Origin of the sequence: Pseudomonas sp. 5P_5.1_Bac1 (assembly GCF_025466015.1) — a bacterium.
Classification (GTDB): Bacteria; Pseudomonadota; Gammaproteobacteria; order Pseudomonadales; family Pseudomonadaceae; genus Aquipseudomonas.
Genome location: NZ_JANLNX010000096.1, coordinates 1 through 57,671, shown reverse-complemented (window position 1 = coordinate 57,671; position 57,671 = coordinate 1). Strand labels below are relative to the sequence as shown.

Sequence of the window (57,671 nt, the reverse complement as noted above, 5' to 3'; positions counted from 1 at the left end):
GACCCGACCGTCAGCGCCGCGCGCTCGGCGATTCTCGCGCAACTGGCCGTCGATGGCCTGACCACCGCGACCAGCGTCGATGTCAGCGCGCTGGCCGCCAACGCCGCCAACACCTTGCTCCACGCACCGGTGCTGTCGGTGCTCGGCGCCCAACCTTCCTCGTCCAGTTCCGGAGCAGCCCGCCCATGACCAGCGCCACGACCACGCCCCTGAGCGACGGCACCGTCCAGTTCGTCGCGCATTGGCTGCCGCCCCTGATGGCCGGCGACTACAGCATCACCGTCACCCAGCACCTGCAAAACACCGACCCCAAGGCCAGTGCCAAGGCGGCGTTCGATGAAGCCTTCGTCAACAGCCGGCGCTTCGCCGTGCGTGGCGAGCGTTTCAGCCTCAACCCCGATGAGCTGGTGTCGCGGTTTCCGCCTGCGGACAACCAGGGCGAGTACCAGAATGTGCTGCCCCATGTGATCTTCGCCCGGCGGACCCTGCCGTGGGAGCGTTCGCCCGAGCTTGAAGCCGACAACGCCTCGTGGCTGGCCCTGCTGCTGTTCGAAACCGACGAGGCGCCGACCCTGCAATCGGTGCAGGCCGGCGACCTGCAACGCCAGCCGTTTTACCGCAGCGCCGAAGACGCCGCGAGCAAGGGCACGCCGGCCACCAGCACCCTGCCGGCCACCACCGCCAGCTACCCCGACGGCTACGCGCTGCTCAGCGGCGCCGACGGCAAGGCGCCGGCCTTCACCCTGTCCACCGGGGAAAACTGGTGGGACCTGTGCCAGGTCATCGATGTGCCGGCGGATCTGTTCGCCGCCATTGCGCCGACCCTCGACGAACTGGACTGGCTGGCCCATGCCCGCAGCGTATCGCTGACCAGCAAGCAGGCCGAAGATGAGGCCGAGCAGGAAGGTTCGTTCTCGGTGGTGGTGGGCAACCGCCTGCCGGCGCCAAACCGCCAGTGCGTGGTCCATCTGGTATCGCTGGAAGGCCTGGCGCGCTTCCTGCCGACCGGCGATGGCGAAACCGCTGCGCCGCTGACCCTGGCCAGCGGCGGCACCGCGCAGACCCTGCGCCTGGTGTCGCTGGCCAACTGGAAGTTCACCTCGCTGGACCCGCAGGAAACCTTCAGCGGCTACCTCGAAGCGGTGGACTGCGCGCCGCTGCGGCGTCCGGCCCCGGCCAGCAGCACCAGCCCCGTGCAACAGACCGTGGCCAACGCCTTCGCCATGGGCTACACGGCGCTGAACCACCACACCCGTCTCGGCGACGACACCGTGTCGTGGCTGCGCGGCCCGCTGCTGCCGTTCGCCTCAGTGCCGGTGATCGTGCCGCCGCCGGCGGCCACACCGCTGGTGGTCGCCGACCAGGCGGTGAGCTTTGATCCGGCCACCGGCCTGATGGACGTCACCTACGCCGCCGCCTGGCAGATCGGCCGCGGCCTCGGTCTGCAAAACAACCTCTACGCCAGCACGCTCTATGGGTGGAAACGCAATGAAGCCCGGGCCGAGGCCCAGCACAGCGAAACCCTGGCCCTGACCCTGCGCCTGCACGCCTCGGTGCAGCCCGATTCGGCACTGCGCAGCGGCGCGGCAGCAGCGCCTGTCGGCCGCAGCGGACTGCGCGGTCTGGCCATCGGCCTGATCGCCGAATCCCTCAGCGCGCAGTGCGCCCGTTCTTCCAGCCCTTCCGCGGAGCAAGACCAATGACCCTGCTCGCCCAACGCAACAGCCAGCTGTTCTCGGTGCAATCGGTGACCCGCCGCGCCAACCTGCTGGCCGCCCCGCCCGACAGCGCCCCGGTGCCCGGCGCGATTACCGAGTGGCTGAGCAAACTCGCGGTGCTCAAGGGCGTGCCGTTCGGCTATCTGGTGCCGGATGAAGCCATGCTGCCGGCCGAATCGATCCGCTTCTTCGTGCTCGACCCCAACTGGATCAACGCGCTGTTCGAAGGCGCCACCAGCATCGGCCGCTCCAGCACCCGCGACGCCGCCCTCGACGCGCGGCTGGTGGCGCGGCTGTACGCAGCTGTCGCACCTGCCGGCACGGTGAGCGGCTTTGTCCTGCGCTCGAACGTGGTCGCCGGCTGGCCCGGCATCGAAGTCCGCGCCTATGACGCCAACGGCAAGCGCCTGACCGGCGTGCTGCGCCAGGACGTGCTCTCGCCGACGGTGCTGCTGTACATGACCACCGGCCAGATCAGCTATGTGGACATCGGCGAACCGTCCGAGGCGATGCACTTCGGCGTCGATATCGGCCAGACCAGCAAGTCGCTGCGCTACGTCACCGTGCCGTCCGGCGCGCCGGCCAACACCCGGCCCGGCGATCAGGTGGACAAGGCCAGCGTGGCGGTGACCTACCGCAGCGCCGGTGGTGGCAAGCGCGTACTGAAAGTCGCCGACCTAGCCAAGGCACTGGAAACCGCACTGGTCGCCAACAAAGCCAACCTGGTGCCTGGCACCCAGCAACAACGCCCCTTCACGCCTGCGGAGTTCGCCCTCGAACTGGTCGAGGGCGTCCAGACGGTCCGCTTCAAAAATACCACCCAGGAGGCATCGGCATGAGCGGCAGCGGCCTGATCGTTCCCATCGACGTGACCGCGCTGGTCATCGGCGTGCCCGATGCAGCGACGGTAAACACCTTCGCCGCGGTGGCCAGCGACTTCTCGCTGATGCCCTGGTCCGGCGACGCCGGCCCTTACCTGGCCGAGCCTCTGCTGCCCCGACCGTTCGACTCGGTCAATGGCACCGAGGCCATGCAGCCCGGCATTCACCTGCACTGGGCCTTGCCCGACAGCATCAACCGTGGCGGCACCGACGGCTCGGGCAAGGTCGAGTTTCTTCAGGCGCCCAACCTGTGGATGGTGACCCGTATCGCGGGTGCCGACGGCAGCACCCAGCAGAATGCCTGGGTGATCGAGAGCGATCAGTTGCAAACCCAGCGCGACGCCAGCCTGCCGCAAAACATCGCCTCGCGAGCAGTGCCGATCACCCCGGACCCGAGCAGCCCGGGCAAGCCGTTCATGTACCAGGGGCGGGTCTATCGCCAGGCGGACTGGGCCGGGCGCAAGGCCGCGACCTACGCCAGCAGCAACACCACGGTCGGCTACGGCACGCCGTCCTATGCGGCGGCGTATCCGCACTGCCCCAACGTGTTCTCGTTCTGGGATCCGCTGGACGATGCCCAGGCCCAGGGCTTCACCGCGGAAACCCCGCTGTCGTACTCGGTGGTCGGTTGGTACGCCGACAGCAGCGACGATCCGCTGGGCACGCTGGTGTACCCGAAGGAAGCGACCAGCGTCGAAGACCGTCAGGCCTTTATCGCCCAGCGCCTGAACTGGAGCGTGAGCAACACCGCTGATGTACCGGACCGCACCGTGTGCAGCGGCCAGCTCGGCGGCCTGAGCTGGGACCCGGAGCGCGCCTGGCTGACCCCGCCGAGCGCCAGCGGCATCGACGTGGTCATTGCCGACAACACCGCCGAGGCCGTGGCGGCCCTGCTGCAGGCGCGCAACCCCGGTGTGGCCGACCTGGAAACCCTGCTCAACGTGTTCCAGCAAGGCATGCTCGCCGAACTGGGCAAGGTCGGCGGTGCTGCCGCCGCCGATGACGCCGTGCATCAGTCGGGCTTCTCGGCGCTGCCGGGCGGCACCGTATGGGTGGCCCGCCAGATCACCGTACCCGGCGCCAACCCGGCGGGTAACAACGGCCAGTTGCCGGACGCCGCCGCAGCGCAACTGGAACAGATCAACCGCCTGCAACGCAGCCTCGACGGACAGAACGGCGACCTCGACGCGCTGCGCCAGCAACTGTTCGTCGACTGGGCGAAGTTCATGCTGTTGCAGTTCAACCTGGCCAATCCAACCAACCTCAGCGCCGACCAGGCCCGCGCCTTTATCGGCAACTACGACCTGGCCGCGATCAAGACCCTCAGCGGCGCGCCGACCAGCCCCGGCAGCATCGACACCACGCAAACACAGATCAACACGGCGCTGGCCGCCCTGCGCACCAGCCTCGGCACGGGGTGGGAGGTCAAGCCGTCGTCGGCGCCACGCTACTGGCAGCCGGCGGACCCGGTGATCCTGCTGGCCGGCCGACCGACCACCCAAGCCTCGGCCCGTCACGGTGGCGACGGCCGTTTCCACCCCGAAGGCCTGCTGGCGTGCCGGGTCGGCAGCCAGTTGGTCAACAGCGTGAAACTGCGTGGCGCCACGGTGACCCCGCAGGTCAGCCTGGCAGCAGCGCCGAGCGGCGCCAGCTACCCGCCTGAACTGGACGCGCTGCTGGCCGAGACCCTGACCCTCGACCCGCTGCATGCGCCGGCCCTGGCGCGGCAACTGGTCAGCGCAAGCGGCCAGCAACCGGCCAACGCGCTGACCGCTCGTGCACTGGAAGGGCAGATCAGCGACGCCCAGCACGCCTTGCGCGGCGCCAGCAACGCCGACGACGCTAACGTCATCCTGCAAGGCACGGCGCCGTCTCCGGTGGGCCTGAAGACCTGGCAGCAACCGTGGCTGCCGACCTTCCTCAACTGGGAAGTGCAGTTCTCGCCGTACCAGCATGTCGGCCTCTCGGACGGCGGCGGCGACTACAGCGCCGATGCGGTCACCGGGTCCTTCACCCTCGACCCGGACGGACTGGACTTCAACGCCAATCCCGGCCTGCAACCGTCATCGGCGCTACAGAGTTACTCCGGTACCGTGACCCTGGCCGGACGCACCGAGATCAACCTGCAATCGCAGCTCAAGACCTGGCTCGCCAACTACCCGGACGACCCCAATGCGCCGGTGCTGGAAAGCATCCTCGGGCAACTCGACCTGCAAGCCATGGCGCAAAGCCTCAACGGCTTCAACCAGGGCTTGCTGATGTGCAGCCAGAGCCTGCAACTGCCGGTGATGGACGCCCTCAGCACCTCGCTGATCGTGCGCAACTTCACCAACAAGCAAGTGGCACCGCAGGTCGCCGAGGCCAACGTCGCCTCGCCAGCACCCAACAACGGCTTCAACCCGCTGCGCACCGGTGAGCTGCGCATCAGCAAACTGCGCCTGGTGGATGCCTACGGCCAGGCGGTGGACCTGCCTGCGCCGACGCCGATCATCGCCGAGCGACTCAAGCAGCGCTTGGCCAACGGCGGCGTTGCCGACAACGGCAAGATCGTTCTGCCGCCCCGTCTTACCCAGCCGGCACGCCTGCAATTCCGCTGGCTGAGCGCCCTCGACGGCCAGGCCGAATGCGGCGACCAGGGCCACGCGCCGATCTCCGGGTGGGTGCTGTTCAACCATCTCGACGACGCGCTGGCGATCTATGACGCCAACGGTGCACCGATCGGCTCGCTCAACACCCTCGGCCCGCGCTGGCAAGGTGCGCCGGGCAGCGACAACTGGACCTTGCCGTTCACTCAGGTGATGGCCTCGATCAACCCGTACCTGGCCAACTTCGTCCGGGCACTCTACGACCAGCCGAAAGGCGTGTCGTTCCTCAACGCGCTGCTCGCCACGCTCGATAACGCCAGTGGTGCCAGCGGCCCGTCGGCGCCCACTGCCGACCCGAGCCTGAGCGTGCTGATCGGCCGTCCGCTGGCGGTGGTCCGCGCCTCGCTACGCCTGGAGCTGCAAGGCCAGCCGGCCGCCGACGGCAGTTGGGATGCCTTCGCCGCCAGTGTCGCCCTGAAACCGGGTCAGCCACGGCCGAGCGCCGGTATCGGCAACATCAACTTCCCGGTGCGCCTGGGCGACTTCGGCCTGTATGACGACGGCATGGTCGGTTACTTCATCGAAGACGGCAGCGAGAGTCAGTGGACCACCTTCTATTCGCCCGCCGCGCTCGGCGGCAACGGCGTGGTGCCGGTGGACATCGACAAGACCGCGGTCACGCCGGTGGCCGCCTCCAGTCCTGGCAATGGCCTGACGCTGACCTTGCTGATCGACCCGCACGGCTCGGTCAACGCCACCTCCGGCATCCTCCCGGTGAAAACCATTTCGATTCCGCGGGCGCAATGGCAACCGGCGCTGGACCGCATCGCCGTGACCTTCCTGACCACGCCGATGGTCGGCGCGGGGGTGGTGATGCCGGTACCGACGCCGGAAGAAAACGGCTACTCATGGCAGTGGGTCACGCGCCAGAGCACCGGTACCGGCTGGACCAGCGACGTGCCCGGCGCGGCGGTTCCGACCGCCACCCTGGTGTCGCCTCAACGCATCGAAGAAGGCTGGCTGCGGCTGGTGCGCACTAACGGTTAAGGGAGCAACAACCCATGTCAGGACTCGCTTTCAGCATCGCCAACTCGGATGGCAAACCGGTCGTCTACCTCGGTCAGACCCAGACGCTGACGCTCACCGTGAGCAACACCAGCGGCGCCGACATGGCGCTGGCCGGCAGCCTGCCGGTCCCCGAAGACGACGCCAACGGCAACACCGCCCTGCTCTATCTGTTTCTCGCCAACCTGGTCGCCGACCCGGCCTCGGTGCAAGTGACCTGCGCCAGTTGGCGCGTGCAGTTCCAGAACACCGCGCAAGGGCCGGTGTGGTGCCTGGCGCTTGAAGCCGGCATGACCTTCAAGGCCGGCGCAAGCATTGCGGTGAGCCTCGCGGGGCTCAGCGTCAGCGGGCTGCCCGGCGCGCGCCAACTGGGCATCGACGCCTACCTCGCCGACGGCGACGCGGTGCAGTTGCCAGTGTTGGCGCAGAACGACCCGGGCAAGCTGCTGCCGCTGAACATCGACTTCGCGGTGACGGGCGGCAACAGCGTCTACATCACCGAAAATATCAACGCGCCGATGGCCAGCTCCCTGGTATTCCGCCTGAGCAACCCGTCACCGAACACGCCGATCGTCCCCGCAGACGTGAGCTGGGGCAGCAAGACCCCAAGCTTCACCCTGTCTTTCGCCTACGCCAGCAAAGGCGGCGCCGGCGCCCTGACCTCGGCGGAAAAGGCCATCGCCTTCACCCGCGGGACGGTCCAGGACTACGGCAACCTCTGGTCGATCAGCGCCAACACCCAGGGCACGCCGAGCTGGACCCTGACCCCGGACCAGTTGAAGAACAAGCAGATCCTCGGCACCGGCGACGCCGCCAGCTTCGAATTCATCCTGGGCAACATCATTACCCAACTGGACGTCGGCACCACCCTGGCGTACCTGCAATGGAGCAACATCCCCGGCTACCAGGACGGCTACAAGACCCTGGCGCTGGTCAAGGTCAAACCGCAGCCGGGCATCTTGCGGCTGATCAGCCTGTCGCCGAGCGTCATCAAGCAAGGCACGCCGGTGCAACTGGTCTGGGAAACCTTCGCCCTCACCCGCCAGACCCTGAGCTGGGCGAAAAACGGCACGCCTTATTCAGTCGCCGTGCCCGCCAGCGCCAGCGCCTACTCACCGGATCCGCAGCCGGACGACACCGTGACCTACACGCTGGATGGCTATGACAGCAAGGGTGCCAAGGTCGCCAGCCAGCAACAGACCATCACCGTGATCGCCAATGCGCCGGTGATCAGCGGCTTTACCGTGGATCCCCAGGTCGCCGCGTTCGAGGGCGCCAACCCGAATGTGCCGGTGAAGTGCAAATGGACGGTGACCGACGCCGTATCGCAAGCGGTCAACAACACGGTCGGGGTGTCGCCGCTGGGCATCACCCTCGACAGCGCCGGCACCGTCAACTTGCTGGTCACGGGCCACCAGAACCTGCAGGCGTCCGCCTCGCAGCAGGTCTACAGCGTGCCGGGCTACGTGCAGACCTTCGTCTCCACCAGCCAGGTCAGCGGCGGCAGCGGCGGACCGAAGATCAACAACGTGCTGAGCTTCAACCGCGTCCGCAATATCGGCACCTGGGAGTTGAACCGCAGCGACTCGCTGTCGAGCCGGATCATTGCCAGCCAGGGGTTTTCCTGGTCCACCGATGGCCTGAACGTCTACCTGACCTTCAACGACAAAACCACCACCGCCACCCTCGCCTGCACCTACGGCGCCCTGACCCTCAGCCAGCGCAGCGGCAAGGCCGACAGCCATGGTTTGCAGCCGTTAGCGATGCTGGTGCAGAACGCAGGGGGGCAGAACTCGCCGGTGTTCAGTGCGCAGACGGTGGCGGTTTAGGTGCCTGTAGGAGCGAGCTCGCTCGCGAAGGGGACAGCGCCCCAAAAGGGTCACGGCCTATGGGGCCGCTTCGCAGCCCTTCGCGAGCAAGCTCGCTCCTACTGCGCCAGATGGTCCAACGCAATCGACACTCGCTCCTCATACCGATATCCGGTCTGCCCCGCCACCGGACTCTCCTCACCCCCGCCCTCGACCCGCGAACGTGACCGATACCCCAGCGGGCTCACGCCCAATTGCCGCTGAAAACTGCGGCGCATGCGTTCTTCATTGCCAAAGCCCACTGTCTCGGCAATTCGCTTGATCGGTTCCTGACTGGTTTCCAGCAACCGGCAGGCGGCTTCCAGGCGCAAGGTCTCAACGGTCTGCGCCGGGGTGCCGCCGGTGGCGGCGGTGTAGGCGCGGGCAAAATGCCGGGGGCTCATGCCGAACTTTTCCGCCAGCCGCTCCACGCGCAAATCGCTGTCGAGGTTCTCGGCGATCCAGGCATGCAAGCGCACCAGACGCTGGTCACGGTCGCTGCGCAGGGCGTCGCTCTGTGCCTTGAGCGGCGCGCTGAGTTGGGCCTGTTCCGCCGAGCGGCGCAGGAACAAGGTGAAATAACGCGCCAGGGTCAGCGCCGCATGCGGGCCAAGGTCCTGTTCCAGCAGGGCCAGGCCAAGGTCGATGCCCGCACTGGCGCCACCGCAGGTCCACAGGTGGCCGTCGTGCAGGTACAGCGCCTCGCGCTCCACGCTCAATGCCGGGTAACGCTGTTGCAGTTCTTCGGCAAAACTCCAGTGGGTCACCACCCGCCGCTCCTCCAGCAAGCCGGCGCCGGCCAGGGCGAACGCGCCCGTGCCAATGGAGCAAAGGCGCCGCGCCCTCGGCGCGTGGCGCTGCAGCCAGGCGTTGACGTAAGGGTCGCTCTCAAGCTCCGACACCCCCGGACCACCGATAACGATCAGGGTGTCCAGCTCCGCCTCGGCCTCGACGTCCGCCAGGGAGCGGGTCATCACCGCAATCCCGGAAATCGTCTCGATCTCGCCACCCAACGGCGAGGCCAGCACGATCCGGTACGGCGGGCTCTGTTTCAACTCGCCGCCCAGAATGCGCGGCGCGGCGGCGAACACCTCCAGCGGGCCGGCGGCGTTGAGCAGCAGCGCACCGGGAAACGCCAGCACCAGAACGGTTCGCGGCGCCGACATGGCAGAAAACGAGGGGTGTTTGACATGGTGGCGTTGGACGGGCGTGGACATACTGGCAACACTTTCCGATTCAAGAGCCAAGACGATGCCCAGAAAGTCCTTCCCTGCCAAGCGCCTTCGTCGCCATCTGACACCCTGGCTGCTGCTCGCCTCGCTGCTCGGCGCCCTGCCCGTCCAGGCCGCGCCGGAGCTGGAAGTCGGTGACCAGAGCGGACTGATCCAGGCGCTGCTGGGCGCCGCCGGTGAAGACCAGGGCCTCGGTTACACCCTCGACTGGCACCCCTTCGGCACCGGCACCGCGCTGATGGAAGCGCTGAGCGCCGCTGCAGTGGATGTCGGCGTGGTCGGCAACGCGCCGCCGGTGTTCGCCCAGGCCGGTGGTTTCGATGTGCGCGTGGTGGCCGCCGCCGAAGGCGCGCAGAACAACAATGCGCTGCTGGTCCAGGCCGACTCGGCCATCACCGCTCCCGCCGACCTCAAGGGCAAGCGTATCGCCGTGGCCAAGGGCACCAGCGGCCATTACCTGCTGCTCGCCGTCCTCGCCGAGGCCGGGCTGGGCATCAAGGATGTGAATGTGATCTACGCCAGCCCCATCGATGCGCAGAACGCCTTCGCCAGCGGCAAGCTCGATGCCTGGGCGGTCTGGTATCCCTTCGTCGGCCAGGCCACGTCCCGCGGCGCACGCAAACTGGTGGACGGCGCGAAATGGCCCGAGACCGGCCTGAACTTCACTGTCGCCAGCCTCGCGGCGCTGAACGATCCGCACAAGGCCGAGCTGCTTGGCGACTTTATCCAGCGCCTGGCCCGAGCCCAGGCCTGGGCCACCGCCCACCCCGACGCCTGGGCCGAGCGGCTGAGCCAGGTCACCCGCCTGCCGCTGCCGTTGTTGCAGGAAATGCTCGGCCAACAGCGCTTGCAGTACGTCGCGCTGGACGCACGGGTCGCCGGCCTGCAACAACGCCTGGCCGACCGCTTCGCCGAGGCCCGGCTGATTCCCCGTCCATTGAAGGTCATCGAAGCCTTCGACGACCGCTACAACCGCCTGCTGCCACAACACCCCTGATCTGAAACCTTCGCGCCATGCCGCAGTTGCCGGCAGGGCGCCGCTCATCTGGAGAAAAGTCATGCCCGCACTCGACCGCACCACCCTGCGTCGCCACGCCACCGGCCTGATCGCCGTCGATGCCGAACGCTCGGCCGGTGGCTACACCCTGTTCGCCCCGCAGACCGCCGGCGGCAACGTGTTCCTCATCAACCTGCGCGGCGAGGAAGTGCACCGCTGGAAACTGCCGCAACGCCCCGGCCGCGACGCGGTGATCCTGGCCAACGGCAACCTCGGCTACAACGGCAACCACCCGGACTCGCCGGAGCTGTTTCCAGGCTGGTCGGTGTGGCATGGCGGTGCATTCAGCGAGGTGACGCCGGAGGGTGAAGTGGTCTGGGAATACACCGACCTGACCCACCACCACGACGCCCAATGGCTGGAAAACGGCAACCTGCTCTACACCACTGCCGAGCCGCTGCCACTGGATATCGCCAGTCGCGTGCTCGGCGGGATTCCCGGCAGCGAGGCGCTAGGCGGGGTGATCTACGGCGACGTGGTCAAGGAAGTCGATCGCAGCGGCACGCTGGTCTGGGAATGGCGGAGCTGGGAACACCTGGCGCCGGAAGACTACCCGCTGCACGACTGCTTCGAGCGCTACCACTGGCCGATGACCAACTCGGTGACCCCGGGCCGCGACGGCAAGGTCATCCTCAGTTTGCGCAGCGTGTCCTCGGTGATCGCCGTCGACAAGGCCAGCGACCGCGTGCTGTGGCGCCTCGGCCACGACCTGGTGGCGCAGCAGCATTGCCCGAGCGAACTGGAAGACGGCCGCATCCTGGTGTTCGACAACGGCATCTCGCGGCCTAACGTGTCCATGCCGCACTCGCGGGTGATCGAAGTTGACCCGCACGCCCAGCGCATCGAATGGCAGTACGCCGACACCCCCGGCTACGCCTTCTTCACCCCGTTCATGGGCGGCGCGCAGCGCCTGCACAACGGCAACACGCTGATCACCGAGGCCAACTTCGGCCGGCTGTTCGAAGTGACCCGCGAGGGTGAGGTGGTCTGGGAATACATCAACCCGCATTTCGCCGCCTACCCGGACGCCGCCTCGCGCGCCTACCTGCCGGGCGAGAACAACGCGATCTTCCGCGCCCACCGCTATCAGGCCCATGAACTGCCCTGGCTGCGCGACTGATCCATAACCCCCAACCCTTCCGATCACGCTTACGCAGACCACGCGCAGCGAGAGGTTCACTCATCACAGGAGTTCATGATGACCATGCCTTTGCAACGAAACAGCCGCGCGTGCGTCTGGCCCCGTTTTCTTCCCGGTTTGCTGGCCCTGGCCTGCTCGCCGGGTTACAGCGCCGAAACCGTCGAGGGCCCGCAGGCCGATGACGCGACCTTGCAGACCATCACCGTCAATGCCCGCCGCCGTGTGGAGGATGTGCAGACGGTCCCCACGGCCATGACCGTGCTCTCGGCGCAAACCCTGGAAAACCAGCGCCTGTACCGCGTGCAGGACCTGCAACAGGCGCTGCCCAGCGTCAACGTGTCGTTCATGAACCCGCGCCAGTCCAGCCTGTCGATCCGCGGGCTGGGCAACAACCCGGCCAGCGACGGCCTGGAAGGCAGCGCCGGGATCTACCTCGACAACGTCTACCTCGGCCGCCCCGGCATGGCCGTGTTCGACCTGCTGGACATCGAGCAACTCGAACTGCTGCGCGGCCCGCAAGGCACCCTGTTCGGCAAGAACACCACCGCCGGCGTGCTCAACATCAGCACCCGCCGGCCCTCGTTCACGCCAGAGGGCAGCGTCTCGACCTCGTTTGGCGAAGACGGCTACGTGCAAACCCACGCCAGCATCGGCGGCCCGCTGACCCACCAGTTGGCCGGACGTTTTTCCGCCTATCGCACGCGGGAGAACGGCTACGTCGAGAACGACTACAACGGCCACACCCTCGGCGGCGGAACCCGCCAGGGCTTCCGTGGGCAACTGCTGTTCGAACCGAATGAATCCTTCAACCTGCGCTGGATCGCCGACTACAACGAAGAGGACTCCAGCGCCGGCACCCGCTCGCTGTTCAGCACCGGCCCGACCATCAACGGCGTCAACCGATACGAGCAACGCGCCGCCGCGGTGGGCGCGACCTTGGCCCAAGGGCGCCACGTCAACCTCGACGCCGACCAGAACGTCAAAGTGTTCCAGGGCGGCACCTCGCTGGAAGCCAACTGGAGCCTGCCCGGCGACTACACCCTGACCTCCGTCAGCGCCTGGCGCTGGTGGGATTTCACCCCGCGCAACGACGACGAACTCAACGTCCCGGTGATGTACAACGTCGGCCAGTCGGCGCGGGACCAGCAATATTCCCAGGAACTGCGCCTGGCCTCGCCGACCGGCGAACTCTTCGATTACGTGCTCGGCGCCTATTACTTCCGCCAGGAAATGCGCAACGAAGTCTTCACCGATTACGGCCCGCTGGCCGACACCTGGAACGGCACGCCACAGGGCGCGCTGAACAACGTCTACAGCCTGGGCAAAGGCCGCATCGACACCGACAGCTTCGCCCTGTTCGCCCAAGGCACCTGGCACCTGACCCCGCGCCTGGACCTCACCGCCGGCGTACGCGGCACTTACGAGGTGAAACAAGCGCGGGTCGGTCGCTACGCGCCAAGCGGCGGCGCGGCGGTCAGCGGTGCGGCGGCCAGCGTCCGCCAGGCGCGCCTCGGCGCGTATGACTCGGGCGATCTCAGCGTCTACAGCTTCAGCCCGTCGGCGCTGGTCAGCCTGGCTTATCGCTTCAACGATCAGGTGATGGGCTATGCCTCGCTGTCCCACGGCGAGAAATCGGGCGGCGTCAACCTCAGCGTCGCCAGCGCGCCGGTGGCCGGTGCCGACTCCCTGCTGATCGGCAGCGAACGGGCCAACGACGCCGAACTGGGGATCAAGACCACCCTGCTCGACCGGCGTCTGCTGCTCAACGCCAACCTGTTCTGGACCGAAGTCCACGGCTACCAGACCAACGCCTACGACGACGCCAACCTCACCAGCTACCTGACCAACGCCGGCGCCGTGCGCAGCCGCGGCGTCGAATTCGAATCGACCCTGCTGCCGGTGCGCGGCCTGACCCTGAACCTCAACGGCTCGCTGAACGACGTGCGCTACCTCGACTACAACAACGCCCCCTGCCCGGCCGAAGTCGCCTTGCAGCCCGGCGCGCCGGCGTCCTGCGACCTGAGCGGGCACACCGTGGTCGGCGCGTCGAAATGGATCCTCAACGCCAGCGGCACCTATGAATGGGAGGCCGGCCCGTTGCGACCGTACGTGAACGCCAGCTACGCCTTCCGCTCCCATGCCGTGGGCACGGTGGACGACTCGGACCATGCGCAATTGCCGAGCTATGCGTTGGTCAACCTTTCGGCCGGTGTACGTGGCGATCTCGCGGATGGGCAGTGGGATGTGTCGCTATGGGTGAAGAATGCGGCGGACAAGACCTACTACACCACGCTGTGGAACTCGCCGAATGGCGGGTACACGGGGGTGCTGGGAACGCCGAGGACGGTGGGGGTTACGGGGCGGTATGACTTTTAGGCCAGGCTGAAGGTCGGCTTTGGCAGACCTCGTTGGTGTATCCGGCCAGCCCCCGCTGTGGGTGCTGGCCTTGCCAACGATGAAGGGCAGCACAAAATCTGCCTATCCCCGCTTCAACGTCGCCTTCGGATACTCCCCGAACAGCGCGTGATACGACTGCGAAAACCGTCCCAGGTGCCAGAACGACCAGCGCATCGCCACTTCGGCCACAGTCACCTGACCAGGGTCCGCCGCCAGCAAATCACGCCTGACCGCATTCAAGCGGCGATTGCGCAGCCAGACCGTCGGCGGCATGTCCGCGTAACGCATGAACGATTGCTGCAAATGCCGCACCGACACCCCCGCCGCTTCCGCCAGGTCGAGCACGCCGAAGCTGTCCTGCGGGCAGTCGTTGACCACTTCCTTGACCCGCTCGACCACCCGCCGCGCCTGGTTCTCCGAACGCCGGCGCGCTCCGACGTCCAGCGCCTCGTCCAGCAACAGGAAGCAACCCTCGGCAATCTGCTCGGCGAAGCCCGGCGCATCGACGTCCACATGGCCTTCCAGCGCACCCGCCAGCACGCCACTCAGCGAGTCGGCGAACGAGCGGCAGCCGGTCGAGCGCAGCGGTTGCAACACCAGTTGGCGAAACTCCGCGGCGGAGCGCTTCCAGGCCGCCGGCTGCTTCAACACCACCGCCACCTCACGGTAGTTCTCCGGGGTGACCCAGGCATTGCGGGTCTGGCCATCGAGCAGGTACAGCGCGTCGTCGCTCATGTCGAAGCTGAACACCAGGGCATCAGGCGGGGCATGGAATTCCTGTTCGACGCGCAGGTTCATGTGCTCCTCGTACAGCTCGACGGCGCCCGTCTGCGCATGCACCAGCCGGCCATGAAAATGGCCCGACGACATCTGCGTGTACTGCTCCTGCCAGCCCGGCAACGCCACACGATGCTCGCTCACTTCGTGAGCTTCCAGCACCTTGATCGCCATGCTCTTACCCCGGTCATTTGTTAATTTTATTAATCATCTACCCGTTTCATGCGCAAGACGGATAGAGGCACGCCGCATAAAGCCAATAAATTAAGGATGTCGACGACAATGACGCGTCGCACGACAAGCCTCACACAACAAAATCAGTAATACAAATAACTATTAAAGCGTCAATCTGCCGTCAAGAATAATAAACGGAGCGGAGCAGATGAAAGCGATCACAGTGCGCCTCGGCGCAGCGGTCTTGCTGAGCCAGGCCATATCAGCACAGGCCGTGGAGCTGAACCCGGATTTCACCCTCGATGTGCTGGTCGCGGCGATGAGCGACTACCGCACCGGCGGGATCTCGCAAACCCTTAACAAACCGGCCTTGCAGTTCGATGTCAGCCTCCATCATTCGAGCGGCCTGCTGGCAGGCATCTTCACATCCAACATCGATTTCGACAGCGATGCCCGTCGCGAATACGACTATTACGTCGGTATCGAGCATGCCTTCAACGACACCCTGAGCGCCTCGCTCATTTACTACGAATACGACTATCCCCGCGAGAGCGCCTTCAACTACGGCGAGTGGATCGGCACACTGTCGGCCTTGAACGCCACGCTGGGCGTGAAGTACACCCGCGACGTCAAACCCTACGGCGACGACCGCGGCGTGATCTGGGCCGGCTACACCCTCGACCTGCCCTGGGAGTCGGCGCTAGACCTGCGCCTCGGCTACTCCGACGCCAAGGACCCGGTCTATGTCAGCCACGACGGCAGCACCCGCAGCGGCTATCGCGACTGGGAGGTGGGGCTGAGCAAGGAACTGCTGGGCGTCGCCTGGCGCCTCGCCTACGTCGATACCGACCTCTCGAAAGCCGAATGCGAATCCACCCAGGGCATCGACGACATCTGCTCGGCGACGCTGATGGTTTCCGCCTCGAAACGCTTCTGATCCAGGGTGCTCATCATGCTTTTTCGCACAACTGCAATGGCCGCCAGCCTGGCGGCCGCAACACTGCTGGGCGGCACCGCGTACGCCGCCCAGGACATTCCCGGCCAGGACGTCAGCTCCGCCCCGGCTCGCCAATGGCAACCCTTCTGGGCCAAACGCGAAACCGGCTATATCAAGACGGCGGACGGCACCGAGCTGCGCTATTCGGCGCTGCTGCCGGCCAACCAGGGCCGTTTCCCGGTGCTGGTCCGCTACAGCGGCTACGACTCCGGCAGCATCGGCGGCAGCGCCTACCTGGCCGACGATGAAACCTTCTCGGTCGATCTCGACAAGCAACTGGTGAGCCTCGGCTATGCCGTGGTCGGCGTGCAGGCGCGGGGCACCGGCTGCTCCCAGGGCACCTTCGATTTCCTCGGTCCGGCCTACGGCACCGATGGCCGCGACGCCATCGAGTTCATCGCAAAACAGACGTGGTCCGACGGCAAGGTCGGCATGTTTGGCTGGTCCTGGTCCGGCATGTCGCAACTGATGACCGCCGCCGAGCGCCCTGCGAGCCTCAAGGCGATCGCCCCCGGCATGGTGCTGGGCGATGCCCGCGGCGACAGTTGGGCACCGGGCGGGGTGCCGGCGCCGGAGTTCGTCACCGGCTGGCACTGGTACCTCGACCAGCGCTGGGCTGCGGTCAAGGCCAGCGCCACCAGCGAAAACGACAGCCGCTGCCTGAGCCAACTGGCGAAGAACGAAGCGGAGATCGGCAAGCACGCCCTGACCTACCAGTTGATCCGCCATCCGCTGCGCGATGAGTGGGTCAACCAGCGCAACCTCCGCGATCGCACCCACCTGACCCAGGTGCCGATCCTGTCGTTCGAAGCCTGGCAGGACGAGGCGGTCATGGCCCGCGAGGGCTACTACCACGAGACCGTGCGCCCGGAACAACTGTGGACCGTGCAGAGCAACGGCCCGCACGACCTCTACGAGTCCCGGCATTTCCGCGACAAGCTGGTGGCCTTCTTCGATCACTTTGTCAAAGGCCAGGACAACGGCTTCAACCGAACCCCGCACGTCGAAATCTGGCAGGAGACCGCCAGCGCCCAACGCGACACCCCGCACGACCTCAATGAAACCGCCGCCCCCGGCTGGACGCTGCAACGCGAGCGCCTGCCGCTGGACATCACCCCGGTGCGCTTCGCCCTGGCCAGCGGCGGCAAGCTGATCGAAGGCGGCAAACCCGAGGGCGAGCCGGACGAATACGCCTACCCGGTGGCCGGCCCCGACGTGAACACTTACGAGGAAGACAACGCCTGGGGTCAGCTCAAACCGGGCTGGGAAAAAGGCAGCCTGGCGTACACCAGCGCGCCGCTGACGCGCGACCTGCTGAGCTATGGCCCCGGCAGCGCCAACCTCTGGCTGTCGACGCCGATGGGGCCGGACCTGGACGTGCAGGTCACCCTCACCCAGTTGCTGCCCGACGGACAGGAAGTGTTTATCCAGCGCGGATGGCTGCGGATGTCGGCGCGCAAGCTGGATGACGGCAAGTCCACCGCGCTGCGCCCCTGGCGCCTGGACACCCCGGATGCCGTCGAACCGATGCTGCCGGATACGCCCGTACTGGGCCGGGTGGAAATCCCGCCGTTCTCCCATCCGTTGCGCGCCGGCTCGCGGGTGCGCCTGTGGATCGACGCACCGGGGCGCACCGGCGGTTATGGCTTCGACACCTTCGCCCTGCCCGCCAAGCCGAAATTGCTGCATGACGCGCAGCACCCTTCGACGCTGGTGCTGGGTGAACTCAAGGGCATCCAGGTGCCTGCGGCGCAACCGGCCTGCGACAGCCTGCTGAAACAGCCGTGCAGACCCGACCCGCTAAACCCGGCAGCCAACTGACCCGTGAGGAATCGACCATGAATGCATTACTACAGTCACACCGTGCCGTCCGTCAGGACTCCGCCGGGTAAAAGGCTATACCCACGTCGGCACGATCGATGACGTCAGCGACAGTGAAGTGCTGATCGGCGTGTACCGGGTCGACCGGGGCTGAGGCAACAACGTCAATGGGGTTCCACTCGTTTGCCCTCGCACTGTCAGGTTGCGAGGGCTTTTTTTTGGTTCTTCCGGGGACTCTGGGGTGTCTGTGTTGCGGGATTATCCATTCGATGTGGCGGCGCTGCCGGCCCCTTCCGCCTCTACGGCGGGTCCATTTTGTCTTGGTGTAGAGACCGGACACAGGGTGGACGGGTGTGCGGAGACAGGGTGGACACTTTTCGGTGAGCTCACTTCGCCGGAGGGTGCTGCGCACCTGCCCCCTCCAGACACCTCCATTCGGCCTCCTGACGTCGCAATTTGCAGCGTCTGAACTAACGTGCACGAAGAGCAAAAGCGACGGAACGCATTACCAACCCGCCTCATCCGTCGGCCGGGTCATGGCCTGGTACATCCGGCTCCACGGCGCAGGAATAGTGCCGCGCAAGGTGGCATCAGCGAGGTACAGCGCCAACGGAAACACCGCCAGCGGCACCGGCCACCAAGTCGATGACAGTTCCCGCAGATGCCACGCCGCCAGCCACGACAGCGCCGCACACGGCACCACATGACGCAGGATCAACAGGCCCGCGCCCCGGCGATAAAGCTTGTCCGGCAACACCGCGCGACTGAGGGGCATATCCAGCCGCGTCAGCCACATGGCGATCCTGCGCCAGATGACATAAGCCCACACACTGCCCGCCGCCGCCAGCAACCCCGACGACACCACCCGGAGGACGTAAGCGGAAGGCCGGGTTTGCGCCAGAGGCAGGAATTTCAGCGCCATGAATCCACAGGCAAGCAACCACAAATAGAGACAGAACGGCACCGCCGTGCGTGGCAGCCACGCCCGCCAGTCATCCACCAGTTCAAGTCCCAGGCGTTGCAGCGTTGTCGGATTGCGCTGTTCGAAGCTTTCCGCCACCTGCTGACAATGCGCCCACTGGTCCGCGTCCATGCCATCGGCCAGTTGCCGTCGGTCGAGATCGCTTTGCCGCACGAACAGGAACGACAGCACCGCGTCCGGGTCTGGGCCCTGCACGTCACGCCGCACGCCGTCCACCTCGAACGCTGCCGCACGCAAGTCCATCAGGTGGCGCCAGCGCGGCCCCGAGCAGGGGATATGACCCTTGGCATCGCTCCAGTCCATGCGCGCGGCCAACTGATCGAAGAACGCGGCGGACCAATGCCCCTCATGCTCCAGGCAATCCAGCAGTTGCTCCTCGAACCATTGCCGGCGATCGAACGACAGCATCCATTCGCTGGCGAGGATCTGCGGCAATACCGACAGCAGCCGATGCTCGTGGCCCTCGGCGAACCACTGACGAATTTGCCCCATCGAGATAGCCGGCTCCGGAATGGCGCGAACGTACGCGGCATAGTCCGGTTCCTCCGGCTCAGCCCGAACCGGCGCGGGTGCGGGGGCGACTGACAACGCCCCGCCTTCATCGATTGCGGCCAGAACCGGCAGCGGCTCCGGCGCCTCGTCCTGTTCGTTCTCCTCTTCCCACTGCGCCCTCCAGCGCAACTCGGCCAACGCGGTTTCGTAGGCTTCGCGCAGTTGCTGAAAAGCTGCGGCGTCTTCGTCAGGACGATGGATCTTGAGCAACCGGGCGTAGGCGCGTTTTACCGCACGCTCGTCCGCGTCAGGGGTCAGGTCCAGCAATTGCCAATGACTCATGAACCCTCAGCCCTCCTGCTCGATCTGCGCCAGGTGCTCGGCAACGCTGCTGTAGGCCTTGCGCACCTGCTGCTCGTCCTGGGTTTCCAGCGCCTGCTGGAAGTACTGGGCCAGTTGCGCGATGTGCTCGCGGCGATGGCCGAGGTGCTCCTGATACAGGCGCTCCAGCCGCGCCAGCAGCAAGGTGTTGGTCTGCTGGTCGCGGGGGTGCACCTTCAATTGCTGCAAGTCAGCGAGGCGCCGGGCGATTTCGTCCTTGTCCAGCACGCCGGGGTTGTTCTCGATCACCAGGGTGCGCGTCTCGCCATTGATCGGCAGGTGCACCTGGGCTTCCAGCAGGCCGTTGTTGTCGTAGGTGAAACGCACGTCGAGGTCGACTTCGCCGGCCCGGCGCTTGGGCACGGGGATGTCCAGTTCGCCGAGGAAGATATTGTTCTGCACCAACCGGCCTTCACCCTGGTAGATGCGCACGCGCACATGCTCCTGACCATCGCTCAAGGTGGACACCACCCGCGAACGACTCACCGGCACCACGCTGTTGCGCTCGATGATCGGCAGGTAATGCCCGCTCTGATAACCCTGCGCCACCTGCACCGACGTCTCGATCCCGAGGGTGTAGGGGCAGACATCGGTCAGCACCACTTCTTCCAGCGAAGCATCGCGGGCCTTGAGCGCCGCCTGGATCGCCGCGCCTTGGGCCACCACTTCGTCCGGGTTCAACTGCATGGAAGGAATGCGCCCGAACAGCGACGCCACCAGCTTGCGCACCAGCGGCATGCGCGTGGTGCCGCCCACCAGCAGCACCTCGTCCAGTTCCGCCGCTTTGATCCGTGCGTCCCGCAGCGCTCGTTCGATGGGCGCGCGCAGGCGGTCGAGCAAGGGGCGAACCACCGTCGCGAGGTCGTCCTGGGTCAGGTCGAGGTGCCATTCGCGACCGTCGTCACTGAGGTTGAAGCGCGCTTCGCTGGCGTGGCCAAGGGCATGGCGGACGCGCTGCGCTTCACGGCGCAAACGCTGGGCCAGTTCAGGGCGATTGACGTCCGGCAGGTCTTTCGCGCCGATCCGCGCGACGAAGTGCGCTACCAGGCTGTCGTCGAAGTCTTCGCCGCCGAGGAAGTTGTCGCCGGCACTGGCGCGCACTTCCATCACCCCTTCGAACAGTTCCAGCACCGACACGTCGAAGGTGCCGCCGCCAAGGTCGAAGACCAGGAAAGTGCTTTCGTCGCGCTGATGCAACCCATAAGCCAGAGCGGCGGCGGTGGGTTCGTTGATGAGTTTTTCGACGGTCAGCCCCGCCAGCTCGCCGGCAATACGCGTGGCCTTGCGCTGGGCGTCACTGAAATAGGCCGGCACGCTGATCACTGCTTCGCTGACCGTCTCGCCAAGCGCCCGCTCGGCGTCCGCCTTGAGGCTGCGCAGCAGCATCGCCGACAGTTCTTCCGGGCGATAGGCGCGCTGGCCGAGACGGGTTTCGCGGCCGCTGCCCATGTGCCGCTTGAACAGTGCGGTGGTCAATTGCGGGTGGGTCTGCAGGCGCTCGCGGGCGATATCGCCCACGACCAGCTGGCCCTCGTCGTCGAGGCCGACGACGCTGGGCGTCAGGTAATTGCCAAGGGCGTTGGGCAGCAGGCGGGCGGACTCGCCGTCCCATACCGAGACCAGACTGTTGGTCGTACCCAGATCGATGCCAATGATCACGGTCACTGTTCCTTGTGTAATGCGGAAAACCGGCGCGGGCCAGCCCGAGCCGCGGGTTTGCTATTAGAGCGACGCGATGGGACCACGTAAAGTGGCCCGTGGGAGATGCGACACACCTCTTGAACGAAAATTCCCGGGCAGTCTTCAGTCGCGTGCCAAACCGAGGGCAGGATTTATTTCTGGGTCAGCGCCACCACCGAGACACCCGAGGCAACGAACGTCACCCCTGCCCCGACATTCAGGCCGTTAACCAGCCGTGGCCGCTGGCGTAGCGACTGGGTCAGCGCGGTGACGAACACCCCCATCAGCGCAAAACCCACCGCCGTCAGCGCGGCGAACCACATGCCATAGACAAACATCTGCAGCGTCACTGAACCCAGTTGCGGATTGACGAACTGCGGGATGAAGGCCAGCACGAACAGACCCGGCTTCGGGTTGAGCGCTGCGGACAGAAAACCGGTGAGGAAGATGTTGCGCAGCGGCTGCCTGGCTGCCGGCGCGAAGTTGATCAGGTTGCGCGAGCGCAGCACCTTGATGCCCAGCCAAAGCAGGTAACCGGCACCGATGATCTTGACGACCCAGAAGGCTACCGCCGACGTCTGCATCAACAGGGTCAGGCCCAATGCTGCTGTGGTGGTGTGAAAGAGAATGCCGGCCCCCGAGGCCACCCCCGAGACGATCGCCGCCAGCCGCCCCTGGCTCAGACCGCGACCGATCGCCAGCAGGTTGTCGGGACCGGGGGAAATCACCAGCAGCAGACAGGCGGCGGTGTAGGCCAGCCAGATATCCAATGGGAACACGATCGCTCTCCGTCCTTGGGGATGTGGGAAATTTCGCTAGATGCGGTCCGCAACCCTACCCCATCTGCGGGCGCCAACGCGATGCTGTCGGCTTTTCGCCGGAGCCAATGACGGTGACCCGCAAACTAAGTCGCTGTTTTAAAACCCCTTTCGTTTTAAAAGGGGCTTCACAGACGTAACAAAAGTTGATAAATTGCCGCCCATCCTGCAACGGACCACAGGGTTCTTCGCGAAATCGTCTTCGCAAGCAGCAGGATTCTGCATCTGGATGTACTTTCATCCGTCGCAACAGGGGCGTCGCCAAGCGGTAAGGCAGCAGGTTTTGATCCTGCCATGCGTTGGTTCGAATCCAGCCGCCCCTGCCATTTTCTTCTTCTGCTTCACCCTCCCTTCTGAATGATCCTGATGCCTCGGCAGACAGCGTTCGACTGTTCGTATTTTTCTACACCTCCAAATAGCGAAAGCTGCCCTTTATCGCCAAAATCATCAGGTCTGGCGTAGTCCCCATTCCCTTGTTCAGCGCCAAGTGTTAAATATATCGCCCACTTTAGGCCGCCCTGTTGCGTAAAGCCGCACAACGGGGTATCGAACGAGATAACAATTTGAAAAGCCTGATGTCCCTGCGTGAGGGAAGCACTTTCCCTGTTACCTGTCAGTCACCGGAGCAAGCTGCATGATCGAGGTCACCGAAGTTTCCATTGCCCAACTGCGTGCCGCGCTCGAATCCGGGCAAACCACCGCGGTTGAACTGGTCAAGGCCTACCTTGCCCGGATCGATGCCTACGACGGCGCCGACACGCCCACCGCACTCAACGCGGTGGTGGTGCGCAACCCCGAAATCCTCAAGGAAGCCGAAGCCTCCGACGCCCGCCGCGCCCGGGGTGAAACCCTCGGCCCACTGGACGGCATTCCCTACACCGCCAAGGACAGCTACCTGGTCAAGGGCCTGACCGCCGCGTCCGGCAGCCCGGCCTTCGCCGAGCTGGTGGCCTATCGCGACGCCTTCACCATCGAGCGCCTGCGGGCTGCCGGGGCGATTTGCCTGGGCAAGACCAACATGCCGCCCATGGCCAACGGCGGCATGCAGCGCGGCGTTTATGGCCGCGCCGAAAGCCCGTACAACGCCGGTTACCTCACCGCGCCGTTCGCCTCCGGTTCGTCCAACGGTGCCGGTACTGCCACCGCTGCAAGCTACTCGGCCTTCGGCCTGGCGGAAGAAACCTGGTCCAGCGGTCGCGGCCCGGCCTCGAACAACGGCCTGTGTGCCTACACCCCGTCGCGTGGGGTGATTTCGGTTCGCGGCAACTGGCCGCTGACGCCGACCATGGACGTGGTGGTGCCCTACGCACGGACCATGGCCGACCTGCTCGAAGTGCTCGACGTAGTGGTCGCCGAAGACAAGGACACCCGTGGCGACCTGTGGCGCCTGCAAACCTGGGTGCCGATCCCGAGCGTTGCCTCGGTGCGCCCGGCCTCCTACCAGGAACTGGCGGTGGGCGCCGGTGCCCTGGCCGGCAAACGCCTGGGCGTGCCGCGCATGTACATCAATGCCGATGAACTGGCCGGCACCTCGGAAACACCAGGCATTGGCGGCCCGACCGGCCAGCGCATCAACACCCGCGACTCGGTCATCGACCTGTGGACGCAGGCGCGCCAGGCCCTGGAAGCGGCCGGTGCCGAAGTGATCGAAGTGGACTTCCCGCTGGTGTCCAACTGCGAAGGCGACCGTCCGGGCGCACCGACCGTGTTCAACCGCGGCATCGTCTCGCCGGAGTTCCTGCACCATGAACTGTGGGACCTGACCGCCTGGGCCTTCGACGATTTCCTCCAGGCCAACGGCGATCCGAAGCTCAATCGGCTGGTGGATGTCGACGGGCCGAAGATCTTCCCGCACGACCCCGGCACCCTGCCCAACCGCGAAGGCGACCTCGCCGCCGGCATGGACGAGTACGTGAAGATGGCCGAGCGCGGCATCACCCCGTGGAATGAAATCAGCACCGTACCCGACGGTCTGCGTGGCCTGGAGAAGACCCGCAAGATCGACCTGGAAGACTGGATGGACGAACTGAAGCTGGACGCGGTGCTGTTCCCGACCGTGGCCGACGTTGGCCCGGCGGATGCCGATGTGAACCCTGAGTCGGCGGATATCGCCTGGAGCAACGGTGTCTGGGTCGCCAACGGCAACCTCGCGATTCGCCACCTCGGCGTGCCGACCGTCACCGTGCCGATGGGCGTGATGGCCGATATCGGCATGCCGGTGGGGCTGACTTTCGCCGGTCGCGCCTATGACGACTCGAACCTGTTGCGCCTCGGCGCGGCGTTCGAAGCCACCGGCAACCGGCGGATGATTCCGCCGCGTACGCCGGCGCTGTAACAGCGCAGGCAACCGCGACGGTTCGGGGGCGCCGGACCGTCGCGGTCGCTGCAACGATTAACGTCCTTGAGCGCCTGCCCCATCCGCACGCCGCGCGGCATCGACGCCGGCACTGGTCAGCTTGATCGGAAAGGTCACCGACGGTTCATGGTCCTGCACGGTCACCGGGTTGCCGTGGATCAGATTGCGTTCCTGCAGGTGTTTGAGCGTCCCGGCCACGGCCTTTTCGCCGCGGTAGTTGTCGAGAATTTCCTTGCCCAGTCCTTCCGGGTGCGCGTGTAACAAACGGGTCAGGACTTCACGCTCCAGTTCATCATTGCTCATGAATACCTCTCTGCCCTGCGGGCTCGATTGGGGATGGTCGACATTTTTGTGACCACCCCGGACGGGCAGAGATTCATTCGAAAATCAGCCCGCGGCTGAAACCCTTAGAGCTTCCAGCAGTTCGCGTACCGGGTGGTCTCAGCCCTGCCCCGTCGAACTGGGACATTTCCCACCCGGCTCAATAGCCGTAACAAGTCATTGCAAACCCCGCTACAACAAGGTGAGAATTGCAACCAATTCTCATTAGTGATGTTTTCTCATGCCCGCCGACGATATCGCCCTGCGTTCCGCCGTCCATGACCTCTATGCCACCCATTGCGGCTGGTTGCGTGGCTGGTTGCGCAAGCGTCTGGACAACAGCAGCGATGCCGCCGACCTGGCCCAGGACACCTTCGTGCGGGTAATCAAGGCGCGTCAGGCCCTGGACATCCGCGAGCCGCGGCAGTATCTGAGCACCGTGGCCAAGGGCCTGGTGATCGACCTGTTCCGCCGCCGGGCACTGGAGCACAGTTACCTGGAAGCCCTCGCCGCCCTGCCCGAGCGTGAGCATCCGTCCCAGGAAGAACAGGCCATCGTCCTGGAGACCCTGGTGGAGATCGACCGCATGCTCGATGCCCTCGGCGACACGGTGAAGCAGACCTTCATCCTGTCCCAGCTCGAGGGCCTGAGTTATCCGAAGATCGCCGAGCGCCTGGGTATTTCCCTGCGCACAGTGAACAACCACATGGCCAAGGCCGTCGAGCATTGCTGCCTGATGCAGATGGGCCTGCTGTGAGCGACGCGCGCCCCGTCCTCGACCCGGCCGAACGCGATGCCCTGCGCAGCGCCGCGCAGTGGTACGCGCGGCTGTCGTCGGGCTGCGAGTGCGAAGCCGAGCGCCAGCAATGGCAGCTCTGGCACAACGCCGACCCGCTGCATCGCCAGGCGTGGCAGCAAGTCGAACAGGTGCGGCGGATGGTCGAGGGCGTACCGGGCAAGGTCGCCGCGTCTGCCCTGCGCAACGCCGGGCAGACACGCCGGCGGGTCATGCGCCAGTTGCTGGTGTTGGCCGGTGTCGGCGCGCTGGGCTGGCGGACCTGGGACAGCGACTGGCGCATCGCGATGACCGCCAGCTACCACACCGGCGTCGGCGAACAACGCCGCCTGACGCTGGCCGACGGCAGTTCGCTGCTGCTCGACAGCCATTCGGCGCTGGATGTGGCGTTCGACAACGACCGCCGCCTGCTGCGCCTGCTCAGCGGCCGGCTGCTGGTGGAAACCGCGGCGGACTCACTCGGTCGCCCCTTCCTGGTGGAGACCGCGCAAGGCCAGGTCCGCGCCCTCGGCACACGTTTTACGGTGCAAAGCGACGACGCCTGGTGCGAGGTCGCGGTGCTGGAAAAAGCCGTGGAGGTGCGCCCGGCGCTGAGCCCACAAGTGCTGCGTCTGGAGGCCGGCCAGCAGGTGCGTTTCGACCGCGCCAGCCTCGGCGCGGCGAGCATCAGCGACGCTGCGGTCGCCTCTTGGCGCAACGGCAGCCTGATCGCCATCGAGCGGCCGTTGGCCGATCTGCTCGCCGAGCTGTCGCGCTATCGCCATGGCTGGCTGCGTTGCGATCCGGCTATCGCCCGGCTGAAGATTTCCGGCGCCTTCCCGCTGGACGACACCAACCGCGCATTGGCGGCGCTGGAAAGCGGCTTCGGCCTGCGGGTGGTGCGGCGCACCGATTACTGGGTCACGGTGCTGCCCGCCGACGCCTGAGCGTCCCACGCGGAAAATAATTTTCAGGGGCGTTGCACGATTTGCTTTTCCCGCTCGGCCAATCCCTCGACAAGTGCCGTTTGCACGGCCTCATTTGGGGGAGGAACACCATGAAGTACCCGCACGCACGCTTGCTGAAACCCGTGGCCGTGGCCATCCGTCTCGGGCTTTGCGCCATTGCTGTCGGCAGCCTGCCAGGCGTCGTCAGCGCCGCCGAAGTCAGCGCCGAGCAGCATTACCGGATTGCCGCCGGCAGCCTGACGTCGGTGCTCGCCGCTTTCGGTTCGGCGTCCGGCACCGCCATCTCGTTCGATGCCGCCTTGACCGCAGGCCGCCAGTCCGCCGGCCTCGACGGCCGCTACAGCGTCGCCCAGGGCTTCGCCATTCTGCTGCAGGGCAGCGGCCTGCAAGCGCTGCCGCAAAGCAACGGCAGCTACGCATTGCGGCCACTGCCCAAAGCGGACGGCTCGCTGGAACTGGGCGCCACCACCATCAACAGCGCAGCCCTCGGCGCGACCTCCGAGGGCACCGGCGCCTACACCGTCGGCCAGAGCGCCTCGGCTACGCGCATGGACCTGTCGCTGCGCAAGACGCCGCAATCGGTCAGCGTGGTGACCCGCCAGCAGATGGACGACCAGGGCCTGGTCAACCTCGCCTCGGTGCTGCAACAGACCCCCGGCGTCACCGTCAACCGCGAGAACTCCGAGGGCTACACCTACTATTCCCGCGGCTTCGAAATCCAGGCCTTCCAGTACGACGGCATTCCCAGCCTGAGCACCGACGGCGGCAACGTGCGCGACAACTACAGCATCGGCAACTCGCTGATCTACGACCGCGTCGAAGTGCTCAAGGGGGCTACCGGCCTGGTCAACGGCATCGGTTATCCGTCCGGGGTCATCAACCTGGTGCGCAAACGCCCGACCCGTGAATTCCAGGGCCATGTCGGCGCCGGCGCCGGTTCCTGGGACCGCTACAGCACCGAGCTGGATGTCTCCGGCCCGCTGGTGGACAGCGGCGCCCTGCGTGGGCGGCTGGTCGCCGGCAGCGAGCAGCACGACAGCTTCATCGACTACCAGAAAGGCGAGCAGCAGGTGTTCTATGGCATCCTCGAAGCCGACCTGAACGACGCGACCACCCTCAGCGCCGGCTTCGATTACCAGAAGAACAGCAACGACGCGACCAGCAACGCCCACCTGCCGGTGTTCTACAGCGATGGCCGGCGGGTGGATCTGTCGCGCTCAAGCAACCCGGCGGACAAGTGGGCCTACCGCAACCAGGACACTTCGCGCGGCTTCGTCGGCATCGAGCACCGCCTGGACAACGACTGGATGCTCAAGGCCACCGCCACCTACCGCCAGTACAAATCGCGGGAAATCCTCGCCGGACTGTCGGCCGCGCATATCGACCCGGCCACAAACACCATCGACCACGGTTTCTATTACGGCGGCGCCTCGAAGTTCGATACCGACACCGAGGAAAAGTCCTTCGACGTGTACGCCAAGGGGCCGTTCCAGCTCTTCGGCCGCGACCATGAACTGGTGGTCGGCTACAACTATTCGAAGACCGATGCCGAATCGCGCCGTACCGATGGCACCACCGACGAGAGCGTCAACCCGTTCACCTGGAACAACAACGCCACCTACCCGACCGACTGGGCGTGGTGGTCGACGCAGAAAATCGATGCCACGCAGAAGGTCAGCTACGCGGCCGTAGTGCTCAAGCCCACTGATGCCTTCAACGTGATCCTCGGTGCCCGGGTCAACGACTATGACTGGACCCTGAGCAGCCTCAACGCGCTCGGCAGGACCCGCAGTTACCCGACCAGCAACCGCGGCGAGGTCATCCCCTACGCCGGCATCACCTACGACCTGAACGAGCAGTACACCGTCTACGCCAGCTACACCGACATCTTCAAACCGCAGCCGTACAACAAGGATGCCCGCGACAATCCGATCGACCCGCTGACCGGTGAAAGCTATGAAGTGGGGATCAAGGGCGAGTACTTCGAAGGCCGCCTCAACGCCAGCCTGGCGCTGTTCCAGCTCAAGCAGGACAACCTCGCCGAAAGCACTGGCCGGACCAACAGCGCGGGCAATGCCGAGATGCGTCCGGTATCGGGGGCGACGACCAATGGTGTGGAACTGGAGATTGCCGGCGAGCTGCTGCCGGGCTGGAACATCAATGCCGGCTACGTCTACCAGGCGTCCTATGACGCCGACCATGTGCGCGTTGCCACCACCCAGCCGCAGCACCTGCTCAAGGCTGCCACCAGCTACCGCCTGCCGGGGGTGCTGAACAAGGCCACCGTCGGCGGCAATGTGCAATGGCAGAGCGCGAGCTTCTTTATCGACGACAGCTTCGACGAGCAGGTCGGGCCGCAGAAGCTCAATCGTGGCAGCTACGCGGTGGTTGGCCTGCTGGCCAGTTACGATTTCACTGACGAGCTCAAGGGCACGGTGAACCTCAACAACCTGTTCGACCGGGTGTATTACAGCGGTATCGGCAACTACAACACCGCCTATTACGGTGACCCGCGCAACGTGATGTTCAACGTGAAATACAGCTTCTGATGCAAGGCGTGGGGGCCGCCGACGCGGCCCCTCCTGCCCCGCGCGTCACACTCGCCCGCTGTTGTTCTCCCGCGCCGCCTTGATCATTTCATCCAGTTGCCCGATCAGCTCATCGGCGTCGATCTCGACAAAATCCTCTTCCGCCACCGCCAGAATCCGTTGGGCGAATTCGTCGCTGTATTCCTGCACACCGTCGTCCGTGCCCAGGTCATAGCCGATCATGAAACACGCGGCCTCCAGCGCCCGCAGCGGTGTGACCGGCCCGGTCACTCGATTGAAACGGCTGTCCGCCGCTGCCGGATGCGCCAGCACCGCACTGAGCAGCCAGCTTGCCCGCAGGTTCCACAACGCATGGTGATGCCCGGCGCGCAGGCGCTTGAACTGCAAGTGCGAATTGCCCGGATTGCGCTGCTTCGGCGCGGCGCTGTTGACCCCCTCCTTGGCCGCCGCCCAGGGGAAGCACAACTCGGCCGGGACCCAGGCCAGGTGCTTGGCCTTGCAGTACTTGACCACCAGCCAGCCCAGCGCCGCCGCCACGCGGCTGTCGTAGATCAGGAAGTCTTCACAGAGCAGCGAGTAGACCTTGGTCATCCCGGAGTTGAAACGCAGGCCCTTGTCGCGCAGTACCGGCGCTTGCGGATCGCCGGCGTCGAGCGCCGCCTTGACCGTGTGCAGGGTCTGCGCCAGGCCCCGCTCGTTGGTCTTGAGCCAGTCGGCATTGCGGGCACTGACGCCGCCCCAGGCCATCACGTCCAGCGAGGCCAGCAGGCTGCGTGCATCATCGCCGCTGGCCGCCAGCAGGTCACGGCGCAGGGCATCGAGGGCGATGGCGTTGCTGCGTGGGCAATCGCCGGCGTCGTAGCCCAGGCGCTCGTTGCCGGGATGGTTCCAGCGGTAGCCTTCGAAGGCGTCGAACAGGTCGCTGCACTGCCAGATGGATGCCTTGCGGCGATCGACGTATTGGTGGCGGAACAGCGAAACCGATTCAAGCTCGGTGGCCAACCAGTCGATAAAACCGGCAACGTGAGTAGCAGCGAGGTAGGACTGACGCTTCATGTAATGCTCCTGTGGGCTGGCGCAGGCACTATCGCCTGTCAGCCCGGGTATGAAAACAGCCAGCCTTCCCACTTTTTGTCCAGGTCCGCCCGATTCGATGAAAAATTTTGAAATTCGCCGCGAGCGGCTTCTCCAGGCGCTGGGCCGCCAACAGCAAGCGCAACCCGCCTCGACCCTGCTCAAACTGATGCACGGCGCTGACAGCGAATGGTCCGGCTCGCTGAAGACCATCAATCGCGACCTCGAATGGCTCGAAGGAAAAGGAGTGGTGCAGCCTGAGGAACAGGGCAACGGCCTGCCGATCCTGTGGCGGATCAGCAAATACCAGCATGAGCTCAAATTGCTACCGATCGAGGCCATGACCCTGTCGGCGATCTTCGATCATGCCGAACGCTTCGGGCTCAAGACCCACACCGAACAACTGACCGAGCTGCGCAACTTCGCCATCCACGTGATGAACCATCAGACCCCGCGCGGGATTGATCTGGGCCGGCGCATCACCTCTGGCACCCGCTTCATGGTGCTGCGGCCCGGGCGCTATGACGCCGCGTTGCTGACCCGTCTGCAACAGGCGATTTTCCGCGACGAGCCACTGGCCGTGACCTACCGCCCGCGGGATGCGGACGACGCGCTGTGCATGTATCAACTCAAACCGCTGGCCCTCTCCCACCAGGATTCCAACACCTACTTGTCGGCGCTGGTGGCGGAAGAGCAGTGGCTTGATGGTTATCAGCCAGACCCGCAAAAACCCCGCGGCAAATACGGCAGCAACGGGCCGGGCGAGTTGTGTGCGTTGATGCTGCACCGCATCGTCGCGATCGACACGGGTCGGGTGAACATCGCCGATCCCGAGGGCTACGACGTGCATTCGCTGGAGGCCCAGCGGCACTTGATGACCTTGCATGGCGACGGCGAAATCCGTCTGGAACTGCGCCTGGGCGCCAACCTGTACAACCGGTTGTGGGAGAACCCGCTGACCGATGATCAGGTGTTGCAACCCGATGGTGCCGAGCATTGGAAACTGACCTGCAACATTCTCGACAGCCAGGGCTTGCGCCTGTTCTTGTTGAGCAATGCGGCGGATATCGAGGTGCTGGGGCCGGTGGGGTTGCGCGAGCATGTGCGGGGGATGCTGCGCAAAGCGTTGGCGCGGTATTCGCGGTGAGTCAATTCGCGAGCAAGCTCGCTCCTACAGAAACTGCGGACCTGTAGGAGCGAGCTCGCTCGCGATGAGGCCACGCCAGGCAACCGGGCTGTATCTGCCGGCCTCATCGCCGAAGATCTTCGCTGATCTCAAAATCGAAGCATGGCACCGAACCTGTGCGAGCTGGCTTGCAGGCGATGAGGCCACTTCAACTGAAACGCTTCAAGGCCCGGTTCAGAGGCCTTTCCGAGTGATAGCAAAATGCAACTTTCACTCGCCTCAGGTGCTTGGCGCCGGTATCTTGTCGCCGAACCGGAAACCGGTCTTACCAATACGAGGATACGAAGTGAGCTTTATCATCTTTCTGCTGACGGTCGCTGCCGGCTACGCGGCGTTCAAGCGCAAATCGGCGCTGGCCTTCGCCGGCGCGGGTGCTTTGGCGGCCTTCTGGTTCATCTATGAGTCCGAAATCGATCTGATGTACAACATCGAAATCGTCACCTCCTACCGCTGGCCTTGGCTGGCCATTGGCGCCGCGATCGGCTACGTCGGTTTTTCGATCTGGCAGCGGGGCAAATCCGGGCGCACCGTGTTCGGCGACAGCGCCAATGCCCTGGACGACATGCAACTGCTGGTCGGCCGCGTGCTGGACACCAGGACCAACCACACCGTGTTCAGCAACACCCACGTCCAGCAGAACGCCTTCGGCAACCTGGAGAGCCACACCAGCCATGACGTGCAGGTCAGCCACAACACCTGGCTGTACGACATCAACCGTGACACCGACGTGACCTACTCCGGCAACGGCAACCTGCAGGCGCGCCCGGGCCACATCTTCGGCACCATGAGCTGGAAAGGCCGCAGCTTCCTCGACATCAACTACTCCACCAGCAAGAAATTCGTCGATACCGGCACCAAATACCATCCCGTGGCCTCGCTGGTCTGGGGCGGCATCCTGGTGGTCTTCGGCTGGGCGATGTTCCCGCTGTTCGCGCTGATGTCGCCGATGGTCTGGGCGGGCTGGATCAACTGGAACGGCAATGGCGGCATCTACACCAAGAACGTGGTCCCGGGCTCGCACAAGATCGAAGCCCTGCTGACCTACGGCGGCGGCCTGATCTACCTGGCGGCCTTCGCCTACATGCTGACGCAACGCCGCAGTGACGACGTCGTCACTGCACTGGTGGTCGGCTACGCCGCACTCACCGCCCTGCACTACTTCGTGGTGAAGAAGATTGCACAGTCTCAGGAAGAGCTGATTGCGCGTGGTGAGGCCGAGCTGGACAAGCTCTACGCCAGCGGCATGGCGCGCCAGAATGCGCGGGCGGCGGCAGAGGCACAGGCTGCTCAGGCGGCGGTCGTAGCGTCCTGATTGCGCTTTTTGTGTGATACAAAACGGCATCCTTCGGGATGCCGTTTTTCTTACTTCAAAAAATCTGGGCTAAGGACGACCAAAGATGAGCGAATCCCCCTTTCTCAAATACAAGGACGCCCTCGTCCATGACCATCGGGCGTCCGCTAGGTGTTTACGCGCGATCGTACTGTCTATGCAGGAGTGTTCCGGCTATACCGTCAACGCGGATGATCTGGCGCAGCTCAGCCCGGAACATTTCGAGGCGGCGCAGGCCCTGTTGAAGGTTTACAAGGAAGGCTTGAGTACAGACCGGGAGGCCATGAGTGTGCTCCGAGAAGTAGCAAAGAACTGGCCAGACTACCGAAACGTCCCTTATGGCCTGTACCCGTTCCCCGACCCGGAGACGGTGTTCGTGGATGATCAGGCCGACCTCATCGAGCACTTGCAGCCGTTTTTCGGCATTGATCTGAGTGTGGTGAACCCAGAGTGGTCGGGCTATCTGACGATGTTGGGGCCGCTGGAGCCCACCGAGCATGAGTACGTTGGCCAGGCGACCGAAGATACCCCGTGGCATAACCGGTTGTTGCACACTAACTGGATTGGTTTCAAGGTCGAAGACGGACGCTACCGACTGATGGGTGATCCGCGTTATTTCTTCCTGCATGCAGGTAACGAGCACCTTGCTGATCCATATGTCGAAGCGCGGGAAAGTTTGCAGGCTCATTATTCTGACCAGAAAGCGGCTTTTGAGGCGGCCCGAGAGAAGTATCGCGAATCAGGGTTGCTGTTTTGCCCGTCGGAGCTGGCGAGGAAGGTGCCCCTGCACCGGGTTGAGCAGATGACGTTCGTCGAGCAGATTGGCGGTGTGGCGGACTTCATGAAGTTCCCGGTGTCCAGCCTGACGCTGGGTTATGCGGAATGTGAGAAGAGTGGAATCACGGCGGGGTATCCGTGTAGCCCTGCGGGTAATCCGTTCCATCATGTGGCCAGCGTGCCTGCGTATCACTATCAGAGTTGGGGGGCGGATTTGGTGATGATGTTTTATGAGCCGGTGGAGGGGTTGGTGTTGTTTGGGTTTTGTTGGTCGAGTCGTGAGAGTAAAGAGGGCCTGGGGTGAGGTTTCATTAAGTTCGCGAATGCTCGTGAGTTGCGGCATTCGCAGAGGCTTGCAGCACACCCGCGCTACCAGGTCCATTTCACACCGACCTCGGCATCTTGGTTGAATATGGTTGAGCGCTTTTTCTCGACGTTGAGTGAGAAGTGGATCAAGCGCCAGGCGCACACCAGCGTGAAAGATCTGGAAGAGTGCAATCACCACAACCCAGCACCACAATGCATCACCTGCTCCCACCCACGCCTCATAAACGAGCACCCTTGCCCATCTCAACGCCCTCGTCACCACCCGGCAAACACCCTATTGCAGGGTTTTACAAAACCCGGCACACCTCTTGCTCTCACCTCTACCGTGCAGGAGTCACCGGCCCACCCCGGCCAAAACAGCACCACAATTCGAGAAATGGACAGCTAGGGTTCCGGCTCGCTACAACGAGTGTCTGGTCCGAGAGCTGTCGACCTCCAGCGAGGTTACACGGCGGGATAAAAGCCCGGGAGAAGAGAGCGCCAACGCGCCGCTCGACTCCTGCCCGCCCGATAACCGAACCGGAGGTTTCTCATGCGTACACCCCGTCTGCTCTCCCTGTTGGCCGCGAGCCTCGCCGCCGTGCTGCTGTCCCCGGGCGCTTTCGCCAAGGACCGTTTCAACATCTGCTGGACCATCTACGCCGGCTGGATGCCGTGGGAATACGGCGCCAGCGAAGGCATCGTGAAGAAGTGGGCGGACAAGTACGGGATCGAGATCGAGGTCACCCAGCTCAACGATTACGTCGAGTCGATCAACCAGTACACCGCCGGCCAGTTCGACGGCTGCACCATGACCAATATGGACGCGCTGACCATCCCCGCCGCCGGTGGAGTGGACAGCACCGCGCTGATCGTCGGCGACTTCTCCAACGGCAACGACGGCGTGGTGCTCAAGGGCAAGGGCAAGACCCTCGCCGATCTGCGCGGCCAGTCGGTCAATCTGGTGGAGCTGTCGGTCTCGCATTACCTGCTGGCCCGCGGGCTGGAACAGGCCGGTCTGAGCGAGCGCGATGTGAAGGTGGTGAACACCTCCGACGCCGACCTCGCCGCCGCCTTCAACACCCGCGAGGTGACGGCGGTGACCACCTGGAACCCGATTCTCTCCACCGTCGCCGCCACCCCGGACACCTCGCTGGTGTTCGATTCGAGCAAGATCCCCGGCGAGATCATGGACCTGCTGGTGGTCAACAGCGACACCCTCAAGGCCCACCCCGAACTGGGCAAAGCGCTGGCCGGTGCCTGGTATGAAATCGTCGCGCTGATGCACGACAACGGCCCCCGCGGCCAGGCGGCCCTGGAACATATGGCCAAGGCTTCCGGCACCGATCTGCCCGGCTACCAGGCGCAGTTGAACGCCACCCGCCTGTTCGCGACGCCGAAGGAAGCGGTGGCCTTCGCCACCAGCGCGGCGCTGCCGGAGACGATGGACCGGGTCGCGCGCTTCAGCTTCGACCACGGTCTGCTCGGCGAGGGCGCGCAAAGCGCGGATGCGGTGGGCATGAGTTTCGCCAATGACGTGGTGCGCGGCGATGCCGGCAATCTGCGCCTGCGCTTCGACCCGCGCTACATGCAAATGGCCGCCGACGGCAGCCTCTGAGTCACTGACCGGGATACTCGCCATGCGTCTGATCAACCGTCAGCCCGACCGGGCCGGGCGCCTGCTTCTGGTGCTGCTGCCCTTCGCTCTGCTGCTGTTCGCCTACTTCACCGGGTCGGCGGCGCGGCTCAGCGAAAACCCCAACGACAAACTGCTGCCCGGCGCCGCGCAAATGGTCGACGCCGTGCAACGCATGGCCTTTACCGAGGACAAGCGCACCGGCGACTACCTGCTGTGGAAGGACACCGCCGCCAGCCTCACCCGCCTCGGTCTGGGCATCGGCATCGCTGCCCTGCTCGGCCTGACCCTGGGCATGCTCGCCGGTACCCTGCCGCTGTTCGGCACGCCGTTGTCGCCGCTGCTCACGGTGCTGTCGATGGTGCCGCCGCTGGCGATCCTGCCGGTGCTGTTCATCGTCTTCGGCCTTGGCGAGCTGTCCAAGGTGGTGCTGATCGTGATCGGCATCGCCCCGGCCATCGCCCGTGACCTGGAGCAACGCGCCCGGGAAATCCCTCGCGAGCTGCTGATCAAGGCGCAGACCCTCGGCGCCAATACCTGGACCCTGCTGCTGCGGGTGGTGCTGCCGCAACTGCTGCCGCGTCTGCTGGTGTCGCTGCGACTGAGCCTGGGCGCGGCGTGGCTGTTCCTGATCGCCGCCGAAGCCATCGCCGCCACCGACGGTCTCGGTTACCGGATCTTCCTGGTCCGCCGCTACCTGGCAATGGACGTGATCCTGCCTTACGTGGTGTGGATCACCGTGCTGGCCTGGCTGATGGACCTGGGTCTGCGCCTGCTGTCGCGCCGCGCCTTCCCCTGGTACGAAGGAGCCCGGCCATGAGCGCCTTTCTCGAAGTGAAAAACCTCTGGCAGGTGTACGGCGATCAGGTGGTGCTGGAAAACCTTTCGCTGAGCGTCGAGGAAGGTGAGTTCTGCACCCTGGTCGGCACCTCCGGCTGCGGCAAGTCGACTTTTCTGCGCCTGCTGCTCGGCCAGGAGCGCCAGAGCCGCGGCAGCATCCTGCTCGACGGCCTGCCACTGGTGGCCGAGCCCGACGCCAGCCGCGGCGTGGTGTTTCAGCGCTACTCGGTGTTCCCGCACCTGAACGTGCTCGACAACGTCGCCCTCGGCCTGGAACTGCCGAGCGCGCCGTTGCTCGGTCGCCTGCTGGGCCGGCACAAGCGCGAAGCCCGCGAACAGGCGGCCGCGTTGCTGGAAAAGGTCGGCCTCGGCCACGCGCTGGACAAGTACCCGGCGCAGCTTTCCGGCGGCATGCAGCAACGCCTGGCGATCGCCCAGGCGCTGGTGATGAAGCCGCGTGTTCTGCTGCTCGACGAACCCTTCGGCGCCCTCGATCCGGGTATCCGCAAGGACATGCACGCGCTGCTGCTGGAGCTGTGGGGGGAAACCCGGCTGACCGTGTTCATGGTCACCCATGACCTCAGCGAAGGCTTCAGCCTCGGCACCCGCCTGCTGGTGTTCGACAAGATTCGCCGCGAGGTCCAGGCGCCCAACGCCTACGGCGCGCGGATCACCTACGACATCCCGCTCAACAGCGATCGCCGCGCCGCCCGCAGCGCCCTCGACGCGCTGCCGCCGCGCATCGCCAGCCAATTGCACGCCACACAAGGAGCCTGACCATGACTGCCTCACTGCAACTGCGCCCCACCCTGTACGAGGAAACCGTTCCCGGTGGCGGCCACACCTCGTTCGTGCTCAAGCGCGGGCAACTGCTGCGCATCACTGACCTCGAAGGCGGCGCCAACGCCAGCCTGCTGTTGCTCAACGCCGCTGAAAAAAGCGAGCGGCTGAACCTGCCGGACACCCTCAAGTGCCAACACACCGCCCGCCTCACCAGCGGCCACTGCCTGTATTCGGACATGGGCCGGGTGCTGGCGGCGATCACCGCCGACACCTGCGGCTGGCACGACAGCCTCGGCGGCGTGCTCAACGCTGACGAGGTGCGGGAGAAATACAGCGACGGCCGCTATCAGGAACTGCGCAACGACTTCCACCGCAACGGCGTCGACAACCTGCTGGTGGAAATGGGCAAGTGGGACCTCGGCCTGGCCGACCTGCTGATGAACATCAACCTGTTCAGCCGGGTGGACGTGGACGCCGACGGTTTCCTGCATTTCGTGCCGGGCAACTCCAAGGCCGGCGACTACATCGAGCTGTACGCGCCGATGGACACCCTGGTGGTGCTCACCGCCCTGCAACACCCCATGGACCCGTCGCCGAGCTACGCGCCCAAGCCGCTGCACCTGAGCTGGCATCAGGTCCAGGGCGACAGCGTCAGCCTGCTCTGCCGCACCTCGCGCGCGGAAAACACCCGCGGCTTCCACAACACCGAACGCCTGTACGTCTGAGGGCCCGCCATGAACGCGACAACCGAAATCCGTAGCGCCGAGACCGCCGTCTACCAGGCCACCATCGCCGCCGGCGAGCCCTTCATCTGCGAGGTCAAGGCCGGCCAGACCCTGCGCCTGCTCGACCTCGAAGGCAACCAGGCCGTCGACACGCTGTTCTTCAATGCGCGCAACCCGCGCGAGCGCTACGACCCGCAACGCACCCTGCGCAAACAGGGCCGGGTGTACCTCGGCGAAGGCAGCGTGCTGTATTCCAATCTCGGCCAGCCGATGCTGACCATCACCCGCGACCTGTGCGGCCGCCACGACACCCTCGGCGGCGCCTGCGCCCAAGAAAGCAACACCGTGCGCTATGCCCTGAGCACCCGCTACATGCACAGTTGCCGCGACAACTTCCTGCGTGCCAGCCTGCACGACGGCCGCCTCGGCAAGCGCGACATCAGCGCCAACATCAACTTCTTCATGAACGTGCCGGTCACCGCCGAGGGCGGCCTGACCTTCGAGGACGGCCTGTCCGGTCCGGGCAAGTACGTGGAGCTGCTGGCGCACATCGACACCCTGGTGCTGATCTCCAACTGCCCGCAACTGAACAACCCGTGCAATGGCTGGAACCCGACCCCCGCGCAGGTGCTGATATGGAACTGAGACGTTTGCGTCGCTGGCTGTTCTCCCTCTGCCAGAGCCGTTCCGGGCAATGCCTGTCGAGCCCTTCGAAGCAACGCTGAGCGCGTTCAGCCACGGACGACCGTGGTGCAGATGATTACCGGCGGGACGACCCGCCCTTCCCGTTAGGACAGCCTCATGTTCGAGAAGCTGCTGATCGCCAACCGTGGCGCCATCGCCTGCCGTATCCTGCGCACCCTGCGCCAACTCGATGTGCGCGGCGTCGCCGTGTACGCCGAAGCCGACGCCGCCAGCCAGCACCTGCAACAGGCCGACCAGGCCATCAGCCTGGGCGAAGGGCCCGCCGCCAGCACCTACCTGGTGGTCGACAAGATCCTCGCCGCCGCCCGTGACAGCGGCGCCCAGGCCATCCATCCCGGCTACGGCTTCCTCTCGGAAAACGCCGCCTTCGCCGAAGCCTGCGAAGCCGCCGGCATCGCCTTCGTCGGCCCGACGCCGGAGCACCTGCGCACCTTCGGCCTCAAGCACACCGCCCGCGCCCTGGCCAAGGCCCACGGCGTGCCGCTGCTGGAAGGCAGCGACCTGCTCGACGACCTCGCCGCCGCCCATAGCGCCGCGGCCGAGGTCGGCTACCCGGTCATGCTCAAGAGCACCGCCGGCGGTGGCGGCATCGGCATGCGCGTGTGCCGCTCGGCGGCCGAGCTGGAAGACGCCTTCGACGCGGTCAAGCGCCTGGGGCAGAACAACTTCAGCGACGCCGGAGTGTTCGTCGAGAAATACATCGAACGCGCCCGGCACCTTGAGGTGCAAGTGTTCGGCGACGGCCAGGGCGAGGTGATCGCCCTCGGCGTACGCGACTGCTCGGTGCAGCGGCGCAACCAGAAAGTCATCGAAGAAACCCCGGCGCCGAACCTGCCAGCGGGCATGGCCGAGCAACTCTGCGACGCCGCCATCGCCCTCGCCAAGGCGGTGAGCTACCGCAGCGCCGGCACCGTCGAATTCGTCTACGACAGCCAGGCCGAGCGCTTCTACTTCCTGGAAGTGAACACCCGCCTGCAGGTGGAACACGGCGTCACCGAACAGGTGTGGGGCGTGGACCTGGTGCGCTGGATGATCGAACTGGCCGCCGGCTGCCTGCCGCCGCTGGCGCAACTGATCGCCGACCTGAAACCGAGCGGCCATGCGATCCAGGCACGGCTGTACGCCGAAGACCCGGGCCGCAACTTCCAGCCCTGCCCCGGCCTGCTCACTGAAGTGGCTTTCCCCGAGGCCGATGGCCGCGCCTTGCGTATCGACACCTGGGTCGAGGCCGGCTGCGAAATCCCGCCCTACTTCGACCCGATGATCGCCAAGCTGATCGCCTGGGCGCCAAGCCGCGAACTGGCCAGCGCCGCCCTCGGCAAGGCGCTGGGCGAGACCCGCCTATACGGCGTGGAAAGCAACCGCGAGTACCTGCGGCAAATCCTCGGCTTCACCCCGTTCGCCAGCGGCGAGCCCTGGACCCGCTGCCTGGAACAACTGCACTACCAGGCCGACACCTTTGAAGTGCTGGCGGGCGGCACCCTCACCAGCGTCCAGGATTTCCCCGGCCGCCTCGGTTACTGGGCAGTCGGCGTGCCGCCGTCCGGGCCGATGGACAGCCGCGCCCTGCGCCACGGCAACCGCCTGCTGGGCAACCCGGAAGGCATGGCCGGCCTGGAAATCACCATGAGCGGCCCGAGCCTGCGCTTCAATTGCGACGCCGTGGTGGTGGTGACCGGTGCGGCGCTGCCGGTCAGCCTCGACGGCATCGAGCAGCCGATGGACACGGCCTTGCTGATCCCTGCCGGCTCGGTCCTGAGCCTCGGCGCGATCACGGGCGTTGGCGCACGCAGCTACCTGTGCCTGCGCGGCGGCCTGGAACTGCCGGACTACCTCGGCAGCAAAAGCACCTTCACCCTCGGCCAGTTCGGCGGCCACGCCGGGCGTGCGCTGCGCGCCGGCGACGTGCTGCACCTCAATCCGCTGACCGACCGCAGCGCCGGCCAAAGCCTGGCCGACAGCGAACGCACCCGCCTCGCCGCCGTGCGCACCCTGCGGGTGATCTACGGTCCCCACGGCGCCCCGGAATACTTCAGCGCCGAGTACATCCAGACCTTCTTCGCCAGCGATTGGGAAGTGCATTTCAACTCCAGCCGCACCGGCGTGCGCCTGATCGGCCCCAAACCGCAGTGGACCCGCGACAGCGGCGGCGAAGCCGGCCTGCACCCGTCCAACATCCACGACAACCCCTACGCCATCGGCGCGGTGGACTTCACCGGCGACATGCCGGTGATTCTCGGCCCGGACGGCCCGAGCCTGGGCGGCTTCGTCTGCCCGGTGACGATCATCCAGGACGACCTCTGGCAACTGGGGCAGTTGAAAGCCGGCGACAGGCTGCGCTTCGTCCCGGTGAGCATCGAACAGGCCCACGCGGGCAACGCGCCGCTCGACGCCACGCACCTTATCGACCCGGTCGTGCTGGACCGCGGCGAAACCGACAAACGCCTGGTCGCCCGGCTCAGCGGCGACACCCACCTGCTGCTGGAAATCGGCGCGGCGGAGCTGGACCTGGTCCTGCGTTTCCGTGGTCACGCGCTGATGCAGGTACTGGAAGCCCGGGCACTGGCGGGAGTGATCGACCTGACGCCGGGCATCCGTTCGCTGCAGGTTCACTACCAACCGCAGGTGTTGCCGCTGCGTGACCTGCTGGGCATCGTCAGCGACGTCTGGGACGAGGTCTGCGAACAAAAAGACTTGCGCGTGCCGTCGCGGGTGGTCCATCTGCCGCTGTCCTGGGACGACCCGGCCTGCCAGTTGGCGATCGAGAAATACATGACCACCGTGCGCAAGGACGCGCCCTGGTGCCCGAGCAACCTGGAGTTCATCCGCCGCATCAACGACCTGCCGAACCTGGACGAAGTGCAGCGCACCGTGTTCGACGCCAGCTATCTGGTGATGGGCCTGGGCGACGTCTACCTTGGCGCACCGGTGGCCACGCCGCTGGACCCGCGGCACCGCCTGGTGACCACCAAATACAACCCGGCGCGCACCTGGACCGCGGAAAACTCGGTGGGCATCGGCGGCGCCTACCTGTGCGTGTACGGCATGGAAGGCCCGGGCGGCTACCAGTTCGTCGGCCGCACCTTGCAGATGTGGAACCGCTACCGTGAGGTCGCCGCGTTCGGTGGCAAGCCGTGGCTGCTGCGCTTCTTCGACCGCATCCGTTTCTACCCGGTGACGGCGGACGAACTGCTGCGGATTCGCCGTGATTTCCCGCTCGGGCGCTACCCGTTGCAGATCGAAGAGAGCGAACTGTGCCTCGCCGATTACCAGGAGTTCCTCGCCCGCGAAGCGGCGGGAATCGACGCCTTCCGTACGCAGCAACAGGCGGCGTTCAACGCCGAGCGCGAGCGCTGGATCGCCTCCGGCCAGGCCCATTTCGAAAGCGACGAAGCGGCAGCCCCTGCGGCTGAAGAAGCAGCGCTCGAAGCCGGCCAGCAAGGCGTGGACAGCCCGATCGCCGGCAACCTGTGGCAAGTGCAGGTCAGCGCTGGCGACCGGGTCAAGGCCGGCGATGTGCTGGTGGTGCTGGAGTCGATGAAGATGGAAATCCCGGTACTGGCGCCGTGCGATGGCCGGGTGGCCGAAGTGCGCGTGGAGCCCGGCTCGCCGGTGCGGGCGGGACAGCGGGTGGTGGTGTTGGCGGATCGCTGAGGCTCGACGCCCCGACAACATCGCTGTCACTGAGGGCCTCATCGCCGGCAAGCTGGCTTGCCAGCGATGAGGCCCTCAACATCACCACCACTCCAACACTGGCCCTGTGCCGCTCTATCCCGTACCATCGCGCCCCGCCGGTTTCCGAAAGGAACTAACAGGGAATTCGTCCGCGCCACTTCCCGGTGCGAAAACGCAACTGCCCCCGCAACTGTAGGCGCCGAGCCTGCTCCTTTTTCAAACGCCACTGGGCCACGCCCGGGAAGGCAGGAGCATGGTGACGACGCGCCAGTCAGGAGACCTGCCGGCCAGCAGCATCGCAAACCCACCGGCGGGGTGTCCGGGAAGGGCATTCCGTTTCCGCACGGCAACCGTTTTCGGCTGCCCCGCGCGCTTGCGCGTCTTCGGGATGTGTTTTCCAGACCTGTGCCGTCCGCCACGCACACGTTCGAATGGAGATCGCATCCGCATGCCCCTGTCCCGCCTCACGCTCGCCCTGCTCGCCAGCCTCGGCCTCGCCAGCACCGCGCTCGCCGCGCCCACCGCGTACCCGCTGACCATCGATAACTGCGGCACCCCGCTGACCTTCGACCAGGCTCCGGCACGCGCGGTGACCATCGGCCAGTCCGGCACCGAGATGTTCTACGCCCTCGGCCTGGAACAGCAACTCGCGGGCACCTCGCTGTGGTTCAGCGACGTGCCGGAGCGTTTCAAGGCGCAGAACGCCAAGGTCGAGCGCCTGGCCGACAACGACCCCAGCTTCGAAGCGGTGATCGGCAAGCGTCCGGGCCTGGTGGCGGTGCAGTTCGAGTGGATGGTCGGCCCGCAAGGCGTGGTCGGCACCCGCGAGCAGTTCGCCGACCTCAAGGTCCCGGCCTACCTGATGCCGTCCGACTGCGAAGGCAAGGACAACCTCAGCGGCGCCGACGGCACGCGCCTGCAGGCGTTCCAGATCGACAGCCTGTACAAAAGCATCGAGCAACTGGCGCAGATCATGGACGTCCAGGACCGCGGTGATGCCGTCGTCAATGACCTCAAGGCGCGCCTGGCCAAGGTCACCGCCAGCGCCGGCCAGCGCCGCGACCAGGATCAGTCGGCCGTGTTCTGGTTCTCCAGCGCCGACCTTGATATCGACCCCTATGTGGCCGGACGCAAGGGCATTCCCGATTTCATGCTCAACAGCCTGGGCATGCGCAACGTCATCGCCTCCGACGAGGAATGGCCAACCGTGGGCTGGGAAACCATCGCCAAGGCCAACCCGACCTTCCTCGTCATCGCCCGCATGGACCGTCGCCGCTTCCCCGCCGACGACTACCTGAAGAAGCTCGAATTCCTCAAGAACGACCCGGTCACCCGCAACATGGACGCGGTGAAAAACGACCGCATCATCATCCTCGACGCCAACGCCATGCAGGCCAGCCTGAGCCTGGTCGACGGCATCGAAACCCTGGCCGCCGCCAGCCAGAAGCTGCGGCAGGACCACTGATGCCCCACGCTGTCGCCCGCCTCGTCCTGCGCCTGCTGGGCCATGCCCTGTGGGTCGGCGTCCTGCTGGCGCTGGCGGTAACCCTCGCCGCCAGCATCGGCGAAACCCGCCTCGGCCTGTCCGTGGTGCTGGACGTGCTGGGCAACAAGTTGTGGGGCGCCGGCCACCTGCTGGACCCCATCGACGAAGGCATCATCTGGAACTACCGGCTGCCCCGCGCGCTGGTGGCCGGCGCCTGCGGGGCCGGGCTGGCGATGTCCGGCGTGGTGTTGCAGGCGCTGCTGCGCAATCCACTGGCCGATCCGTACTTGCTGGGCATTTCCGCCGGCGCGTCGACCGGCGCGGTGCTGGTGGCGATCATCGGGGTCGGCGCCGGCACCTTGTCGATGTCCGGCGGGGCCTTTCTCGGCGCCCTGGCCGCTTTCGCCATGGTGGTGTTGCTGGCGCGCGGTGCACGCGGGGCCGGCAGCACCGGGCAGATCATCCTCGCCGGGATCGCCGGCTCGCAGTTGTTCAATGCCCTGACCTCGTTCCTGATCACCGCCTCGGCCAGCGCCGAGCAAGCCCGCGGCCTGATGTTCTGGCTGCTGGGCAACCTCAGTGGCGTGCGCTGGCCAGCGGTCGGGCTGGCGCTGCCGGTGGTGCTGCTGGGGCTGGTGCTGTGCCTGTGGCATCGGCGCGCGCTGGACGCCTTCACCTTCGGCGCGGACGCCGCGGCGGCGCTAGGCGTTCCGGTGCGCCAGGTGCAGATCGTGCTGGTGGCGTGCGCGGCGCTGATGACTGCGGTGCTGGTGTCCATCGTCGGCTCCATCGGTTTCGTCGGCCTGGTGATTCCCCATGCCGTGCGCCTGCTGGCGGGGCCGCGACACACCCGCCTGCTGCCGTTGAGCGCGTTGTGCGGCGCGCTGTTCCTGATGGCGGCGGATGTGCTGTCGCGCACCCTGATCAAGGGCCAGGTGCTGCCGATCGGGGTGATCACCGCGCTGGTCGGCGCGCCTGTGTTCGCCCTGATCCTGATCCGGGGGCAACGTTCGCGATGAATGCCTTCGAGCCGACACAGCACTGCGCCGCCCTCGCCTGCACGGGGCTTGGCTACCAGATCAAAGGCACGCCACTGGTGACGGCGGTGGACTTGCAGGTCCATCCCGGCGAAACCTTCGGTATCGTCGGGCCCAACGGCTCGGGCAAGTCCACCCTGTTGAAGTTGCTCGCGGGTCTGCTCAAGCCTCACAGCGGCGAAGTCCGGCTCAACGATCATCCGCTGGCGAAGCTGCGCCGTGGCGACATCGCCCGGCTGCTGGCGGTGGTGGAGCAACAGGCCAACACCGATGACGCCATCAGCGTGCGCGACGCCGTCGAGCTGGGCCGCACACCCTGGCTGTCGGCGCTGTCGCCATGGAGCGCGGCCGATGACGCCATCGTCGCCCAGGCCTTGCAGGCGGTGGCCATGGCGCACCTGGCGCAGCGCACCTGGCACAGCCTCTCCGGCGGCGAACGCCAGCGCGTGCACATCGCCCGCGCCCTGGCCCAGCAGCCGCGCGTCCTGCTGCTGGACGAGCCGACCAACCACCTCGATATCCAGCAGCAACTGAGCATCCTGCATTTGGTGCGGGCACTGCCGGTGACCACGCTGATCGCCCTGCATGACCTCAACCAGGCGCTGGACTGCGACCGCCTCGCGGTGATGCAGCACGGCCGGCTGGTAGCCCTCGGCACGCCGCTGGAAGTCCTGACCCCACAACGCCTGCACGACACCTTCGGCGTGCACGGCCATTTCATTGACGATCCGCTGGACGGCAGCCGCTTCCTGCGCCTGCGTCCGCGCTGATTTTTCGAGGTATCCGATGCACGTTCTTTCCAGGCTGGCGCTGCTGGCCCTGCTGTCCAGCCCCATGGCCGTGGCCGAAGTCCACGAAGTGAAAATGCTCAACCGCGGCGCCGCCGGGGCCATGGTCTACGAGCCGGATTTCCTGCGCCTGCAACCCGGCGACAGCGTGCGCTTCCTGTCGTCCCAGAGCGGCCATAACGCCGCGACCATCGACGGTCTGCTGCCCGCCGGCGCCGAGCCGTTCAAGAGCAAGATCAACCAGCCGCTGGAAGTGACATTCGACGTTCCGGGTTTCTATGGCATCCAGTGCAGCCCCCATGTGTCGATGGGCATGGTCATGGCGATCCAGGTTGGTGAGCCGGGCGCTGCGACGCCAGTGCCGCCCGCCAGCCTCAATCTCCGCGCCAGCCAGCGCCTGACCACCATCATCCAGCGCGAACTGCCGCCACGCTGAACCGCGTTTTTTATCTGCTACGGAAGGATCCGCCCGTGATCAAGCTCCACCACCTCGTCCTGGCCCTCGTGGCCCCGGCGTTGGCTCATGCCGAATCGGCCCAGGACCAGGCCAACGGCTTTATCGAAGACAGCACCTGGCTGCTGCTCAACCGCAGCGTGTTCGACCAGCGCGACTACCGCCATGGCGGCCGCAGCAACGGCGCGCGCAACGCCTACAAACCCCGCGACCAACGCAACGGCGCCGCCGAAGAATGGGCTTACGGCCTGATGGGCAGCGTGCAATCGGGCTTTACCCAAGGCACCGTCGGGGTTGGCGTCGACGCCCACCTCTACTACGCACGGCAACTGGACAGCGGCGGCGGCCGCGCCGGCAAGGTGCGGCTGCTGGGCCTGGACAACGAAGGTCACCCCAAGGACAACGCCGCCCGCGGTGGCGCGGCGGTCAAACTGCGCTGGTCCAACACCACCCTGAGCTACGGCGAACAACGGGTGAAAACGCCGGTGTTCAGCTCCTCCGACAGCCGCCTGCTGCCGGAAACCGCCACCGGCTTTTTCCTCACCAGCCAGGAAATCCGCAACCTCAAACTGGTCGGCGGCCACTTCAACGAAAGCACCGACCGCAACGCCTCCAGCCATGACCGCGGCTTCGTGGTGAACTACTCCAACGGCAAACAGGGCAACAGCTTCGACCTGGCCGGCGTGGTCTACGACGGCGTGCCGGGCCTGGTGACCAGCCTCTACACCTCGCGCTACGAAGACAGTTGGCGCCAGCACTACCTCAGCGCCAGCTACCGCAAGCCACTGGCCGACGACCGCTCGCTGGGGCTGGACCTCAACCTCTACCGCACGAGCGACACCGGCAAGGCGCTGTCGGGTGACATCGACAACACCACCTGGAGTTTGATGTCGAACTACCGCAGCGGCGCCCACACCTTCAGCCTCGGCTACCAGGCCGTGGACGGCAACACGCCGTTCGACTACGTCACCCGTGGCGCCATCTTTATCAGCAACGCCGTGCAACTGTCCGACTTCAACGCGCCGAACGAACGCTCCTGGCAGGCGCGCTATGACCTCGCGATGCAGGCCTTCGGCGTTCCCGGCCTGGTGTTCAGCGCGTTGTATGTGCGCGGCAGCGGGATCGACGGCAGCCATGTCGATCCGCGCGGCGGTTATGCCTGGCTGGGTTATGGCGAAGGCGGCCGGCACTGGGAGCGGGACCTGGAAGCGCGGTATGTGGTGCAGAGCGGCCCGGCGAAAAACCTCGCGCTGTCGCTGCGGCACAGTGTGCACCGCGGCAATGCGGCGCAGGCGGAGACGGATGCCGATCAGGTGCGGTTGGCGGTTGAGTATCCGTTGAGTGGTGGGTTCTGAGCGGGCACGACGCGGAACCTGTAGGAGCGGCCGTTAGCCGCGATGGGCCGCGCAGCGGCCCTGAATCCATCCAGCACATTGTTTCTGGCGGGTTGGGATCTCACATTCAGACATCCTCAAGGTTGAAAGAAATGCCGGATGTAGACAGCCATCTCGTGCTGGATGGTTTTGGGGCTGCTGTGCGGCCCATCGCGGCTAACGGCCGCTCCTACAGGTACCGCGTCAAGCCAGACCCCATTCCATATGCGTAGTCCGCCAAACCGGATCGTCCTCCACCTCCACAATCCGGAACCCCTGCCGCTGCCAGAACTCGATGGCACCCGGCAAAAACGGATGGGTGTGCAGGTACAACACCTCCACGCCCTGCTCCACCGCCAACGCCTTCAGCGCCTCATACAACCGCCGCGCCAACCCGCCCCGCCGGTACGCCGGCTCGACGAATAAGCGCACCACCTCAACCACCCGCCGCCCGCGATAGTCGAGCTGGGCAAAGCGGTGGTCATACGGCAGGTAACCAATGGCCGCGACAATACGTTCGCCGTCACGGGCAATCAGAAAACGCCCCTGCGCGGGCGCCTGGTAGCTACCCGCAAAATCCGCCAGATCAGTCGGCATCGGCGAATCCGCCAGCATCGGAAAGATCTCCGCGCGGGCAGCCATGACAAAAGCCACCGTCTCGGCAATAGAGCCCTCGCTCGGCGCCTTGATGCGGACATCCACCGCACTCATGTCAATAAGCCACAAAAAAAGCCCGGATTTGCTTGACCCACTCCAGAAACCTCCCATTAAATCCGCGAACTCTAACAAAAACATCGGCCGCCGCCCGGCATCTTCAAGGACGCCCCATGCTCAGCACCGTCATCGATAACGCACGCGTCCTCGAACTCAACAACCAGGCCGTGCATTACAGAAACCACGGTTACCTGGACAAAGCGCAAGACTGTTTCCTCGAAGCACTGGCCCTGGCCGAAGCCATCGACGGTTTCGATCCGGCCAGCCTGGCGACCGTGCGCAACGGCCTGGCCGGCCTGCGCTGGGCGCAGCAGCGGCATGCCGAAGCGCTGGCACTTTACCTCGACGTACTGCGCAGCCGCGAAGCGCTGTTTTCCCCCAGCCACATGGTAGTCGGGCAGAGCCTGCAAACCCTGGGCAACTGCTACCTGGAACTGGGCCAACTGGCGCAAGCTGCGCAGGCGCTGGAGCGCGCCGTGCAGGTCTACCGCGAAGACACCCCCGACGACCTCGCGCCCGTCGGCGCCTGCCTCGCCTCGTTGGGCGTGGCCCACCTGCAACAAGAGAACCTTCCCCAAGCGCACAAGGCGCTCAGCGAAGCCCTCGGCATCTATCAGGTACAAAGCCCGCGGGATGAACAGATCATCGCCGCGCTCGGCGAGCAGTTGAAAGCCATCGAAAGCCGCGGCAAAGGCGCGTGGTGGCGGGTTCTGGGGAGGCGGCGCTACCGCTGACGCACAATCCTGAGCACGGTAGGCCAAGAAGGATTATTCTGCAAAAACATTTCCCCGGCTCAGAGTATGTGAGAAGCGAATATGAAGATCGATGACATGGACGCCTTTGTCGCCGTCATCCGCTGCCAGTCGACCAACCTCGCCGCCGAGGCGTTGCAGTTGACCCAGCCGGCGATCACGCGGCGGGTGCAGAATTTCGAGGAAGATCTGGGCGCCAATCTGCTGGATCGCAACACCAAGCCGCTCAAGCCGACGCCCATGGGCTGGCGGGTGTATGAGCAGTGCAAGGCGATCCTGCGGGAGATCGACACCCTGCGCGAGCTGGTCGCCAGCGACGGCGCACCCAGCGGCACATTGCGGCTGGGCGTGCCGCAGACCATCGGCGACGTGGTCCTGCTCGATGCCCTCGCGCAGATCCGCGAGGCGTACCCAGACCTGCGCACCTCGGTGGTCAGCGGCTGGGGCAGTTCGCTGATCGCCAAGATGGAAAACGGCGATCTGGACGCTGCCGCCGCGCTCTTCCCCACCGGCAAGATTTTCCCCGAAGGCATCGCCAGCCGCTCCATCGGCCGCATGCAATTGCGGGTGGTCGCGGCCAAGGGCACGGCGACCAAGCGCAGCTACAAGCTCAAGGACTGTTACCTGCGCGGCTGGGTGCTCAACCCTGACGGTTGCGGTTTCCGCGCCGGCCTGCAGCGGGCGCTGAGCGAACAAGGGCTGTCGTTGCAGATCAATCTGGAGACCTTCGGCACCGAGTTGCAACTGGGCCTGGTGGCCAACGGTCAGGGCCTGGGCCTGGTGCCGGAGCCGCTGCTGGCGACCAGTCGCCACCGCGATCAACTCGAAGTCCTCAACGTCAGCGATTTCAAGCCGCAAGTGGACCTGTGGCTGTTCCATCCGCGCTACCTGGGCAACCTGCAGGAACCGGTGGAATTGTTCGGCACGGTCTCGGCGCAGCGCCTGGACGGAAACAAAATATCCTGATCGCATGTTAGAAAATAATCTTTATGCCATTTTCTGATAATTAACTTAGAACCAAAAAGCCTTTCACAAGCGCCTTTCAGACGCTTATGTTCGTTTCACCGACCCCAACCTGGTGGAGGCAAATGGATTTCTGCCACCGCCAGCGGGTCTGCCCTTTCCGCTTCTCCCCGCCTTTGCGGCATTTCCCTGGCCGTGCGCAGAACGTCGACATCCCAACCTCGCGGTTGCTGTCGGGTCGTGCTGCCTCTGTCCTTCGCGCAGCGCACCTCCGGCAACCTTCATGGAGATACGCGATATGGGGCTCACCCGTAGAGATCTGATTTCCCGCCTGGCCGCCATCGGTGGCTATTCGGCGGCGCTTGGCGGCCTGTCTGCGCTGGGGCTGCCGGGCTCGGCCCAGGCGGCGACCTTCGAACCTTTGAAACTGGCCAGCCGCGCCGGCAACGGCAAAAAAGTCGTGATCGTCGGTGGCGGCATCAGCGGCCTGGTCTCGGCCTACGAGCTGCGCAAGGCCGGCTTCGAGGTCAAGCTGCTGGAAGCCCGCGATCGCATCGGTGGCCGGGTCTGGACCCTGCGCAATGGCGACCGCATCGAGCATAACGACGGCAGCAAACAGACCGTGGAATTCGACAACGGCCTGTTCTTCAACGCTGGCGCCGCACGCCTGCCCAGCCACCACCTGACCATCCTCGGCTATTGCCGCGAGCTGGGCGTGGAGCTGGAAGTGCTGGTCAACAGCAGCCGTAACGCCCTGGTCCAGCCGGACCTGAGCAAGCCGCCGCTGCTGCTGCGCCAGGCGGTCAACGATACCCGCGGGCACCTGAGCGAGCTGCTGGCGCGCAGTGTCCAGCGCAACAGCCTCGACCAGGAACTGAACGCCGGCGAGCGCAAGGCGCTGCTGGATTTCCTCAAGGTCTACGGCGACCTCAATGACGATCGCCAGTACCGCGGCTCGGTGCGCTCGGGCTACACGCGCTTCGCCGGGGCCGGCGACCAGACCCCGGTGCAGCGCACGCCGGTGGAACTCGACCGCCTGCTCGACAGCAACCTGCTGCTGCCGCTGGTGTTCGATGAAATCCCGGAATTTTCCGCGACCATGTTCCAGCCCGTGGGCGGCATGGACCAGATCCCCAAGGCGTTCTATCGCCAGGTCAAGGACGCGGTGCAACTGAACGCCGAGGTGCAGTCGATCCAGACCTCGGAAACCGGCAGTCGCGTGGTCTGGCGCGACCGCATCAGCGGCCGCCAGCACACCGAGGACGCCGACTACGCGGTGGTCGCCCTGCCCCTGCCGCTGCTGCGCAAGCTCGACAGCAACTTCACTCCGGCCTTCAAGCAGGCGCTGGAACTGGCCAAGCCGGACAAGGCCAACAAAGTCGCCTGGCAGTCGCCGCGCTTCTGGGAAACCGATTTCCAGATCTACGGCGGGCTCTCGTACATCAACCATGACGCGCGTTTTCTCTGGTACCCGAGCGACCGCCTGAACAGCGCGCAAGGCGTGCTGGTGGCGACCTACAACACCGGCGAAACCGCCGAGGCCTTTGCCGGCAAGACCTTGCAGGAGCAGTTCGCGTCGTCGAAAAGCGCGGTGGAATCGCTGCACCCCGGCCACTCGCAAAAGCTCGGCCGCTCGGTGGCGGTCAACTGGTCGAAAATCCCCTTCAGCGAAAGCCCGTGGATTGTCCACGACGAAGTGGTGCAACCGGCCTACGACACGCTCAACCAGCCCCAGGGCCGCACCTGGCTGGCCAGCGACGCCCTCGCCCACGGCGGCGTCGGCATCTGGCAGAACAGCGCCGCCGAATCCGCCCGTCGCGTGGTCGGCCTGATCGCCGAGCACGCCAACCAGACCACCCGCAACGTTGCCGCCGCCTGACCGACAAGGAATGTCACCCATGAACACGATCACCACACTGACCCTCGGAGCCCTGATGAGCCTGACCCTGAACGCCGCCCACGCCGACAGCATCCAGCGCATCAGCCCGCCGGGCTCCACCTTCCCCATCTCGCAACTGGTCACGGTGCCGGCCTCGGCGCAACTGACCTTCGTCAGCGGCACCCTGCCCGATGTCGCCGACCCCAAGGCGCCGAAAGGCAGCATCCAGGCCTACGGCAACACCGAAACCCAGACCTTCTCGGTGCTGACCAAACTGCGCAGCGCGCTGCAGAGCCAGGGCCTGGACCTTGGCGATATCGTGCAATTGCGAGTCTTCCTCGTCGGTGACCCGGACAAGGGCGGCACCCTCGACTTCGCTGGCCTGCAGGCCGCCTACACGAAGTTCTTCGCCACCGCCGAACAGCCGAACAAACCGACCCGCACCGCGCTGCAAGTGGTTGCGCTGCCGCTGCCGGGCGCGTTGGTGGAAATCGAAGCCGTCGCCGCCAAGGCGCCTTGAGCCCGGCCACCCGTTCCCGTCCTCGCACGAAAAAAAACAGCACAGGAAACACGCCTTGAACACTGCCCCTTTGTCCCGTTGGCCAGCGGCGACCGCGCGCACCCCACTGTTGGGCGCGGCACTGCTTGCCAGCCTGAATATCGCCCCCGTCAACGCCGAAGAACCGAGCGACCCCACTGCCAGCGGCTCGCGCCTGGAAACGGTGATCGTCACCGGTAGCCGCGGCAGCGAAAAACGCACCGTGACCACCAGCCCGGCGCCCATCGACGTGATCAGCGCCAAGCAACTGCAAGACACCGGCAAGCCCGGCCTGATGGAAGCCCTCAGCGCCAGCGTCGCCTCCTTCACCCTGCCGGAAAAGACCGGCTGGGACGCCAGCGGCATGGCCCGCGCGCCAAGCCTGCGCGGGCTCAACGCGGCGCAAGTGCTGGTGCTGGTCAACGGCAAGCGCCGCCACACCAGCGCCACCCTGAACATCAGCGGGATCAACGCCGGCGCCGCGCCCGCCGACCTCGACCTGATCCCTATCAGCGCCATCGACCACGTCGAAGTGCTGCGCGACGGCGCCGCCGCCCAGTACGGCTCCGACGCCATCGCCGGGGTCATCAACGTGATCCTCAAGGCCGACACCAGCGGCACCGCCGTGACCAATGCCGGCCAGGGCTACGACGGCAAGAAACAGACCGTGCAGCAAAGCGTCAACAAGGGCTTCGAGATCGGCACCGACGGCGTGCTGCAACTGGCCCTGGATGCCCGCAGCCAGAACGACGACAACAAAGCCAGCGCCAACGGCTACAGCTATGCCGAAGCCCATGAAAAGGCCGGCAAGGTCACCTATGGCGGCTACGGCACGCCGAAGATCAACCTGCTGACCCTGGGCTATAACGCCGAACTGCCGGTCAACGATGACCTGAGCCTGTACTCGTTCAGCACCTGGTCCTACCGCAAGGCCGAACAGGGCCAGAACTTCCGCCTGCCGACCATCACCAACACCATCACCACCGGCCCCAACGGCCGCCCGGCCGGCTACACGCCGACCTGGTACATCGAAGAACAGGACTTCCAGGCGGCCTTCGGCGCCAAGGGCCAGGCCAGCGAATGGGACTGGGACCTGTCCAGCACCTACGGGCGCAACGACGCCGAACAGGGCACCTGGAACAACCAGAACCCGTCGCTGGGCGAGGCCACCCCGAACCACTTCAAGTCCGGCACCTGGATCTCCACGCAACTGACCAGCAACCTCGACCTGCACCGTGGTTTCGACGTCGGCCTGAGCAAACCGCTGGATCTGTCCTGGGGTCTGGAACAGCGCCGCGACGGTTATGAAGTGGAAGACGGCGACTGGGCCAGTTGGGCCAACGGCGGCTACTGCGTGGCTCCGGGCAACTGCGCCTCGTCGGGGGCGCAGGTCACCAACGGCATCTCCCCGGCGGAGACCGCCAGCGAACACCGCAACAGCGTCGCCAGCTATGTGGACGTGGGTTTCAACCCGCTGCCGCAGTGGTACGTCGGCACCGCGCTGCGCTACGAACACTTTGACCAGGGCATCGGCGCGACCCGCAGCGGCAAGCTCAGCACCCGCTACGAGTTCACCCCGCAACTGGCGGTGCGCGCCACGGTAAGCAACGGCTTCCGCGCACCGTCGCTGGCCAACAGCCTGTTCAGTGCCCGCTCCACCACCTTTGGCGTGGTCAACGGCGTCTACCAGTCGATCAACTTCGGCGTGCTGCCGGTGGACTCGGCCGCCGCCAAGGCCCTTGGTGCCGAACCGCTGAAACCGGAGAAGTCGGCCAACTACAGCCTCGGCCTGACCTTCCAGCCCACCGACCGACTGTCGTTTACCGCTGACGCCTACCTGATCAACGTGCGCGACCGCATCACCCTGACCGGCACCCTGCTCGGCCCGGAAGTGACCCAGAGCCTGGTGGCCAACGGCATCACCTCGACCTCCGGCGGCCAGTACTTCACCAACGGCGCCAACACCCGCACCAAGGGCCTGGACCTGGTCAGCAACTATGACCAGGACCTCGGCGGCCTGGGCAGCGTGAAGTGGACCGCGGCGTTCAACTGGAACCACACCGAGATTCTCGACTACAAAGAGAGCGTCAACATCCTGGGCCGCAACTACGAGCTGATGGACCGTGAGGCGCGCAACTTCATCACCGGCGTACAGCCCAAGACCAAACTGCTCCTGGGCGGCAACTGGCGCCTGGACCGTTACAGCGTCAACCTCGGCTTGACCCACTACGGCTCCTACCGCGAGGTCAACGACGCCAGCGACCGTTCGTACGACCGGGTCTACAAGGCGCGCTGGATTACCGACCTGGACGTGGGCTATCAGTTGACCAAGGACCTCAACCTGGCGATTGGCGCGAAGAACCTGTTCGACATCTATCCCGAGCGGCAATCGCCGAGCAACAAGACCATGGTCAAGAGCTACGGGGCGTACTCGCCGTATGGCTTCACCGGGGGGTATTACTTCACGCGGTTGACGTATGACTTCTGAGGTTTGATGCAATCCTGCAGGTGAAGCACTGTACACCTGCAGGAGCGGCTTCAGCCGCGATCGGGCGCGAAGCGGCCGCAAAACAGGTTTACACCGATTTGGGGCCGCTGCGCGGCCCATCGCGGCTGAAGCCGCTCCTACCAAAGCTGCGGCAGCCGGTAGATTCTGGCAAAAATCAAAATTCAATTTATTGATATTAGTCAATTTATGTAATGCGTAATTTACATAATTAGCATAGAAGAAAATGTGCTTTCACAGGCAGCTTTCCCGCGTTTAAGGTCTATCCCACAGACCGACCCCTTTCCTGGCGGAGGCCGTTATCGACGACTGAAGCCGGGCCTCTTCCCGCGCTTCGTCCCCTTCTCCTCAGGAGCGAAGCATGAGCAAACGACAGATCAAACTCGGCGCGATGATCCACGGTGTCGGTCACGGCTGGGGCGAGTGGCGCCACCCGGACGCTCTGGCCGACGCCAGCGTCAACTTCGGCTACTACAAGCAACAGGCGCAATTGGCCGAAGGCGCCAAATTCGACTTCGCCTTCATCGCCGACAGCCTGCACATCCACGCCAAGTCCAGCCCGCACTACCTCAACCGTTTCGAGCCGCTGACCATCCTCTCGGCCCTGGCCGCCGTCACCGAGCACATCGGCCTGGTGGCGACCATCACCGTCAGCTACACCGAACCCTTCCAGGTCGCCCGGCAACTGGCCTCGCTCGACCATATCAGCGGCGGCCGCGCCGGCTGGAACGTGGTCACCTCGTGGCTGTCCGGCACCGCCGACAACTTCGGCAAGGCCGAGCACCCGCCGCATGCCGAGCGCTACCGCATCGCCAAGGAGCACGTGCAAGTGGTCCAGGGCCTGTGGGATTCCTGGGAAGACGACGCGCTGGTGCGGGACAAGCAGAGCGGCCAGTTCTTCGACCCGGACAAGCTGCACGCGCTGGACCACCAGGGCGAGTTCTTCAAGGTCAAGGGCCCGCTGAACATCGCCCGCTCGCGCCAGGGCCAGCCGCTGATCTTCCAGGCCGGCACCTCCGAGGACGGCCGCAACTTCGCCGCGCGCCAGGCCGACGCGATCTTCGTCAGCCCCGACGGTTTCAGCGGCGCCCGCGCCTATTACCAGGACCTCAAGCAGCGGGCGAAAAATTTCGGCCGCAACCCGGACGAGCTGTTCATCCTGCCGGGCATCCGCCCCATCGTCGGCCTCGACGCCGACGACGCCGAAGACCGCTACCAGCAAGCCGCGGCACTGGTCAGCATCGACGACGCGCTGGTCGCCCTCGGCCGGCCGTTCAACGACTACGACTTCAGCGGCCATGACCTCGACGCGCCGTTCCCCGACCTCGGCGACCTCGGCAGCCAGAGCCACAAAGGCTCCTCCGACCACCTCAAGCAATTGGCCCGCGACGAAGGCCTGACCCTACGTCAGGTGGCGCTGCGCTTCTCGGCACCGACACGGGATTTCGTCGGCACCGCCGAAGAAGTCGCCAACGCCCTGCAGGACTGGTTCGAACACGGCGCGGCGGACGGTTTCATCATCAATTCGCTGCTGCCCGACGGCCTGCAACGCTTTACCGAAACGGTGGTGCCATTGCTGCAGGAACGCGGCCTGCTGCGCCAGGAATACGAAGGCCAGACCCTTCGCGACAACTTTGGCCTGGCAGTGCCGGCCAACCGCTACACCTTGCGTCGCACCCAGGAAGCGGTCGCCTGAACCGCCCTCATGCCCATTCCGCCCGCGCCAAGCGCGGGCCACTCTGACACGCACAAGGAGTTTGCCCCATGAGCCTCGAATTCATCGGCCTCATCGGCCCCCAGGAAGCCAGCGAATCCCAGGCGCCACGCGGCCCGAGCGTTGACCTGGAATTCATCAAGGCCTTCGCCCAGGCCCAGGAATACGGCGGGTTCGACAAAGCCCTGCTGGCGGTCAACACCAGCGCCGCCGACTCGCTGATCATCGCCAGCCATGTCGCCGCCTACACCGAAAAACTCGGCCTGCTGGTCGCACACCGCCCGGGCTTCCAGGCGCCGACCTTCGCCGCCCGCCAGTTCGCCACCCTCGACCAGCTCAGCCGTGGCCGCGCCTCGATCAACGTGATTACCGGCGGCGACAGCGGCGACCTGCAGCGTGACGGCGACTTCATCGACAAGGACGCCCGCTACGCCCGCACCGACGAATACCTCGACGTGGTCAAACAGACCTGGACCGCGACCCAACCCTTCAGCCACGAAGGCGCGCACTACCACGTCGAAGACAACCTGACCCTGATCAAGCCGCTGCAAAAGCCCCATGTGCCGATCTACTTCTCGGGTGCTTCCGATGCCGCCGTGGAAGTCGCGGCCAAGCACGCCGACGTCTACATGATGTGGGGCGAGCCGCTGGAGCAGGTGCGCGAGCGCATCGCCAAGGTGCGCAAGGCAGCGGCCAAATATGGCCGCGAGAAACACATCCGCTTCAGCCTGTCGCTGCGGCCGATCCTCGGCGCCACCGAAGAAGCCGCCTGGGCCCGCGCCGAGCAGATCCTCGCCGATGCGCGGGTGCTGCATGAACTACGGGCGAGCAAGCGTCGTGAATTCAACGTGGGCAAGAACAACATCGGCTCGGCGCGCCTGGTGGAACTGGCCAGCCAGAAAGTGGTGCACGACAAACGCCTGTGGACCGCGATTGCCGCGCTGACCGGCGCGGCGGGCAACTCCACCTCGCTGGTGGGCACCGCGGACCAGGTCGCCGATGCGGCGCTGGAGTACTACAACCTCGGCGTGACCACCTTCCTGTTCCGTGGCTTCGACCAACTGCGCGATGCGGTGGAGTATGGCCAGGACCTGCTGCCACGGATTCGTGCGCGGGTGGCCGAGCAGGCGCAGGGCAAGCGCGCCAACGGCTGAATTCAAGGCAAAAAAAAACCGCCAGTAACCCTACTGGCGGTGAAACGTAGCGCAGATATGAAGATAGTGCCGTCGCACCCTGGACGACCCGGTCCAGAGGAACGACGTCAGTATCCCCGCCCAGCCCCCAGACTGCTTGCTCCTGCCTGCCAATAGCTTGGCTGTGGTTGCCACGGCCTGCACCGTAGCTGTCTGCATCTGTAGGAGCGAGCTTGCTCGCGATCAAGGCCCCTTCGCGAGCAAGCTCGCTCCTACAGATACC

The 57,671-nt window shown here is 65.5% G+C and carries 43 protein-coding genes, 1 tRNA gene, 1 pseudogene and 2 riboswitches (1 of these 47 running past the window's edge); of the genes and pseudogenes, 37 read left to right on the top strand and 8 right to left on the bottom strand.

Annotated elements, in window-relative coordinates; translation table 11 throughout:
- The 5 genes in view from NTD82_RS20860 to NTD82_RS20840 are tightly spaced (at most 14 nt apart) and all read left to right on the top strand, a layout consistent with a single transcriptional unit that may run on beyond the window.
- Positions 1-189, top strand: the end of a protein-coding gene (locus tag NTD82_RS20860) for a DUF6603 domain-containing protein (protein WP_262130045.1). Its footprint begins 4,362 nt before the window's first position; the window shows 189 of its 4,551 coding nt (coding positions 4,363-4,551); its start codon lies beyond the left edge, outside the window; the stop codon is at positions 187-189.
- Positions 186-1,703: a hypothetical protein gene (locus NTD82_RS20855; protein ID WP_095158775.1), complete on the top strand. Its 1,518-nt coding sequence runs from the start codon at positions 186-188 to the stop codon at positions 1,701-1,703. Before NTD82_RS20860 ends, NTD82_RS20855 begins: the two co-directional genes overlap by 4 nt.
- Positions 1,700-2,557 carry a hypothetical protein gene (locus tag NTD82_RS20850; RefSeq protein ID WP_262130044.1) on the top strand — a complete coding sequence of 286 codons (858 nt, stop codon included), beginning with the start codon at positions 1,700-1,702 and terminating at the stop codon, positions 2,555-2,557. Before NTD82_RS20855 ends, NTD82_RS20850 begins: the two co-directional genes overlap by 4 nt.
- Positions 2,554-6,231, top strand: a complete 3,678-nt coding sequence (locus NTD82_RS20845; RefSeq protein WP_262130042.1) for a hypothetical protein — start codon at positions 2,554-2,556, stop codon at positions 6,229-6,231. The genes NTD82_RS20850 and NTD82_RS20845 overlap by 4 nt, the downstream gene beginning before the upstream one ends.
- Before the next feature lie 14 nt (positions 6,232-6,245).
- Positions 6,246-8,078: a hypothetical protein gene (locus NTD82_RS20840; RefSeq protein ID WP_262130040.1), complete on the top strand. Its 1,833-nt coding sequence runs from the start codon at positions 6,246-6,248 to the stop codon at positions 8,076-8,078.
- Between the two features lie 98 nt (positions 8,079-8,176).
- Here NTD82_RS20840 and NTD82_RS20835 read toward each other — a convergent pair whose 3' ends face one another.
- On the bottom strand, positions 8,177-9,262 hold the full coding sequence (locus NTD82_RS20835) for a GlxA family transcriptional regulator (protein WP_262130038.1): 1,086 nt from the start codon (positions 9,260-9,262) through the stop codon (positions 8,177-8,179).
- An 85-nt stretch (positions 9,263-9,347) separates the two neighbouring features.
- Here NTD82_RS20835 and NTD82_RS20830 point away from each other — a divergent pair, with 85 nt between their 5' ends.
- From NTD82_RS20830 to NTD82_RS20820, 3 genes are all read left to right on the top strand, one after another.
- Entirely contained in the window at positions 9,348-10,325 is a 978-nt protein-coding gene (locus NTD82_RS20830; protein WP_262130036.1) for an ABC transporter substrate-binding protein, read from the top strand.
- A 61-nt stretch (positions 10,326-10,386) separates the two neighbouring features.
- Positions 10,387-11,505, top strand: a complete 1,119-nt coding sequence (locus tag NTD82_RS20825; RefSeq protein WP_262130034.1) for an aryl-sulfate sulfotransferase — start codon at positions 10,387-10,389, stop codon at positions 11,503-11,505.
- A 78-nt stretch (positions 11,506-11,583) separates the two neighbouring features.
- The gene (locus NTD82_RS20820; protein WP_262130033.1) at positions 11,584-13,902 is read left to right on the top strand and encodes a TonB-dependent receptor; all 2,319 of its coding nucleotides are present in this window, start codon (positions 11,584-11,586) and stop codon (positions 13,900-13,902) included.
- Between the two features lie 102 nt (positions 13,903-14,004).
- Here the strand turns inward: NTD82_RS20820 and NTD82_RS20815 are convergent, their stop codons facing one another.
- Complete coding sequence (locus NTD82_RS20815) at positions 14,005-14,874, bottom strand: helix-turn-helix domain-containing protein (RefSeq protein ID WP_262130032.1); 870 nt, start codon at positions 14,872-14,874, stop codon at positions 14,005-14,007.
- A 208-nt stretch (positions 14,875-15,082) separates the two neighbouring features.
- Here NTD82_RS20815 and NTD82_RS20810 point away from each other — a divergent pair, with 208 nt between their 5' ends.
- Positions 15,083-15,811 carry a TorF family putative porin gene (locus tag NTD82_RS20810; RefSeq protein WP_262130030.1) on the top strand — a complete coding sequence of 243 codons (729 nt, stop codon included), beginning with the start codon at positions 15,083-15,085 and terminating at the stop codon, positions 15,809-15,811.
- A 15-nt stretch (positions 15,812-15,826) separates the two neighbouring features.
- Entirely contained in the window at positions 15,827-17,692 is a 1,866-nt protein-coding gene (locus NTD82_RS20805) for a CocE/NonD family hydrolase (RefSeq protein ID WP_262130028.1), read from the top strand.
- Between the two features lie 505 nt (positions 17,693-18,197).
- Here the strand turns inward: NTD82_RS20805 and NTD82_RS20800 are convergent.
- The 3 genes from NTD82_RS20800 to NTD82_RS20790 all read right to left on the bottom strand — a co-directional run bounded on the left by NTD82_RS20800 (position 18,198) and on the right by NTD82_RS20790 (position 22,006).
- The gene (locus NTD82_RS20800; protein WP_262130027.1) at positions 18,198-19,508 is read right to left on the bottom strand and encodes a J domain-containing protein; all 1,311 of its coding nucleotides are present in this window, start codon (positions 19,506-19,508) and stop codon (positions 18,198-18,200) included.
- Between the two features lie 6 nt (positions 19,509-19,514).
- On the bottom strand, positions 19,515-21,206 hold the full coding sequence (locus NTD82_RS20795) for a molecular chaperone HscC (protein ID WP_262130026.1): 1,692 nt from the start codon (positions 21,204-21,206) through the stop codon (positions 19,515-19,517).
- 173 nt (positions 21,207-21,379) lie between these two features.
- Entirely contained in the window at positions 21,380-22,006 is a 627-nt protein-coding gene (locus NTD82_RS20790) for a LysE family translocator (RefSeq protein ID WP_262130025.1), read from the bottom strand.
- 290 nt (positions 22,007-22,296) lie between these two features.
- On the opposite strand from NTD82_RS20790, the gene NTD82_RS20785 reads away from it, so the two are divergent.
- Together NTD82_RS20785 and NTD82_RS20780 are read left to right on the top strand one after the other, a co-directional pair.
- A tRNA-Gln gene (locus tag NTD82_RS20785) sits at positions 22,297-22,371 on the top strand.
- Positions 22,372-22,679: 308 nt separating this feature from the next.
- The gene (locus NTD82_RS20780; RefSeq protein ID WP_262130024.1) at positions 22,680-24,380 is read left to right on the top strand and encodes an amidase; all 1,701 of its coding nucleotides are present in this window, start codon (positions 22,680-22,682) and stop codon (positions 24,378-24,380) included.
- 57 nt (positions 24,381-24,437) lie between these two features.
- Here the strand turns inward: NTD82_RS20780 and NTD82_RS20775 are convergent, their stop codons facing one another.
- Positions 24,438-24,704 (bottom strand): hypothetical protein, encoded by a 267-nt coding sequence (locus NTD82_RS20775; RefSeq protein WP_095158760.1) that lies wholly within the window; start codon positions 24,702-24,704, stop codon positions 24,438-24,440.
- Between the two features lie 259 nt (positions 24,705-24,963).
- Here NTD82_RS20775 and NTD82_RS20770 point away from each other — a divergent pair, with 259 nt between their 5' ends.
- The 3 genes from NTD82_RS20770 to NTD82_RS20760 all read left to right on the top strand — a co-directional run bounded on the left by NTD82_RS20770 (position 24,964) and on the right by NTD82_RS20760 (position 29,014).
- Entirely contained in the window at positions 24,964-25,479 is a 516-nt protein-coding gene (locus NTD82_RS20770) for a sigma-70 family RNA polymerase sigma factor (RefSeq protein WP_262130023.1), read from the top strand.
- Complete coding sequence (locus NTD82_RS20765) at positions 25,476-26,444, top strand: FecR domain-containing protein (RefSeq protein ID WP_262130022.1); 969 nt, start codon at positions 25,476-25,478, stop codon at positions 26,442-26,444. The genes NTD82_RS20770 and NTD82_RS20765 overlap by 4 nt, the downstream gene beginning before the upstream one ends.
- Before the next feature lie 110 nt (positions 26,445-26,554).
- The gene (locus NTD82_RS20760) at positions 26,555-29,014 is read left to right on the top strand and encodes a TonB-dependent siderophore receptor (protein ID WP_262130021.1); all 2,460 of its coding nucleotides are present in this window, start codon (positions 26,555-26,557) and stop codon (positions 29,012-29,014) included.
- Between the two features lie 45 nt (positions 29,015-29,059).
- On the opposite strand, the gene NTD82_RS20755 is transcribed toward NTD82_RS20760, so the two are convergent.
- Entirely contained in the window at positions 29,060-30,070 is a 1,011-nt protein-coding gene (locus NTD82_RS20755) for a hypothetical protein (RefSeq protein WP_262130020.1), read from the bottom strand.
- Positions 30,071-30,167: 97 nt separating this feature from the next.
- On the opposite strand from NTD82_RS20755, the gene NTD82_RS20750 reads away from it, so the two are divergent.
- From NTD82_RS20750 to NTD82_RS20680, 15 genes and pseudogenes are all read left to right on the top strand, one after another.
- Positions 30,168-31,235, top strand: coding sequence for a helix-turn-helix transcriptional regulator (locus NTD82_RS20750; protein WP_262130019.1), 1,068 nt, complete (start codon positions 30,168-30,170; stop codon positions 31,233-31,235).
- Between the two features lie 325 nt (positions 31,236-31,560).
- Complete coding sequence (locus tag NTD82_RS20745) at positions 31,561-32,586, top strand: hypothetical protein (protein ID WP_095158755.1); 1,026 nt, start codon at positions 31,561-31,563, stop codon at positions 32,584-32,586.
- Positions 32,587-32,671: 85 nt separating this feature from the next.
- Complete coding sequence (locus tag NTD82_RS20740) at positions 32,672-33,685, top strand: hypothetical protein (protein ID WP_262130018.1); 1,014 nt, start codon at positions 32,672-32,674, stop codon at positions 33,683-33,685.
- Between the two features lie 48 nt (positions 33,686-33,733).
- Positions 33,734-33,898, top strand: a pseudogene (locus tag NTD82_RS20735) (transposase); the annotation flags it as partial.
- A gap of 183 nt (positions 33,899-34,081) precedes the next feature.
- Positions 34,082-34,181, top strand: a riboswitch (guanidine-I (ykkC/yxkD leader).
- Positions 34,182-34,240: 59 nt separating this feature from the next.
- Positions 34,241-35,305, top strand: coding sequence for a putative urea ABC transporter substrate-binding protein (locus tag NTD82_RS20730; RefSeq protein ID WP_262130017.1), 1,065 nt, complete (start codon positions 34,241-34,243; stop codon positions 35,303-35,305).
- A gap of 22 nt (positions 35,306-35,327) precedes the next feature.
- Positions 35,328-36,143 carry an ABC transporter permease gene (locus tag NTD82_RS20725; RefSeq protein WP_095158753.1) on the top strand — a complete coding sequence of 272 codons (816 nt, stop codon included), beginning with the start codon at positions 35,328-35,330 and terminating at the stop codon, positions 36,141-36,143.
- Positions 36,140-36,940, top strand: coding sequence for an ABC transporter ATP-binding protein (locus tag NTD82_RS20720; RefSeq protein ID WP_262130016.1), 801 nt, complete (start codon positions 36,140-36,142; stop codon positions 36,938-36,940). The genes NTD82_RS20725 and NTD82_RS20720 overlap by 4 nt, the downstream gene beginning before the upstream one ends.
- A 2-nt stretch (positions 36,941-36,942) precedes the next feature.
- On the top strand, positions 36,943-37,671 hold the full coding sequence (locus tag NTD82_RS20715) for an urea amidolyase associated protein UAAP1 (protein ID WP_262130015.1): 729 nt from the start codon (positions 36,943-36,945) through the stop codon (positions 37,669-37,671).
- Between the two features lie 9 nt (positions 37,672-37,680).
- Complete coding sequence (locus NTD82_RS20710; protein ID WP_095158750.1) at positions 37,681-38,316, top strand: urea amidolyase associated protein UAAP2; 636 nt, start codon at positions 37,681-37,683, stop codon at positions 38,314-38,316.
- Positions 38,317-38,472: 156 nt separating this feature from the next.
- A complete protein-coding gene (gene uca, locus NTD82_RS20705; protein WP_262130014.1) occupies positions 38,473-42,030 on the top strand; it encodes an urea carboxylase in 3,558 nt (1,185 codons plus the stop codon).
- 121 nt (positions 42,031-42,151) lie between these two features.
- Positions 42,152-42,354: riboswitch (cobalamin riboswitch) on the top strand.
- A gap of 145 nt (positions 42,355-42,499) precedes the next feature.
- Complete coding sequence (locus NTD82_RS20700; protein ID WP_262130013.1) at positions 42,500-43,516, top strand: ABC transporter substrate-binding protein; 1,017 nt, start codon at positions 42,500-42,502, stop codon at positions 43,514-43,516.
- A complete protein-coding gene (locus NTD82_RS20695) occupies positions 43,516-44,556 on the top strand; it encodes a FecCD family ABC transporter permease (protein WP_262130012.1) in 1,041 nt (346 codons plus the stop codon). Before NTD82_RS20700 ends, NTD82_RS20695 begins: the two co-directional genes overlap by 1 nt.
- A complete protein-coding gene (locus NTD82_RS20690; RefSeq protein WP_262130011.1) occupies positions 44,553-45,344 on the top strand; it encodes an ABC transporter ATP-binding protein in 792 nt (263 codons plus the stop codon). Before NTD82_RS20695 ends, NTD82_RS20690 begins: the two co-directional genes overlap by 4 nt.
- Before the next feature lie 16 nt (positions 45,345-45,360).
- On the top strand, positions 45,361-45,798 hold the full coding sequence (locus NTD82_RS20685; RefSeq protein ID WP_262130010.1) for a pseudoazurin: 438 nt from the start codon (positions 45,361-45,363) through the stop codon (positions 45,796-45,798).
- 35 nt (positions 45,799-45,833) lie between these two features.
- Positions 45,834-47,171, top strand: coding sequence for an OprD family porin (locus NTD82_RS20680; RefSeq protein ID WP_262130009.1), 1,338 nt, complete (start codon positions 45,834-45,836; stop codon positions 47,169-47,171).
- A 222-nt stretch (positions 47,172-47,393) separates the two neighbouring features.
- On the opposite strand, the gene NTD82_RS20675 is transcribed toward NTD82_RS20680, so the two are convergent.
- A complete protein-coding gene (locus tag NTD82_RS20675; protein ID WP_262130008.1) occupies positions 47,394-47,900 on the bottom strand; it encodes a GNAT family N-acetyltransferase in 507 nt (168 codons plus the stop codon).
- Positions 47,901-48,016: 116 nt separating this feature from the next.
- On the opposite strand from NTD82_RS20675, the gene NTD82_RS20670 reads away from it, so the two are divergent.
- From NTD82_RS20670 to NTD82_RS20640, 7 genes are all read left to right on the top strand, one after another.
- A complete protein-coding gene (locus NTD82_RS20670; protein WP_095158743.1) occupies positions 48,017-48,637 on the top strand; it encodes a tetratricopeptide repeat protein in 621 nt (206 codons plus the stop codon).
- A gap of 81 nt (positions 48,638-48,718) precedes the next feature.
- Complete coding sequence (locus tag NTD82_RS20665; protein ID WP_095158742.1) at positions 48,719-49,621, top strand: LysR family transcriptional regulator; 903 nt, start codon at positions 48,719-48,721, stop codon at positions 49,619-49,621.
- A 295-nt stretch (positions 49,622-49,916) separates the two neighbouring features.
- A complete protein-coding gene (locus NTD82_RS20660; RefSeq protein WP_262130068.1) occupies positions 49,917-51,497 on the top strand; it encodes a flavin monoamine oxidase family protein in 1,581 nt (526 codons plus the stop codon).
- A gap of 19 nt (positions 51,498-51,516) precedes the next feature.
- The gene (locus tag NTD82_RS20655) at positions 51,517-52,017 is read left to right on the top strand and encodes a RidA family protein (protein ID WP_262130007.1); all 501 of its coding nucleotides are present in this window, start codon (positions 51,517-51,519) and stop codon (positions 52,015-52,017) included.
- Positions 52,018-52,150: 133 nt separating this feature from the next.
- Positions 52,151-54,523 carry a TonB-dependent receptor plug domain-containing protein gene (locus tag NTD82_RS20650; protein WP_410017074.1) on the top strand — a complete coding sequence of 791 codons (2,373 nt, stop codon included), beginning with the start codon at positions 52,151-52,153 and terminating at the stop codon, positions 54,521-54,523.
- A gap of 379 nt (positions 54,524-54,902) precedes the next feature.
- Positions 54,903-56,237 (top strand): LLM class flavin-dependent oxidoreductase, encoded by a 1,335-nt coding sequence (locus tag NTD82_RS20645; RefSeq protein ID WP_262130006.1) that lies wholly within the window; start codon positions 54,903-54,905, stop codon positions 56,235-56,237.
- A gap of 68 nt (positions 56,238-56,305) precedes the next feature.
- Positions 56,306-57,409, top strand: a complete 1,104-nt coding sequence (locus NTD82_RS20640; protein WP_110972926.1) for an LLM class flavin-dependent oxidoreductase — start codon at positions 56,306-56,308, stop codon at positions 57,407-57,409.
- Positions 57,410-57,671: the final 262 nt, after the last annotated feature.

Coding starts and splice junctions, on each gene's coding strand:
- NTD82_RS20855 (WP_095158775.1), top strand. CDS start 186: ATGACCAGCGCCACGACCACGCCCCTGAGCGACGGCACCGTCCAGTTC.
- NTD82_RS20850 (WP_262130044.1), top strand. CDS start 1,700: ATGACCCTGCTCGCCCAACGCAACAGCCAGCTGTTCTCGGTGCAATCG.
- NTD82_RS20845 (WP_262130042.1), top strand. CDS start 2,554: ATGAGCGGCAGCGGCCTGATCGTTCCCATCGACGTGACCGCGCTGGTC.
- NTD82_RS20840 (WP_262130040.1), top strand. CDS start 6,246: ATGTCAGGACTCGCTTTCAGCATCGCCAACTCGGATGGCAAACCGGTC.
- NTD82_RS20835 (WP_262130038.1), bottom strand. CDS start 9,262: ATGTCGGCGCCGCGAACCGTTCTGGTGCTGGCGTTTCCCGGTGCGCTG.
- NTD82_RS20830 (WP_262130036.1), top strand. CDS start 9,348: ATGCCCAGAAAGTCCTTCCCTGCCAAGCGCCTTCGTCGCCATCTGACA.
- NTD82_RS20825 (WP_262130034.1), top strand. CDS start 10,387: ATGCCCGCACTCGACCGCACCACCCTGCGTCGCCACGCCACCGGCCTG.
- NTD82_RS20820 (WP_262130033.1), top strand. CDS start 11,584: ATGACCATGCCTTTGCAACGAAACAGCCGCGCGTGCGTCTGGCCCCGT.
- NTD82_RS20815 (WP_262130032.1), bottom strand. CDS start 14,874: ATGGCGATCAAGGTGCTGGAAGCTCACGAAGTGAGCGAGCATCGTGTG.
- NTD82_RS20810 (WP_262130030.1), top strand. CDS start 15,083: ATGAAAGCGATCACAGTGCGCCTCGGCGCAGCGGTCTTGCTGAGCCAG.
- NTD82_RS20805 (WP_262130028.1), top strand. CDS start 15,827: ATGCTTTTTCGCACAACTGCAATGGCCGCCAGCCTGGCGGCCGCAACA.
- NTD82_RS20800 (WP_262130027.1), bottom strand. CDS start 19,508: ATGAGTCATTGGCAATTGCTGGACCTGACCCCTGACGCGGACGAGCGT.
- NTD82_RS20780 (WP_262130024.1), top strand. CDS start 22,680: ATGATCGAGGTCACCGAAGTTTCCATTGCCCAACTGCGTGCCGCGCTC.
- NTD82_RS20775 (WP_095158760.1), bottom strand. CDS start 24,704: ATGAGCAATGATGAACTGGAGCGTGAAGTCCTGACCCGTTTGTTACAC.
- NTD82_RS20770 (WP_262130023.1), top strand. CDS start 24,964: ATGCCCGCCGACGATATCGCCCTGCGTTCCGCCGTCCATGACCTCTAT.
- NTD82_RS20760 (WP_262130021.1), top strand. CDS start 26,555: ATGAAGTACCCGCACGCACGCTTGCTGAAACCCGTGGCCGTGGCCATC.
- NTD82_RS20755 (WP_262130020.1), bottom strand. CDS start 30,070: ATGAAGCGTCAGTCCTACCTCGCTGCTACTCACGTTGCCGGTTTTATC.
- NTD82_RS20750 (WP_262130019.1), top strand. CDS start 30,168: ATGAAAAATTTTGAAATTCGCCGCGAGCGGCTTCTCCAGGCGCTGGGC.
- NTD82_RS20740 (WP_262130018.1), top strand. CDS start 32,672: ATGAGCGAATCCCCCTTTCTCAAATACAAGGACGCCCTCGTCCATGAC.
- NTD82_RS20730 (WP_262130017.1), top strand. CDS start 34,241: ATGCGTACACCCCGTCTGCTCTCCCTGTTGGCCGCGAGCCTCGCCGCC.
- NTD82_RS20725 (WP_095158753.1), top strand. CDS start 35,328: ATGCGTCTGATCAACCGTCAGCCCGACCGGGCCGGGCGCCTGCTTCTG.
- NTD82_RS20720 (WP_262130016.1), top strand. CDS start 36,140: ATGAGCGCCTTTCTCGAAGTGAAAAACCTCTGGCAGGTGTACGGCGAT.
- NTD82_RS20715 (WP_262130015.1), top strand. CDS start 36,943: ATGACTGCCTCACTGCAACTGCGCCCCACCCTGTACGAGGAAACCGTT.
- NTD82_RS20710 (WP_095158750.1), top strand. CDS start 37,681: ATGAACGCGACAACCGAAATCCGTAGCGCCGAGACCGCCGTCTACCAG.
- uca (WP_262130014.1), top strand. CDS start 38,473: ATGTTCGAGAAGCTGCTGATCGCCAACCGTGGCGCCATCGCCTGCCGT.
- NTD82_RS20700 (WP_262130013.1), top strand. CDS start 42,500: ATGCCCCTGTCCCGCCTCACGCTCGCCCTGCTCGCCAGCCTCGGCCTC.
- NTD82_RS20695 (WP_262130012.1), top strand. CDS start 43,516: ATGCCCCACGCTGTCGCCCGCCTCGTCCTGCGCCTGCTGGGCCATGCC.
- NTD82_RS20690 (WP_262130011.1), top strand. CDS start 44,553: ATGAATGCCTTCGAGCCGACACAGCACTGCGCCGCCCTCGCCTGCACG.
- NTD82_RS20685 (WP_262130010.1), top strand. CDS start 45,361: ATGCACGTTCTTTCCAGGCTGGCGCTGCTGGCCCTGCTGTCCAGCCCC.
- NTD82_RS20675 (WP_262130008.1), bottom strand. CDS start 47,900: ATGAGTGCGGTGGATGTCCGCATCAAGGCGCCGAGCGAGGGCTCTATT.
- NTD82_RS20670 (WP_095158743.1), top strand. CDS start 48,017: ATGCTCAGCACCGTCATCGATAACGCACGCGTCCTCGAACTCAACAAC.
- NTD82_RS20665 (WP_095158742.1), top strand. CDS start 48,719: ATGAAGATCGATGACATGGACGCCTTTGTCGCCGTCATCCGCTGCCAG.
- NTD82_RS20660 (WP_262130068.1), top strand. CDS start 49,917: ATGGGGCTCACCCGTAGAGATCTGATTTCCCGCCTGGCCGCCATCGGT.
- NTD82_RS20655 (WP_262130007.1), top strand. CDS start 51,517: ATGAACACGATCACCACACTGACCCTCGGAGCCCTGATGAGCCTGACC.
- NTD82_RS20645 (WP_262130006.1), top strand. CDS start 54,903: ATGAGCAAACGACAGATCAAACTCGGCGCGATGATCCACGGTGTCGGT.
- NTD82_RS20640 (WP_110972926.1), top strand. CDS start 56,306: ATGAGCCTCGAATTCATCGGCCTCATCGGCCCCCAGGAAGCCAGCGAA.